Source organism: Paenibacillus xylanilyticus (assembly GCF_013359935.1).
In the GTDB taxonomy this organism is placed as follows: domain Bacteria; phylum Bacillota; class Bacilli; order Paenibacillales; family Paenibacillaceae; genus Paenibacillus; species Paenibacillus xylanilyticus.
Window position 1 is genome coordinate 1 of the sequence record NZ_JABMCB010000121.1, and the last position, 51,387, is coordinate 51,387.

General features: G+C 45.7%; 77 protein-coding genes. 70 read left to right on the plus strand and 7 right to left on the minus strand.

Annotated features, from left to right (window positions below; translation table 11 throughout):
* Positions 1-78: 78 nt before the first annotated feature.
* Both HP552_RS01580 and HP552_RS01585 read right to left on the minus strand, forming a co-directional pair.
* A complete protein-coding gene (locus HP552_RS01580) occupies positions 79-1,524 on the minus strand; it encodes a recombinase family protein (RefSeq protein WP_175393958.1) in 1,446 nt (481 codons plus the stop codon).
* 100 nt (positions 1,525-1,624) lie between these two features.
* Positions 1,625-2,293 carry a hypothetical protein gene (locus HP552_RS01585; RefSeq protein ID WP_175393959.1) on the minus strand — a complete coding sequence of 223 codons (669 nt, stop codon included), beginning with the start codon at positions 2,291-2,293 and terminating at the stop codon, positions 1,625-1,627.
* Between the two features lie 69 nt (positions 2,294-2,362).
* On the opposite strand from HP552_RS01585, the gene HP552_RS01590 reads away from it, so the two are divergent.
* Positions 2,363-2,683 carry a LytTR family DNA-binding domain-containing protein gene (locus HP552_RS01590; protein WP_175393960.1) on the plus strand — a complete coding sequence of 107 codons (321 nt, stop codon included), beginning with the start codon at positions 2,363-2,365 and terminating at the stop codon, positions 2,681-2,683.
* Between the two features lie 201 nt (positions 2,684-2,884).
* On the opposite strand, the gene HP552_RS01595 is transcribed toward HP552_RS01590, so the two are convergent.
* Both HP552_RS01595 and HP552_RS01600 read right to left on the minus strand, forming a co-directional pair.
* Positions 2,885-3,109 carry a helix-turn-helix domain-containing protein gene (locus HP552_RS01595; protein WP_175393961.1) on the minus strand — a complete coding sequence of 75 codons (225 nt, stop codon included), beginning with the start codon at positions 3,107-3,109 and terminating at the stop codon, positions 2,885-2,887.
* A gap of 204 nt (positions 3,110-3,313) precedes the next feature.
* A complete protein-coding gene (locus HP552_RS01600; RefSeq protein ID WP_175393962.1) occupies positions 3,314-3,703 on the minus strand; it encodes a helix-turn-helix domain-containing protein in 390 nt (129 codons plus the stop codon).
* Between the two features lie 147 nt (positions 3,704-3,850).
* Here HP552_RS01600 and HP552_RS01605 point away from each other — a divergent pair, with 147 nt between their 5' ends.
* From HP552_RS01605 to HP552_RS01745, 30 genes are all read left to right on the plus strand, one after another.
* A complete protein-coding gene (locus tag HP552_RS01605; protein WP_175393963.1) occupies positions 3,851-4,120 on the plus strand; it encodes a hypothetical protein in 270 nt (89 codons plus the stop codon).
* Complete coding sequence (locus tag HP552_RS01610) at positions 4,120-4,257, plus strand: hypothetical protein (RefSeq protein ID WP_175393964.1); 138 nt, start codon at positions 4,120-4,122, stop codon at positions 4,255-4,257. Before HP552_RS01605 ends, HP552_RS01610 begins: the two co-directional genes overlap by 1 nt.
* Positions 4,258-4,266: 9 nt before the next feature.
* Complete coding sequence (locus tag HP552_RS01615; protein WP_175393965.1) at positions 4,267-4,512, plus strand: hypothetical protein; 246 nt, start codon at positions 4,267-4,269, stop codon at positions 4,510-4,512.
* 118 nt (positions 4,513-4,630) lie between these two features.
* A complete protein-coding gene (locus tag HP552_RS01620; protein WP_246310721.1) occupies positions 4,631-5,137 on the plus strand; it encodes a helix-turn-helix transcriptional regulator in 507 nt (168 codons plus the stop codon).
* 10 nt (positions 5,138-5,147) lie between these two features.
* A complete protein-coding gene (locus HP552_RS01625; RefSeq protein ID WP_175393966.1) occupies positions 5,148-5,420 on the plus strand; it encodes a hypothetical protein in 273 nt (90 codons plus the stop codon).
* A complete protein-coding gene (locus tag HP552_RS01630; RefSeq protein WP_175393967.1) occupies positions 5,417-5,641 on the plus strand; it encodes a hypothetical protein in 225 nt (74 codons plus the stop codon). Before HP552_RS01625 ends, HP552_RS01630 begins: the two co-directional genes overlap by 4 nt.
* 85 nt (positions 5,642-5,726) lie before the next feature.
* A complete protein-coding gene (locus HP552_RS01635) occupies positions 5,727-5,975 on the plus strand; it encodes a hypothetical protein (RefSeq protein ID WP_175393968.1) in 249 nt (82 codons plus the stop codon).
* Positions 5,976-6,068: 93 nt separating this feature from the next.
* Positions 6,069-6,272, plus strand: a complete 204-nt coding sequence (locus HP552_RS01640) for a hypothetical protein (protein ID WP_175393969.1) — start codon at positions 6,069-6,071, stop codon at positions 6,270-6,272.
* Positions 6,269-8,260 carry an AAA family ATPase gene (locus HP552_RS01645; RefSeq protein WP_175393970.1) on the plus strand — a complete coding sequence of 664 codons (1,992 nt, stop codon included), beginning with the start codon at positions 6,269-6,271 and terminating at the stop codon, positions 8,258-8,260. Before HP552_RS01640 ends, HP552_RS01645 begins: the two co-directional genes overlap by 4 nt.
* Positions 8,261-9,337 carry a hypothetical protein gene (locus HP552_RS01650; protein ID WP_175393971.1) on the plus strand — a complete coding sequence of 359 codons (1,077 nt, stop codon included), beginning with the start codon at positions 8,261-8,263 and terminating at the stop codon, positions 9,335-9,337.
* On the plus strand, positions 9,337-10,044 hold the full coding sequence (locus tag HP552_RS01655; protein WP_175393972.1) for an MBL fold metallo-hydrolase: 708 nt from the start codon (positions 9,337-9,339) through the stop codon (positions 10,042-10,044). The genes HP552_RS01650 and HP552_RS01655 overlap by 1 nt, the downstream gene beginning before the upstream one ends.
* A 5-nt stretch (positions 10,045-10,049) precedes the next feature.
* A complete protein-coding gene (locus HP552_RS01660; RefSeq protein ID WP_175393973.1) occupies positions 10,050-10,232 on the plus strand; it encodes a hypothetical protein in 183 nt (60 codons plus the stop codon).
* Between the two features lie 37 nt (positions 10,233-10,269).
* Complete coding sequence (locus HP552_RS01665) at positions 10,270-11,256, plus strand: helix-turn-helix domain-containing protein (RefSeq protein WP_175393974.1); 987 nt, start codon at positions 10,270-10,272, stop codon at positions 11,254-11,256.
* Positions 11,249-11,584, plus strand: a complete 336-nt coding sequence (locus HP552_RS01670) for a replicative helicase loader/inhibitor (protein WP_175393975.1) — start codon at positions 11,249-11,251, stop codon at positions 11,582-11,584. Before HP552_RS01665 ends, HP552_RS01670 begins: the two co-directional genes overlap by 8 nt.
* Positions 11,553-12,977, plus strand: a complete 1,425-nt coding sequence (gene dnaB / locus HP552_RS01675; protein WP_175393976.1) for a replicative DNA helicase — start codon at positions 11,553-11,555, stop codon at positions 12,975-12,977. The genes HP552_RS01670 and dnaB overlap by 32 nt, the downstream gene beginning before the upstream one ends.
* A 12-nt stretch (positions 12,978-12,989) precedes the next feature.
* Positions 12,990-13,148: a DUF6906 family protein gene (locus HP552_RS01680; RefSeq protein ID WP_175393977.1), complete on the plus strand. Its 159-nt coding sequence runs from the start codon at positions 12,990-12,992 to the stop codon at positions 13,146-13,148.
* Between the two features lie 53 nt (positions 13,149-13,201).
* Positions 13,202-13,339, plus strand: coding sequence for a hypothetical protein (locus tag HP552_RS01685; RefSeq protein ID WP_175393957.1), 138 nt, complete (start codon positions 13,202-13,204; stop codon positions 13,337-13,339).
* A gap of 132 nt (positions 13,340-13,471) precedes the next feature.
* Positions 13,472-14,005: a crossover junction endodeoxyribonuclease RuvC gene (locus HP552_RS01690; RefSeq protein ID WP_175393978.1), complete on the plus strand. Its 534-nt coding sequence runs from the start codon at positions 13,472-13,474 to the stop codon at positions 14,003-14,005.
* 2 nt (positions 14,006-14,007) lie between these two features.
* On the plus strand, positions 14,008-14,838 hold the full coding sequence (locus tag HP552_RS01695; protein WP_175393979.1) for a hypothetical protein: 831 nt from the start codon (positions 14,008-14,010) through the stop codon (positions 14,836-14,838).
* 105 nt (positions 14,839-14,943) lie between these two features.
* Positions 14,944-15,249 (plus strand): hypothetical protein, encoded by a 306-nt coding sequence (locus HP552_RS01700; protein ID WP_175393980.1) that lies wholly within the window; start codon positions 14,944-14,946, stop codon positions 15,247-15,249.
* 6 nt (positions 15,250-15,255) lie between these two features.
* On the plus strand, positions 15,256-15,657 hold the full coding sequence (locus tag HP552_RS01705) for a zinc-finger-containing protein (protein ID WP_175393981.1): 402 nt from the start codon (positions 15,256-15,258) through the stop codon (positions 15,655-15,657).
* Entirely contained in the window at positions 15,654-15,893 is a 240-nt protein-coding gene (locus HP552_RS01710) for a hypothetical protein (RefSeq protein ID WP_175393982.1), read from the plus strand. Before HP552_RS01705 ends, HP552_RS01710 begins: the two co-directional genes overlap by 4 nt.
* 124 nt (positions 15,894-16,017) lie before the next feature.
* Positions 16,018-16,371 carry a hypothetical protein gene (locus HP552_RS01715; RefSeq protein WP_175393983.1) on the plus strand — a complete coding sequence of 118 codons (354 nt, stop codon included), beginning with the start codon at positions 16,018-16,020 and terminating at the stop codon, positions 16,369-16,371.
* The gene (locus HP552_RS01720; RefSeq protein WP_175393984.1) at positions 16,368-16,847 is read left to right on the plus strand and encodes a YopX family protein; all 480 of its coding nucleotides are present in this window, start codon (positions 16,368-16,370) and stop codon (positions 16,845-16,847) included. Before HP552_RS01715 ends, HP552_RS01720 begins: the two co-directional genes overlap by 4 nt.
* A 268-nt stretch (positions 16,848-17,115) precedes the next feature.
* Positions 17,116-17,490, plus strand: a complete 375-nt coding sequence (locus HP552_RS01725) for a LexA family protein (RefSeq protein ID WP_175393985.1) — start codon at positions 17,116-17,118, stop codon at positions 17,488-17,490.
* A complete protein-coding gene (locus tag HP552_RS01730; protein ID WP_175393986.1) occupies positions 17,490-17,666 on the plus strand; it encodes a hypothetical protein in 177 nt (58 codons plus the stop codon). Before HP552_RS01725 ends, HP552_RS01730 begins: the two co-directional genes overlap by 1 nt.
* A gap of 2 nt (positions 17,667-17,668) precedes the next feature.
* Complete coding sequence (locus tag HP552_RS35305; RefSeq protein WP_281365995.1) at positions 17,669-17,794, plus strand: hypothetical protein; 126 nt, start codon at positions 17,669-17,671, stop codon at positions 17,792-17,794.
* Positions 17,795-17,893: 99 nt separating this feature from the next.
* A complete protein-coding gene (locus HP552_RS01735) occupies positions 17,894-18,397 on the plus strand; it encodes a hypothetical protein (RefSeq protein ID WP_175393987.1) in 504 nt (167 codons plus the stop codon).
* A 242-nt stretch (positions 18,398-18,639) separates the two neighbouring features.
* Positions 18,640-18,864: a hypothetical protein gene (locus HP552_RS01740; RefSeq protein WP_175393988.1), complete on the plus strand. Its 225-nt coding sequence runs from the start codon at positions 18,640-18,642 to the stop codon at positions 18,862-18,864.
* 96 nt (positions 18,865-18,960) lie between these two features.
* Entirely contained in the window at positions 18,961-19,290 is a 330-nt protein-coding gene (locus HP552_RS01745) for a hypothetical protein (RefSeq protein WP_175393989.1), read from the plus strand.
* Here the strand turns inward: HP552_RS01745 and HP552_RS01750 are convergent.
* Positions 19,256-19,651: a DUF6173 family protein gene (locus HP552_RS01750; RefSeq protein WP_175393990.1), complete on the minus strand. Its 396-nt coding sequence runs from the start codon at positions 19,649-19,651 to the stop codon at positions 19,256-19,258. The genes HP552_RS01745 and HP552_RS01750 overlap by 35 nt on opposite strands.
* A gap of 147 nt (positions 19,652-19,798) precedes the next feature.
* Between HP552_RS01750 and HP552_RS01755 the strand changes: the two genes are divergently transcribed.
* The 36 genes from HP552_RS01755 to HP552_RS35735 all read left to right on the plus strand — a co-directional run bounded on the left by HP552_RS01755 (position 19,799) and on the right by HP552_RS35735 (position 49,106).
* Positions 19,799-20,215 (plus strand): hypothetical protein, encoded by a 417-nt coding sequence (locus HP552_RS01755; protein ID WP_175393991.1) that lies wholly within the window; start codon positions 19,799-19,801, stop codon positions 20,213-20,215.
* Positions 20,216-20,736: 521 nt separating this feature from the next.
* Positions 20,737-21,222 (plus strand): hypothetical protein, encoded by a 486-nt coding sequence (locus HP552_RS01760; RefSeq protein WP_175393992.1) that lies wholly within the window; start codon positions 20,737-20,739, stop codon positions 21,220-21,222.
* Positions 21,223-21,707: 485 nt separating this feature from the next.
* Positions 21,708-22,223: a ParB N-terminal domain-containing protein gene (locus tag HP552_RS01765; protein ID WP_175393993.1), complete on the plus strand. Its 516-nt coding sequence runs from the start codon at positions 21,708-21,710 to the stop codon at positions 22,221-22,223.
* Complete coding sequence (locus HP552_RS01770; RefSeq protein ID WP_175393994.1) at positions 22,216-22,824, plus strand: Mom family adenine methylcarbamoylation protein; 609 nt, start codon at positions 22,216-22,218, stop codon at positions 22,822-22,824. The genes HP552_RS01765 and HP552_RS01770 overlap by 8 nt, the downstream gene beginning before the upstream one ends.
* A gap of 133 nt (positions 22,825-22,957) precedes the next feature.
* Positions 22,958-23,167 carry a hypothetical protein gene (locus HP552_RS01775; RefSeq protein WP_175393995.1) on the plus strand — a complete coding sequence of 70 codons (210 nt, stop codon included), beginning with the start codon at positions 22,958-22,960 and terminating at the stop codon, positions 23,165-23,167.
* 37 nt (positions 23,168-23,204) lie between these two features.
* Positions 23,205-24,095: a phage terminase small subunit-related protein gene (locus HP552_RS01780; protein WP_175393996.1), complete on the plus strand. Its 891-nt coding sequence runs from the start codon at positions 23,205-23,207 to the stop codon at positions 24,093-24,095.
* Complete coding sequence (locus tag HP552_RS01785) at positions 24,076-25,392, plus strand: PBSX family phage terminase large subunit (RefSeq protein WP_175393997.1); 1,317 nt, start codon at positions 24,076-24,078, stop codon at positions 25,390-25,392. The genes HP552_RS01780 and HP552_RS01785 overlap by 20 nt, the downstream gene beginning before the upstream one ends.
* Positions 25,392-26,882: a phage portal protein gene (locus HP552_RS01790; RefSeq protein WP_175393998.1), complete on the plus strand. Its 1,491-nt coding sequence runs from the start codon at positions 25,392-25,394 to the stop codon at positions 26,880-26,882. Before HP552_RS01785 ends, HP552_RS01790 begins: the two co-directional genes overlap by 1 nt.
* Positions 26,875-27,705, plus strand: coding sequence for a phage minor head protein (locus HP552_RS01795; RefSeq protein ID WP_175393999.1), 831 nt, complete (start codon positions 26,875-26,877; stop codon positions 27,703-27,705). Before HP552_RS01790 ends, HP552_RS01795 begins: the two co-directional genes overlap by 8 nt.
* A gap of 95 nt (positions 27,706-27,800) precedes the next feature.
* On the plus strand, positions 27,801-29,057 hold the full coding sequence (locus HP552_RS01800) for an XkdF-like putative serine protease domain-containing protein (protein WP_175394000.1): 1,257 nt from the start codon (positions 27,801-27,803) through the stop codon (positions 29,055-29,057).
* A gap of 2 nt (positions 29,058-29,059) precedes the next feature.
* Positions 29,060-30,004 (plus strand): phage major capsid protein, encoded by a 945-nt coding sequence (locus HP552_RS01805; protein WP_175394001.1) that lies wholly within the window; start codon positions 29,060-29,062, stop codon positions 30,002-30,004.
* A gap of 16 nt (positions 30,005-30,020) precedes the next feature.
* Positions 30,021-30,257 (plus strand): hypothetical protein, encoded by a 237-nt coding sequence (locus HP552_RS01810; RefSeq protein ID WP_175394002.1) that lies wholly within the window; start codon positions 30,021-30,023, stop codon positions 30,255-30,257.
* On the plus strand, positions 30,226-30,612 hold the full coding sequence (locus HP552_RS01815) for a head-tail connector protein (RefSeq protein WP_175394003.1): 387 nt from the start codon (positions 30,226-30,228) through the stop codon (positions 30,610-30,612). The genes HP552_RS01810 and HP552_RS01815 overlap by 32 nt, the downstream gene beginning before the upstream one ends.
* Positions 30,609-30,932, plus strand: coding sequence for a hypothetical protein (locus HP552_RS01820; protein WP_175394004.1), 324 nt, complete (start codon positions 30,609-30,611; stop codon positions 30,930-30,932). Before HP552_RS01815 ends, HP552_RS01820 begins: the two co-directional genes overlap by 4 nt.
* On the plus strand, positions 30,922-31,446 hold the full coding sequence (locus HP552_RS01825) for an HK97 gp10 family phage protein (RefSeq protein ID WP_175394005.1): 525 nt from the start codon (positions 30,922-30,924) through the stop codon (positions 31,444-31,446). Before HP552_RS01820 ends, HP552_RS01825 begins: the two co-directional genes overlap by 11 nt.
* An 11-nt stretch (positions 31,447-31,457) precedes the next feature.
* The gene (locus HP552_RS01830) at positions 31,458-31,913 is read left to right on the plus strand and encodes a hypothetical protein (RefSeq protein ID WP_246310722.1); all 456 of its coding nucleotides are present in this window, start codon (positions 31,458-31,460) and stop codon (positions 31,911-31,913) included.
* Positions 31,910-32,155 (plus strand): hypothetical protein, encoded by a 246-nt coding sequence (locus HP552_RS01835; protein ID WP_175394007.1) that lies wholly within the window; start codon positions 31,910-31,912, stop codon positions 32,153-32,155. The genes HP552_RS01830 and HP552_RS01835 overlap by 4 nt, the downstream gene beginning before the upstream one ends.
* Positions 32,136-33,488, plus strand: a complete 1,353-nt coding sequence (locus HP552_RS01840; RefSeq protein ID WP_175394008.1) for a phage tail sheath subtilisin-like domain-containing protein — start codon at positions 32,136-32,138, stop codon at positions 33,486-33,488. Before HP552_RS01835 ends, HP552_RS01840 begins: the two co-directional genes overlap by 20 nt.
* A gap of 3 nt (positions 33,489-33,491) precedes the next feature.
* Positions 33,492-33,935: a phage tail tube protein gene (locus HP552_RS01845; RefSeq protein WP_175394009.1), complete on the plus strand. Its 444-nt coding sequence runs from the start codon at positions 33,492-33,494 to the stop codon at positions 33,933-33,935.
* A gap of 60 nt (positions 33,936-33,995) precedes the next feature.
* Positions 33,996-34,406, plus strand: a complete 411-nt coding sequence (locus tag HP552_RS01850) for a hypothetical protein (protein ID WP_175394010.1) — start codon at positions 33,996-33,998, stop codon at positions 34,404-34,406.
* Between the two features lie 158 nt (positions 34,407-34,564).
* Positions 34,565-37,837: a phage tail tape measure protein gene (locus HP552_RS01855; protein ID WP_175394011.1), complete on the plus strand. Its 3,273-nt coding sequence runs from the start codon at positions 34,565-34,567 to the stop codon at positions 37,835-37,837.
* A gap of 3 nt (positions 37,838-37,840) precedes the next feature.
* The gene (locus HP552_RS01860; RefSeq protein ID WP_175394012.1) at positions 37,841-38,506 is read left to right on the plus strand and encodes a hypothetical protein; all 666 of its coding nucleotides are present in this window, start codon (positions 37,841-37,843) and stop codon (positions 38,504-38,506) included.
* Positions 38,507-38,521: 15 nt separating this feature from the next.
* Positions 38,522-39,502, plus strand: coding sequence for an XkdQ/YqbQ family protein (locus tag HP552_RS01865; protein WP_175394013.1), 981 nt, complete (start codon positions 38,522-38,524; stop codon positions 39,500-39,502).
* The gene (locus tag HP552_RS01870) at positions 39,502-39,825 is read left to right on the plus strand and encodes a DUF2577 family protein (protein WP_175394014.1); all 324 of its coding nucleotides are present in this window, start codon (positions 39,502-39,504) and stop codon (positions 39,823-39,825) included. The genes HP552_RS01865 and HP552_RS01870 overlap by 1 nt, the downstream gene beginning before the upstream one ends.
* A 3-nt stretch (positions 39,826-39,828) precedes the next feature.
* Positions 39,829-40,272: a DUF2634 domain-containing protein gene (locus HP552_RS01875; protein WP_175394015.1), complete on the plus strand. Its 444-nt coding sequence runs from the start codon at positions 39,829-39,831 to the stop codon at positions 40,270-40,272.
* The gene (locus tag HP552_RS01880; RefSeq protein WP_175394016.1) at positions 40,269-41,093 is read left to right on the plus strand and encodes a baseplate J/gp47 family protein; all 825 of its coding nucleotides are present in this window, start codon (positions 40,269-40,271) and stop codon (positions 41,091-41,093) included. The genes HP552_RS01875 and HP552_RS01880 overlap by 4 nt, the downstream gene beginning before the upstream one ends.
* Positions 41,090-41,743, plus strand: coding sequence for a DUF2313 domain-containing protein (locus HP552_RS01885; protein ID WP_175394017.1), 654 nt, complete (start codon positions 41,090-41,092; stop codon positions 41,741-41,743). The genes HP552_RS01880 and HP552_RS01885 overlap by 4 nt, the downstream gene beginning before the upstream one ends.
* Positions 41,743-42,063 carry a hypothetical protein gene (locus tag HP552_RS01890; protein WP_175394018.1) on the plus strand — a complete coding sequence of 107 codons (321 nt, stop codon included), beginning with the start codon at positions 41,743-41,745 and terminating at the stop codon, positions 42,061-42,063. Before HP552_RS01885 ends, HP552_RS01890 begins: the two co-directional genes overlap by 1 nt.
* On the plus strand, positions 42,056-44,881 hold the full coding sequence (locus HP552_RS01895; RefSeq protein ID WP_175394019.1) for a hypothetical protein: 2,826 nt from the start codon (positions 42,056-42,058) through the stop codon (positions 44,879-44,881). Before HP552_RS01890 ends, HP552_RS01895 begins: the two co-directional genes overlap by 8 nt.
* Entirely contained in the window at positions 44,882-45,511 is a 630-nt protein-coding gene (locus HP552_RS01900) for a hypothetical protein (protein ID WP_175394020.1), read from the plus strand.
* The gene (locus HP552_RS01905) at positions 45,511-46,113 is read left to right on the plus strand and encodes a hypothetical protein (RefSeq protein WP_175394021.1); all 603 of its coding nucleotides are present in this window, start codon (positions 45,511-45,513) and stop codon (positions 46,111-46,113) included. Before HP552_RS01900 ends, HP552_RS01905 begins: the two co-directional genes overlap by 1 nt.
* Before the next feature lie 20 nt (positions 46,114-46,133).
* On the plus strand, positions 46,134-46,574 hold the full coding sequence (locus HP552_RS01910; RefSeq protein WP_175394022.1) for a hypothetical protein: 441 nt from the start codon (positions 46,134-46,136) through the stop codon (positions 46,572-46,574).
* Positions 46,575-46,629: 55 nt separating this feature from the next.
* Positions 46,630-46,761 carry a CD1375 family protein gene (locus HP552_RS35310; RefSeq protein WP_281365996.1) on the plus strand — a complete coding sequence of 44 codons (132 nt, stop codon included), beginning with the start codon at positions 46,630-46,632 and terminating at the stop codon, positions 46,759-46,761.
* Positions 46,762-46,850: 89 nt separating this feature from the next.
* A complete protein-coding gene (locus HP552_RS01915; protein WP_175394023.1) occupies positions 46,851-47,324 on the plus strand; it encodes a phage holin family protein in 474 nt (157 codons plus the stop codon).
* 16 nt (positions 47,325-47,340) lie between these two features.
* A complete protein-coding gene (locus tag HP552_RS01920) occupies positions 47,341-48,690 on the plus strand; it encodes a GH25 family lysozyme (RefSeq protein WP_175394024.1) in 1,350 nt (449 codons plus the stop codon).
* A gap of 143 nt (positions 48,691-48,833) precedes the next feature.
* Positions 48,834-49,106, plus strand: a complete 273-nt coding sequence (locus HP552_RS35735; protein ID WP_175394025.1) for a YolD-like family protein — start codon at positions 48,834-48,836, stop codon at positions 49,104-49,106.
* A 246-nt stretch (positions 49,107-49,352) separates the two neighbouring features.
* Here HP552_RS35735 and HP552_RS01930 read toward each other — a convergent pair whose 3' ends face one another.
* A complete protein-coding gene (locus HP552_RS01930) occupies positions 49,353-49,772 on the minus strand; it encodes a type II toxin-antitoxin system HicB family antitoxin (RefSeq protein WP_246310723.1) in 420 nt (139 codons plus the stop codon).
* A 74-nt stretch (positions 49,773-49,846) separates the two neighbouring features.
* Entirely contained in the window at positions 49,847-50,077 is a 231-nt protein-coding gene (locus HP552_RS01935; RefSeq protein WP_175394026.1) for a hypothetical protein, read from the minus strand.
* A gap of 328 nt (positions 50,078-50,405) precedes the next feature.
* Here HP552_RS01935 and HP552_RS01940 point away from each other — a divergent pair, with 328 nt between their 5' ends.
* Genes HP552_RS01940 through HP552_RS01950 form a run of 3 tightly spaced genes read left to right on the plus strand, consistent with a single transcriptional unit; the run spans position 50,406 to position 51,251 of the window.
* Positions 50,406-50,600, plus strand: a complete 195-nt coding sequence (locus tag HP552_RS01940; RefSeq protein ID WP_175394027.1) for a hypothetical protein — start codon at positions 50,406-50,408, stop codon at positions 50,598-50,600.
* 12 nt (positions 50,601-50,612) lie between these two features.
* Complete coding sequence (locus tag HP552_RS01945) at positions 50,613-50,903, plus strand: hypothetical protein (RefSeq protein WP_175394028.1); 291 nt, start codon at positions 50,613-50,615, stop codon at positions 50,901-50,903.
* A gap of 12 nt (positions 50,904-50,915) precedes the next feature.
* Positions 50,916-51,251 carry a YolD-like family protein gene (locus HP552_RS01950; RefSeq protein WP_175394029.1) on the plus strand — a complete coding sequence of 112 codons (336 nt, stop codon included), beginning with the start codon at positions 50,916-50,918 and terminating at the stop codon, positions 51,249-51,251.
* The last annotated feature ends 136 nt before the right edge of the window (positions 51,252-51,387 follow it).

Consider the following 51,387-nt stretch of genomic DNA (forward strand, 5'->3'; position numbering starts at 1 on the left):
CCCCTCGCCTCCAAGATGGTACTTAATGAAAAGTATCATGTTGAAGGCGTTTAGAGAAAATCTCCAAGAAAAAAAGAATCAGACGGTGAGCATATCAATGATGCCCCACTTGTCTGATTCTTTTTTTATTGTAATACGACGGAACATAGACTGCACCAGCAGTTTTTGCGTCTCAGGCTCAATTAGAACCCAGTTATCTTTTAAGTTGGCCATCATGTGTTTAATCTCTTCGGTAGACAGCTCGTTAATGTAATAATCCTCTTTCTCTTCGTACTGAGCAGTAATTGCCTTCATTCTTGCCTCTTCGTCGTCAATCAAGTTGGCATAATCATCAGCAGACAACTTTCCATCCCCCAGAGCAAGCATCCAGTTCTTACGGCGACGATTCGATACCTCAATTTCTTTCTGAAGCATACGTTGATCACTCTTGGCCTGTGCGGTCGTTTTTTTGTCCTGAAGCTTTTTATTGGTGATTTGTAGGCGTTCAAAGATGAGCTGCTGCAGATGATGTTCTGAGATTCCTGGAGCATCACAAGTCTTATTTGAATATTGATTTCGGCAGCGGTAACTTCTATAGACTCGTACTGTCCCATCGACGAGCGTCTGCCTCGATGCATTCCCGATGTAAGTCGCTCCACATTGACCACATTTAACAATACCTCCATAGGGGTAGTCGTAGCTGTGTTTGCTCATGTGATTCTCACCACGCCGATCCATCATCTTACGAACCTTTAAGAAGTCTTCCATAGATATGATCGGCTCATGTTCTCCAGGAGTAATGATTCTTTTGCTTTCTTCCCAGAGCACCGGCTTAAAATGGTTATTCCCTGTGTACGTATGATTCTGCAGGACGATCCTTACATACTTACTATCCCATACTCCGCCTTCTTTACCGCGGCTGTGGCCATTCATGTGCTTTGCTATGGATACAACTCCTTTACCTGCTAGGTAAAGCCTGAAGACCTCTTTAATCAGCTCTGATTCATATTCGTTTACGACTAGCTTCCGTTCTCCGTCAATAACTTCGATGTCGTATCCGAGAGGGGCCTTGGACATATGAAGTCCACCGTTTTCCATCTTCTTGGTGAGACCCTTTAAAGTTTCTTCTCGAAGGTTGTCCGAATAGATCTCAGCAAAAATACCATTGAAGTATAGAAATGCTTTTCCCATTGGGGATTGTGTATCGATTTCTTCACTTCCCAATGAAGCTACAACGAAACGTTTGTTCAACTTATTGATCAGTGCAATGAATTCATACAGATCGCCAAGATTACGGCTTAAACGGTCGAGTTTATGAACCAGGACTGCATCGAACTTGCCAGCTTTCATGTCCGCAATAAGTCGTTGAATGCCAGGTCGCTTTTTTATTGTACGGCCACTGATGCCTGGATCTGAATATACGCGGTACAGCTCCATACCTTTCTTCTCAAGCAGCTCCATTAGGAGATCATGTTGAGCTTCCATAGAGAATCCTTCTTCATTTTGCCGATCAGTACTGACTCGAATATATAAGGCTGCCTTCATCTAACTCGCTCCTTTTGAGAATGTATGTTCGGATCATGATGTGAAAGAAAAGCCCCGAAGGGCTTAAATTAAATTCTTCTTTGCTTTGGTTATTCCGATCTTATTCTTCCGTTGGAGGTAGCCCTACTTTAGAATAAAACAATCCATAATTGAGTTTAATTTCTCTTGCAAAACTAGCTGAGGCTTCAAGTTGTTGGTTCATCTTATCAATATCGCTTATTTTGCCGCTATCAATATAGTTCAAAAAGTGTTTCATGGCTTCCGACCTAGTGAAGTAGTTTGTGGCAATATCCATTTGCAATTTTTCTAAATCGTTCTTCAATTCTTCCGGTAAATCCTCAGGGATCGATACTCTATTTATTTCCATAGAAGCGACGGTATAGCGATCTTTCATATCTCTGATCTTCTCGTAAGCGGAAAGGCGATCAATCTTGTTGTCATGAAAGTTATTAATGACATCCACAGAACTGAGTTCAAAAGGTTCTAATTCTTGAATATATTTTTGGAATTGATCATCAACGGTTATAGCTACATTGTTATAATCAACTTTAGCTGATGTTGTTTCAGCTGTTTCTAACGTATCTTTATCGGGCAATCCTCTCGCTATCCCTAAAATGCCCAAGACTGCGATGATTGCAAATACTCCTGATACAATATATCGTCTCTTTGCCCTTCCGCTGCCCTTCTTATAAGCGAACGTAGCCATGCCTAGAAATGTGATTGATACAATCATTCCTATTAAGAACAATAGTACATAAAGTTCGTCCAAATCTATTTCACCTCAGTTATGTAGTGGTATATATGAGCATCACTTCGTACATTATAGGAACACGAGGTGATGATATTGCTACCAATAATCAGCCCAAAGGGCAATTTAATAGTGGTCGGCCTAGACGAGATCGTGGCCATTGTAGTTCAAAATGATGAAATCGAAATAAGAACACGAAACAGAAAGGGTAGGCCTTTAAGAAACTTGAATGAATACGAAAAGTTCTTCATGCCATTCGGCTTTGAAAAAGCTTCAAAATCAGCCATTGTGAGTATTGATAAAATATGGACATTTTGTGAAAAAAATCAGACGCTATATTTCGACAAATTACAAAAGGTCGAAGGATTAAAAGTATCGCGTCGGAACATCCATAAATTTAAAGGCTTTTGACCGTTCATCCCTAGTGAACGGTCAATTTCTATTCGACAGCATTCGCATTTATTTGATGGTAATATTAGGACTAAAGGTATGACATAACATGTTACAGGTTAGGGGTGATCTATTTCAAAGGTAGCAGATGAGGGCACGCACTACTTCAAGATATCTTGAAGTTCTTACCGGGATCGGGAGGAAGACCTCCGAATGCCACTCTCATGATTCTTCAATTATTCGCCAAGTGTAAATTTCTTCAATATTCTGTAGTTTTAACGCTTTGGCAATTGTGACGGCAGTACCAAAACCCATATATGTTCTATTGTTGGCATAATCACTTAACTGACTTTCAGGAATACCAGTGATTATATGAACCATCCGTTGAGTAATGCCAGTCTGTTTATAAAGAATCTTGAGTCGGCAACGATCCGGTTCATACCGCATCGCGCTACTCCTTACAAATTCAAAAGATAAAATGCGAACTTGTTTACGAACAGAGGTTCTCGTGTTAGTATTATTAGGGAAAAGTCATTCTTAGACGCATAATGTTTGAGTACATAAAAAGAATGAATGGAAGTGTCTTATATGAATGAAAACAGTGAAGATCCAAACAAAATTCATCAGACAAATCAAGAGATACATATAAACCTAAGAATTATTAAGATCCTTTCCGCGTGCAATCTTGATCAACTTGATGCTGTCCTTGACCATTTCAATGAACTGGGGGTCAGAAATCGAAAGCCCTAATTCATGGGCTTCTTTTTCAAGCATGCGAATCGTTGTTTCAACTCCGGTATTTTCGGCAGTTGCCCCGTTATCTATATATCCCAATGCATGCAGCAAATCCTCATAAGTTACTTCCTTTAAATGGGGAGCTAAAATTTTCAGATTTTCTGTTGATACTTTGTGAGAACCAGATTCTATTCTATTGATTGTAGAATGGCTAACCCCTGATTTTTCCGCTAATTCCCTTTGACTTCTATAACCACTCCGCTCACGTATTTTTGCGAAGTAAACACCAAATTCTTTTAAGTCCATTTAATCACCCGACCTTAATTCTAACAGAATGTGTTTCACACATGAAACGAAATAGTGTTTCAAGAGTGAAATATATTGTTGCATACGTGATACAGATGTGATATATTTGATTTGTAACAAGCGTGAAACAGAAATGAGGTGGCATAAATGAGAATCGCTCCTCTGCCTGGAGTGCTCCAGAAACTACAAGATGACCTGCAAATGACAGATGAAAAGTTTGCAGATTATATTGAAACTTCAAGGGCATCTCTATGGAGGGCAAAGCTTCCAACAAACGATTCAAGGTTTTCACTGGGTCAGGATGTAATGACTAAAATCCTTACTAAGTTCCCAAATAAGAAGTTTGAAGAGCTATTTTTTTTAATCCAAGTGTCTCAAGAGTGTTACAAAGGCGATTCTGAGAAAGGAGCGAGCTAATGAAAGAAGTTGCGCAGCCTATCACAAACAAAGTCGTTATTGATACTGGAATCTTCGACCGGGAATTGCTCGAAAGAGCATGTCGGGAGATCAAAGCAAACAAAGAAAAACTTAATTCTAAAAAGTCAGCCAAGTGAGGTGAACTCATGAGATTTCAATGGATCAAGCCTACATCCAGAGCATGTTGTATCGCTGGAATTGTCACCCGTGTCGGTCTCAAGGACATGACGATCGATCAGGCAATTGATTTTACGTTATCACGTGAAATACAGTGCAAAAACCCACATCTTATATCACAACGCGAGCTCAAGTCTCTAAAACGTGAGGCTGAAGCGCAAATTCGCAAGATACAAGAAACCCGCCGAGCTGTACCGGTTGCTGGCGGGCGATGAGGGGATTTGGGAACAACTCATGACCCAATTTTACCCCTTGGAAATGTCACATAACAACTCAGGTTGTGAGTCAGTTTGTCCCAATACCCTCTCCAATAAACGAGAGGAGACGATTTTATTGTCAATAGGAGACGTGCTTCATGAATACCGCAAGGAACGAGGGTTAACGCAAGAGCAATTTTCTGAAAAGGTGCTGCTTGATCGTTCATCGATTGCAAAGGTTGAGAAGGGAACGCGAGCAGCACCGAAAGGTTTAGCCATGCAGGCGGCGGTCGCATTCGATGAGCCGAGGTTGTACTTGGCTGCACAGGAAGAAGTAACTGGCGGTGCGATCTCGCCCTGGCTGGACAATGTGGATTTACATAGAGCATCGGTACTTTTTAAAACTGTTGAGGAAATGAAGGAAGTCCTTGAATTGACATCTGAAGCACCGATCAGCAAGACGGCAGATCAGCTTACCGAAGCAGATAGGCAAGTCATGAAGCGGCTGCTAATGGAAACAGTCGAGGCAATCACTGCATTAACACATTTTGCAGCGGTTTTATGTAAGGAATATTCCTTCAGTTGGTTCGCTACCTGGAAAGAACATCGAGCTGATCTGAAGGCAAAAAAATACATGAAATGAGGTTGGTTGAATGTCACGTGAAGAGTTGGTGAAAGAAGCATTGCAAGCTGGCAGAAATTCAAAGCATAACCTGAAGCTAATTAAGAAGCAGCCTGAAAGAATGTTGCCTGGAAAGATGAGAAGCGCTGAGGAATACCTGAACCGAATGATTCGATTCGCAGAGGCAGAAATGAAAAATGCCCGCCTGGCAGGGCGGACACTTGGTTACAAGACTTGGGTAAAGTCTTTCGTGTTGCCTATTTTATCCTCTCCTGAGCCAAAACGCAAGGGGGAATCGGTATGAGTGAACAAATGGCACGCAAGATCATTGATAACTATGTAGAGACAACACTGGCATTGAGAGCAAGCAACAAAGTGCCAGCTTCAGAATCTGGCATAGATACGTATCGTTCGGAACGGTTGGACATTTATATCAGTTGGGAAAATGCAAAGTTGAGTCTGCAGGAGCTGCCGTTGGAGTTCAAGATACAAGCAATTGAAGCAATAGATCAAATTACCGCCTGAAGAGTCCGCAGCGGTGCGGACGAAACCTAGCCCTTTGGGGCGATGGTCGCGGGAAACCGCAATACATAGGAAGGGAGGACATACATTGCAAATCATTCATCGGCTGACTGTAGTCAGCAATCCCACTCGGGTGTTTGAAGTGGGTAGTGAGACCGACGGGCAAGAAATTATCGAAATTAAGCAAGTTGGTTCAGAATTCGAAGACCATATTCATTCGGAATATTATGTGCTTGATCAAAATGGCCATCTGATTACGAGTGTAGAAAACGCACCTGTAATTCTCGACTGGAAGACGATCGCAGAAGATGGTCCAGCTCCAGAAAACGAAAAATGACCGCGGGCTAGGCGGTCATCCTGATCTTTCAAAACTAAATATGGATACACGGTCATCTTACCATGGGTGGCCGTGCCAAACAAGGAGGACATTATGCAAACCACTGCTTTTACTGCCAATTTAACGGCTCAATCAATTGACGCTGTTGTTAAACCAGCAATGCATTATACACCTGCAATCCTTACCGTTTCCGGTTCATTCGGTTCTGTTGAACTGATGGCCGATGACGATCAACTTGCGGCGGTGGCTGAAGCGATCAGCCAACACTTCAAATCAAAGGAGCGTGCAGCGGTATGAAAGAGATAATCCTTGTATCCCTGACCCTTCGTAACTTTAAGGGTATTCGGGATTTTGTACTTGAGACTGGCAGCGATAGCGTGTCCGTGTTTGGCGACAATGCCACAGGCAAAACAACGCTGTTCGATGGATTTGTATGGACGTTGTTCGGTAAAGACAGCCAGAATCGGACGGACTTTGAAATCAAAGGTTTGGATGAAGCCGGGAAAGTTGCTGAACGCGGAATTGAACACGAAGTCGAAGCGGTTCTGATGGTTGATCGTCGTCGGCGTTCCTTCAAGAAGGTCTACTACGAGAAGTTTACAAAGAAACGCGGATCTGCAGTTGCCGAATCCAATGGGCACACCACTGATTATTACGTAGATGGCGTACCAGTTAAGCAAGGGCAGTACAAAGCCGAAGTTGATGGGCTGATCAGTGAGGACATTTTCAAACTGCTTACAAGCCCTTCTTACTTTAATGAGATTCTTAAACCGGATGCCCGCCGTAAAGTGCTTCTGGAAGTGTGTGGGGAAATGACGGATGCCGAAATCATTGCAGGCAATAAGCAACTGGCACCGTTGGCCGACATCCTGGGGGATCGAAACCTAGAAGATCATCGCAAAGTTATCGCAGCTCGCCGTACTGAAATCAATAAGGAGCTGGATAAGATTCCGGTTCGTATCGATGAAGCCCGTCGCAGCATGCCGGATGTATCCGATCTGGATCCTGAACTACTGCAGGAAGACATTGATACGATGCGCGGAAGAGTGGACGCCAAGACGGCTGAACTTCAACGGATTCAATCAGGCGGAGAGCTTTCTTCAAAGGAGATCCGCTTGCGTGAGATCAGTGCAGAACTGACAGACATTAAGCATCGTGTCCAGGCTGATAGCTTACAAGCAGTAACTGAGCAACGTGGACGTGTTATGCATCTGAAAAGCGAAGCATCTGAGCTACAATCCAAGATCGCTGGAGGACAGAGAGAGGTAGAACAGTTAAAGCGGCATATCATCCGTTCGGAAAGCCAAGTAACTCGGCTCCGAGAAGAGTGGACCACTCTGGATAGTCTCCAATATCCAGTGCACGAGCATCAGCATGATGCCAACTGCCCTACATGTGGACAAGTCCTTCCTGAAGACCAAGTACAGGCAGCGCAAGATAAAGCGTTGGAAGCTTTCAACCTGGATAAATCGAGACGCCTCGAGGGAATTAGTGCTGATGGAAAGGCTGCTGCTGAAGAGGTCAGAAAGCTCAAACACTCCATGTTTGATATAGAAGAAAGCTTGAAAAATCTCCAAGAGCAGTTGACCACAAAGCAAAGGGAAGTTACTGCAGCAGAAGAAACATTGCAAAGCCTGCAATCAGAAGTTTCAGACCCAGCAGAAGATGCCGAATACCAAGCCAAGCAAAAGGAAGCCGAATATGTCCGCGCTGAGATCGAGCAGCTTCGTTCTTCAGCTGCTGATGCTATCGGTAAAGCGCAGGCAGAGATTAGATTGCTTCGTAGTCAGGTAGACGAGCTGGAAGCAGACAAAGCGCAGCTGGCGACAGTAGCGGCTACGGAAAAACGTATCGCTGAGCTAGCAGAGCAACAGAAAAAGCTTGCTGCTGAATATGAACGCCTTGAACATGAACTGTTCCTCACGGAAGAGTTTACACGGGCCAAAGTTTCCATGCTGGAATCCAAGATCAATCGAAAATTCAAGCATGCCCGGTTCCGATTGTTCGAAGAACAAGTCAATGGCGGCCTGAAGGATGTCTGCAAGACGATGTACAACGGTGTCCCTTATGAAGGCGGTCTGAACAACGCTGCTCGAATCAATGTAGGGCTTGACATCATCAACACGCTTGGTGAGCATTACGGATTCTCAGCACCGATCTTCGTGGATAACGCTGAGGCCGTAACGCAACTGATTGATACGGATGCCCAAGTGATTCGCTTGGTGGTATCTGAAGGCGACAAGAAGCTCCGTTTGGAGCATAACGACATCCAGGAGGCGATCTAAATGAGCGACTATTCAACAACACTTACCAAGGTAAATGATAACTACTTCCCTATGATTGAGCGACAGCTCACTGGGAATGGCATCAAAATGGACGAATATGCGAAATCTTGCGTCTTGAACGCTATTTCATCAATCAATGGCGCTTTAGATGCAAAAGGCATTAGTTGGAACGATGATCAGCTCGATAAAAGCAACATTACACAAATCCTGCTACAAACCGCTTCACTAAAACTTAATGCTGCAGCGAGTCCAAGAGAAGTTTACTTCCAGGTACGCAACACGAAAGTAAAAGTGGGTGGCCAGGATGTTTGGAAAAAATCCATTGAGATGGGGATCGAGGGGGATGGCAATGATGCCATTCTCGCCCGATTCGGACGCGATGTGAAAAAGGTTGGCCAGTTCTGGCTTGTCCGTGAGGGGGATGATTTCACATATCCGCAATACACTGGGTTCGATGTTGTTCCGCCGACTTGGATCCCGAAGGGTAAGGGTGACGTTGTAAAAATCGTGTACCCGATCATGAAGAAAGACGGAACAGTCGAATTTCACATTGCCGAGCGTGACGATGTAGCTCGCAACCTCATTGCTCACATGAACAATAACATGATGAATGAAACATTCGGTGTGTGTGCAGATCGTTTTAAAGCAACTGCTGATGAACGGAAACAAATTGCTGCGAAGAAGTCTGAAATCCTTCAGAAGGCAAAGTCATTGGGACTTGGTGCATTGGATGATCCTGAGCTTCGGCAATACATCAGCCCTGCATGGACCGAACCACAGAGCCGTGAGTCCATGATTATCCGGAAGATGCGCAATAACGTTGTAAAGAAAATCCCGAAAGACTTCGGGAATGCACTTGTTGAGTTGTCATACACCGAGGCAACAGATGAATCCTATGTTGAAGTTCAACGAGAAATTGCTGAGCATGCCAATACAGAACCAATTGATATTTCACCACCGTCTGGACAATATGCGGAGGAAAACGAGCTTTCGAACGAACACGAGCAGCAAGAGGAACAACGTGAGATGGAATTCGGGGATGAGGGTTCATCTGACGGTAATGGACCAGGTTTCTGATGATTGAGATTACTTCCCTTGGCTCCAGCAGCGCGGGCAATGCCTACCGGATTACGGATGGCCACACGCCCCTGCTGCTTGATGCAGGGCTACGCTACAAGGAGATTCAGCGAGGGCTGGCCTTTCAGATATCATCACTTGCAGGATGTCTTGTAAGCCACGAGCATGGCGACCATACGGCAGCCGTTAAGGATCTGATCCGCGCAGGGGTAGACATTTACACCAGTGCAGGCACCGCTGATGCATTACGTATCGATGGCCATCGTGTGAGACTCCTGCAAGCCCTGCAGCCGATCACCGTCGGTACTTGGTCGATAATGCCGTTTGATACTCAGCATGATGCAGCGGAGCCCCTGGGCTTCCTTCTGGCTAATACAGCAGGGGACAAGCTTCTGTTTGCGACAGATACCTATTACATCAAACACCGATTTACTGGATTAACCCACATCATGGTGGAGTGCAATTATTCAATCAATATACTCAATCAAAATATTGCCGCTGGCCGAGTGCCGGCGGTGATGAAACATAGATTACTCCGGTCGCACTTCTCGCTCGAGAACGTCAAGGAATTCATCAGAGCGAACGACATGCGGCGTGTGCAAGAGATTCACTTGCTTCACCTGTCAGACAACAACAGCGATGAAAAACTATTTAAACGAGAGATAGCAGCTCTGACAGGGAAGCAGGTTTATGTAGCTGGTAGGTGATTAAGATGGACGATCTGACAGGCAAGCCATTATTACGAAGCATGATGGGCGATAGGATCTGGAAGTTATTCGATACTGACAAGGCAGCCTTTCAACGTGAAACTGTTGCTTACTTCGAAAGAGGTTATCCTGGTTGGGTTGTTAAGAAAGCAAAGTACCCACATGTACTCCTGGAAGACAAGCGATGAAAAAACATGCAATTAACGCAACGAGGGGATGAACGGTATGCCCGAAGGCAGTTACCCGTTTCCGATCTACTCCGGCATCTTGGAGCCAGACCACTACAAAAGAATAGGCAACGCGATATGGCTTTTCCTCTGGTGCATCAGTTCAACTACGAAGGAGATTGAGGAGGAGGAAACTGTCTGGGGCATTGTCCTCGGCGGCAAGCCAATGAAGCTGTCTGAGATAGCCGGTTATTTCGGAGTTAACGATAAGACCGTCAGCAGATGGATGGATGCACTTGAACAACATCAGTACATCAATGTGACCAGGGCACCAAGAGGACTGATCTTGAAGGTTCGGAACTCCAAAAAGAGATCAGACAAAAATGTCCGATCAGTCGAAAGTGAACAGACAAAAGTGTCCGATCATGAAGTCAGTGATCAGACAAATATGTCCGATCACAATTACGGTGATAAGACAATATTGTCCGATCAGTCGCCAAGTGATCAGACAGAAATGTCCGATCACACACTTATTTTGGGTAGTGATCAGACAAAACTGTCCGATCTAAAAGATATTACTACTACTACTGTTACTACTGTTAATGATTCGGATTCATGGGATGACATTTTGAATCCCGTTCCTCCCGAAGATGATGGAATGATTGGAATATTGAATGCTTACTGCCAAATGCATAACAAGTTAGATTTTAATGTTTCTCAAAAAGAACGTTCAGCCATGGGTAAGATGGTCGCCGGAGGTACGCCTAACCCTTTTACCATCCGAACTATGGCAAGCCTGCTTGAGGCAAAACGTAATCGTGAGGGAGATGACTTTAAGCTTCCCAAGAGCTTTTTGTACTACGTCGAGGGCATCGAAGAAGCTTGGGCAAATCATAAAGCTACTGAACAGCAGAAACCTTTTAAACCTGCTTTGGTTTCAAACGTACAATCGCCAGCGGCTACCCAGCCGCGCAGGTTAAGCCGTCAGCAACAGGAACTGGCAGATTTAAGGCGGCGAGCGGAGGAGGAACGTAAGCGTGGATAAAGCTGAAGTGCTTGATCTGTTGATCGAGATCAAAGAGAACTACCCACAATTTGACGTGAGCGAAGAGAACATAGATCGCCACATGAAATACCTTCATGACTTCCCGTTTGAAGCAGCTCGGCAAAACCTGCAGGAACATGTCCGAACAGGGAAATGGCCACCGAACATCGCTGAGATCCGCGGGAACATGGGAGATCAAGAAGCTCGGCAACGAGAAATAGACGAAACACAAGCATACTTGCGACAACGAGAAGCAAACCGGGCAAAGGCAACGTTACCGCCGCCGGGCTGGAAGGATGGTTTACTTGCAAAACTTAGGGATTCCTGAATTGCCACACAGCATGGAGTTTGAACAAGCTGCGCTGGGCGCCATGCTCTTGAATCCTGGCGAAGTGATGGAACATGCGGAAAGACTCACTCCCGATGCTTTTTACGGCAAAGGTCACCGTTTGATCTACGATGCCATTGCTGAATTGTTCGAGGATCAACAACCGATTGACCTTGTTACTGTCACAGGAAGGCTTAAAGACAAAGGCGAGCTTGATGATACAGGTGGCGTTAGTTATCTTGCAAAACTTGCACATAGTGTCCCAACGACGGCTAATGTCGGATATTACTTTGAGCAGTTACAAGACATGGCGATCCGTAGAGAATTCATCCAGACCAGTCTTCTGCAGATTCAACAAGCTTCCTCTGGTACTGGGGTTGCTCAATTACTGGCCGGCGCTCAACAAGCACAAGCCAAGATAGCTGATAGAGCTGCACCGAAGCAGGATTTCAAGCCAATCAAAGACATTATGATGCAGCTTGTCGATGATGTTGAAACCCGTGCTTATAACGTCAAGAATGGCATTGTTAACGGGATAAAGACTGGATTCATCGATCTAGACAGCATCACAGGTGGGCTTCAACGCAGTGATTTGATCATCGTTGCCGCTCGGCCATCGGTCGGGAAAACTGCCTTCGCCTTGAACGTTACTCAAAACGTTGCAAAGAACACAAATGATGCGGTAGCGGTGTTCAGCTTAGAAATGTCTGCAGGCCAATTCGCACAACGGATGGTTAGCTCAGAGGGCAACATCGAAGCTACATCCATGAAGATGGGCGAAATGGAAGATGAGGACTGGATCAAAATGACCCAAGCTGTTGGAGAATTGGCTCAAACCAATATATACGTGGATGATTCAGCAGGGATTACCATCCAGGACATATGTTCCAAATGCCGACGTTTGAAAAAAGAGAAGGGGTTGGCCCTAATCATGATCGATTACCTGCAGCTGATTGAAGTCGCTGGAGGACGCGGTAAAGCTAGCGAGAACCGCCAACAGGAAGTGTCTATGATTAGCCGGACTTTGAAGCACTTAGCGCGTGAATTGAATGTGCCAGTAATCGCATTATCCCAGCTCAGCCGAGCAGTAGAGCAACGCCAGGACAAACGTCCGATGATGTCCGACTTACGGGAATCCGGTTCGATTGAGCAAGATGCTGACATCGTTGCATTCCTGTACCGGGATGACTACTACAACCAAGAGTCTGAGAAGAAGAACATCATCGAGATTATCATCGGTAAGCAGCGTAACGGCCCTGTTGGTACCGTGGAGCTGGTGTTCCTGAAGCAGTTCAACAAGTTCGTGAACTATGAGCGAACACACAATGATGCATTCGGGCCGACGCCGCCACAGCTGCCGCCTAAAGATATTGAACAACGCAAATATGCATAAGGAGGAATTGACATGAAACAGGGGAAACGGCCGACAAAGCGGCAAAAGATGGAGATCAAGGCTAACGGATTAAATATGGAAAACTGGCTCGTAGAAAGGGATATGCCCAGCATGATGGTGATCATTCATCGGCATTCCGGAAAATCCCGAACAATCCGGCGTGGTGCCTGATGAACGGCTCCTTTAACAGATGGTCCGTATCAGAGTACATGCGGCATCGGTTCATGCGGACTGGACAAGTCCCCGATCATGACGAACTGAATTCCGAATTTGCGGGGATTTCTCAAACTGAGCTCCTGGAGGGGATTGCTGAGTTTGGGAAAATTGCCGGGGTAGAGGTGCCACATGCCAAAGCTCATTGATTCGCAGCACCAAACGCACTTGAGTTACGCCGTACGCGACGATAAGGGCCGTAAGCTGGCCGAGGTGTTTGTCATTAGACGGACAATGTTGCCGGCGAATCAGCGGCGCAAGGAAAGGAAGCGTGCTAGACGATGAAAATCATGGGGATCGATCATGGGACCAATTATGCAGGATGGGCGACTATGACGAAGGGCAAACCAATCGATTTCGGTTTAAAGGACTATTCCAAAATACAGATGCCTAAAGTCTTGAACACCATTTACCAAGATACTTATGACATGATTCAATTCCATAAGCCTGATGTGGTGATTATGGAACGTCCCGTACATTTTAAAAATGCCAAAACCGTTGTTGCTTTGGTTGGTGCGTATTCTATGGTTACCTTGGCTGCGCTTCACAATCGTGTACGTTTTGCTGAAATACGTCCCTCTGAACTAAAGATGTTCACCGGAAAAGGCAACGCGGATAAAGAAACAGTTGCTGTTGAGATGCAGATGTTGTTCGATCTTGATTTTGATGAAATTGCTATTCCCGTTTACTACAAGAGAAATGATCCAAAAGGTAAATACAAAATAGGCGATATACAGCAGCGGCTGTTTGACCCTTCCGACGCTTTGGCATTGTGCTGGGCGTACTACCAAAAACATATCAAAGGAGTTGCATAATCATGACAATTGAATTCGCGAAATTTACAGCAGAGGTAGCAAAGGGTATCAAAATTGGTTCTGACGTTGAGGTGAAATTGCTAATCCCATTGAAATCGGCTGTTCCATTCCTGGAATTCTTGAGCAACAGCCAAGGGCAAGACGTTATGGTTCATCTGGGAGATCCGCAGGCTGCGTTCGACTTCGAAGACGAGGATGATCGCGATCCAATGTACAACACTTGGAATGGCGGCCGACGCGTAACAACTGATTCATCCGGTGTAGTGACACAGATCGAAAAGCCGGGTTCTGAACCTGAGCATGACGAGAATCAAGCTCAGTTATTTGGACCAGCTGAGCCGCCGATGGATCAAGAACAACCAACTGGAGACGGTCAAGAAACGGATGATGGTGACGGTCAGCCAACTGTTCCACCAACAGGAGACGATGATTCGGGTAACGATCCGAACGATCCATACGGCGACGATGACAGCACTCCTGCCTGGATAAACGAAGACGGGGCTGATCAGTCCGGATCAAAGGAAATGGACTTCTCTTCTGAAGATTCAGAAGGTGAACAACAGCTGCCTGCAGGTGATAAAGAGGTTGTGGCAACTGAGATCGATAAGGAACAACTTGAAAAGTTCATTCTTTCCCAACGTCCAATCTTCGATGACATCAAACTCGCTGATGCTCCTGCGGATTTCCCTACACTACTACAACAACGGAACGAGGGTAAGACGTGGATGGAGATCTCCAAAGAGATCAATGTTCCAAGCGGCCAGATCAGTTCCAAATACGGCGCATACAAAAAGCGTGTCACTAAAATGATCCAGGATGGCGTAGCTGTCTAAGCAACTTTCATATTGCAGCACCCCCGGTCGAATGCTGGCCGGGGTAACTACTTACACCCATGGAACGGAACATATGATCTTAAATTTTACGAAGGGAGCATTTAAATGGAACTTGAAGCGAATCAAATCGAAGTAGGAAAACAGTACATTCTTATCGAGGAACCCTTCAATGGGGCCATTGTAACTATATTACATGACGAAAAAGGAAAATCCCCTAATTGGCTAGGTTGGATAGTACGAGTGGATAAGAATATCGCTGGGATTGAACACCCAATTGGCAAGGAAATCACTGTTGGTTGGAATAAGGAATACAAACATTATTGTCCTGCTAAGTTTTACGCTTTGGAAGTAGAATCACCACTGGTTGAAAGTCTTGTAACAAAAAAGAATTCGATCAGATCGGAGGCGTAAGAAAAAATGAGAATCGCCGGCTATCCAATTCCCGTCACTTGCTCTTACTGCAGTAGTGACGTTATCTATACCAGCAACGCTGTGATTTACGGCAAGGAGTATGGAAATGGCCGGGTGTATAAATGCACCGGCTGTGACGCTTATGTGGGCGTCCACACTGGGACGGATATCCCTTTGGGTCGCTTGGCCAACAAAGAACTGCGGCAGCTGAAAAAGCAATGTCATACCCTGTTTGACCCGGCGTGGAAGGGAAAGAAGGTCAGACGTCGCCAGGCATATAGCATTCTCGCCTATAAATTGAGCATTCCCGTCAACGAATGTCACTTCGGATGGTTTGATAAGGATCTGCTACTTAAAGCCAATGAGATCCTGAAGCAGCCTAACTGGTATAAAGGAGAGATTGTATGATGGCCATCTCACCAAAGGCGATTCGGTTGATCGATCGCGCACTTGCCCCGCTGATCAAGAGCGGCTGCAATATCGACAAAATCAAAATGGTTGCGGCTGCTGGTACGGAACTGGTGGAACAAGGATCGGTTGAGACGGAATTCGGTAAATTACGGGTGGAAGCAGGTATCCGCATACCGCGTGGCCGGGCTTACCTGATCGAAGATCGGTACCAGGGTTTCACGTGGGTACGCTAATTGATTACCGGGTTGTCTACGATTCGTTGAAAGACATGCCCGCCGATTCTTGGAACCGGAGAATGACCCTGTTCGCAAAATTATTTGAATGGAAATTGAACGATATAAGGGAGGAAGAACAGTCATGAGCATTAAACGAGATGTGAACGGATATAAGATTTTTGATTTACCAAGTGGAGGACAGTTGTTGTGGGCAGAGGAGGATTTGGTATTGTTCGCAAGACCGAACGAGAGTTGTACACCGCTGACGACTGAGTTTGACGATCATTATGACGAAATTATGGAAGCTTGGGAACATGCAGTTGTTGAACGTGATCGGCTCCTGCAGGAAAACAAACGCTATAAAGATGCATTAAGCCAGATATCACATGTGAAAGCAGGTATTCATACCGACCTTTATTGGAGAGGGACTGATGCCATATCGATTGCGCGTGAAGCACTGGCAGTGAGTCAGGAAGGAGAGGGGGAAACAGAATGAATGAATTAAAAGCACCACGAGCATGGTACAAACCGTTAAGCATCATGATCCAACCAAAACACGTAGAAAGCATCAACTTTGAAACGAAAGTAATCGGCGTGTACATGGAGATGGAAGGCAGAGGGTTTCATCGTCTCCGGCTGAGTGATTTCGAATTGATGTGGCCAACTGGAGTTAAGGACCAAACAGGAACATCAATATATGAAAGGGATATTGCTGAACAAACGTATCATGTCTCATTCGGCAATGTTCATGAAGGAACAGAGGGATCGTATGACGGTCACCATATTGGTGAGGTGGTCATAACCTCTCGGGGAGTCTGTTTGAGGAATCCGTTGCATTATTCAATGGACACTGATGAAACAAAGGTAGTTAAAGCCTATAAGCAAGTGGCGGGTTATCGAACTAAAGTGATCGGCAACATATATGAAAATCCACATCTATTAGATTTATCTAATGAAAAACTGCCATGTTGATTAACTTTAGACAGACATTCTCCCCAACGCAAAATGAGATACAAAAAGCACTAAATTTTGTGGAGTCTGTCCGGCGAAAAAATAACCAGTTTCTTGTTGATCAGGGTTTTAAAGAAGACGAAATCAATCTTCTATATGATCTTGAAGGACATGAGACAATGCACCTTCGTACATTTGAATCTTACGAGAGTCGAGTGTATTTACTGAAAAACGGTATCGCAACAGTGGAACAAGTCAAAAGAGATATCCAAGCCTGGAGGGATCGAGGATGACAACAAAAACAACATTGGAAAAGCCACTACGGCGCCGGCAGCAGGATGTCTATGATTTTGTCAGGTTATTCATCGAAGAGAAAGGGTACAGCCCAACGATTCGTGAAATTGCCGAAGGGATCATGCTGGCTTCAGCATCTACTGTTCATACACATGTCAATTCACTTATACGTAAGGGTTACTTAACCCAGTCATCTAGTGGTGTTCGTACCTTGGCATTGACGAAGAAAGGTAAACAACCAAAGGTTGTGACTCAGGCGGGCATCCTGAAATGGATTAAAGAAAAGGGTAACGATCACCAACATGATTCGGAAATAGCTGCTTTGCTGATTGACCTGCAAGAAAGTATTCAAACGGGGAGGATCTGCTGATGGATTACAGAAGCGTGAAGACGGAAACGTGGACAAAGGAACGGATAGAACAACACCTGAAGGCAATTGGGGCTGAGCATCCACCAGAACGTCCCAGCAAAGGACCAAAGAGTGTAACGGCACCAAGGCAATTAAACGGCAGCCAGAAGTACAGCAGACGCGGAGGTGAATGGTAGGTTTGCAAAGAGATCATAGAGCATTGCTTTTGGAATACGGTTATCCGGAAGAACTGGTAAGTGGATGGAGTGCTGAAGACTGTGAAGCGGAGTGGGATCAGTTCTGCAGTAAAGTCATTCCGGAATAACAAATATCCCCCGCGAGCTTGGCGGCCAGGCGGGGGATAGGATGGTTGATATTTCCTCATTCCTCTTGACATTATACAGGATAAAGGGGAATGAGGGGAATGGCTATGGTATGGGGAGGACTTTGGGAACAAACAGAACTCTTTGCAAAGGCATCTAAAGAGGAGATCCAACAAGCGGAATTCTACCTCGATAAATATAAAATGATGTGCTTGTTCATGGAGGATTTTGAAAATCATCAAAAGGAAATGGCGCAGGTTGCAGTTGATGGTGAAGTAGCTCGACGTATCGATCAGGAAGATTTGCACGCTGATAAGACTGCGAACGCGGTAATCTTGCAAGAGAAACAGCAATGGGTCTACTCGCAGTATAAGATCTTCACTGCTCTTATTGAAAGAGCTCACAAACAGATCCTGGATCCAGAAGAACGGGAAGCAATTGATATTCGCTTCATTAAGGGATTCTCCCGTAAGGAGACAATTCTCTTTATGAGAAAAGGTGTGGCAGCCAGTACCGTGGACCGCCGCATCGAGGCCGGAATCAAGTCTATTGCTAACTCGTTAAAGCTAACTGGATTCTATGATTACATCAAGCAACAATTCTGACGACAAAGTGGGGGAAAGCGGTGAATTTAGAGGTATTATGAACACCACTTGACCATTTTTCCCTGGTATATTTGTAATGTGGAAATCGGGCGAGAATGAAACGCACAGCCGCAAAACGCGGCATATGACTGGGGCGTTCCTCTTCTCGTCTTTTTCTATTCCAATCAATATACGACCAGTAAGCCGCACGGCACAGCACATGCAGCGCGTGGTCAACATTAAATAACTGGAGGGATTCACATATGAAACCATCAATCGGACGTACAGTACATTATCAACGCTATGGTACCCCAGGCGGCGAGTATAAAAGTGAACCGAGCGCAGCGATCATTACTGAGGTTGTTAATGAGGATACAGGCATTGTGCATATGACAGTTCTTAATCCGACAGGCTTCCACTTTAACAGAGACGTACCGTTCTCCGAGGTTCCGAAACCTGGACATTGGAACTGGCCACCAAGGGTGTAATCATTCCGTTGGTTTTAACGAGATGATCATGTTGAGACAGTACTCGGCATGATGCGGTAGCAAGGAAAGTTTTACTTTGGAGGGAGGAGTAAACTGATGGATCAGTGTTCACGATGTGATAACAACGAAGTTGCCCTAACCGATAACTTTTGCAAAGTCTGTGGTTTGGATTTGAAAGCCGCCGCGGGAACGACGGCTACGGATCAAAAAACACCAATAATGATAAATATCAATATTGCTCCGCATGAGGGAGCTGCAGAGAGCCTTGAGAAGTTTGTCCAAAAACTTCAGGAGCCAGAAACTAAAGAACTTTATTATGAAATATTAAATAACGCCATTTCCACTGCAATCAATTCATACAATAAACAAATGATTAATAAGAAGGTTCCAATTAATCCTCGTGCGGAGTCTCGGATTCAGGAATGAATCCAATTCTTCGTGCTGGACGATTAGGGTCTGATTTTGGGACAACTGTAATCAAGAAACTTAATTGACTGACATGCTGCACCAATTGAGACCATTGACCGTTAACGTGCCCATAGAAGAACATCAAGGATGGATTATGAAATCCGATTTCTGTGACATTCATTAAAACGGATTGACCGAATGATGCGAGTTGTATAGCTATCTCTTCACTCTCATTCAATTCATCTTCAAATGCTTTAATTTGGGCCATCAGGATATCGTATTGATTATCTGCCAGTTTAGGGTCTCTCAGGGATGCAAGAGCAATATCACCAATAAGATCATTTTTCCTCTTAGGCAAAAAATCTTCCGCATTATACATCTAAAACTTCCTCTCTTTTTGAAATGGTGTGCGCAAACTCCATTTTAGCAGAAAGAATGAGGATAGACAGTAAACGGTGATCTGCATGAAGGTAATTTCTCCCTGGTGTCGAATTAAGACATATCACACCAAGGGAGAGATGCCAGAATGAAGTACAAGCGCGACATTACGACTGTTGAAGAGATAAGCAGCCTTGAACCGGAAACATTGAACCACGTTCTTTCAGAGATAGGCTATGATCCTAGTGCCGGAGACTTCTTTTTTATAAAGAGTGATCCGAATAAAGTCCATATCATTGAAAATGTTGATCCAGAAAATAGATCAGTGCTTTACTATAACGACGGTAAAACAATCAATGTGGATGAAACATTACCATTATTCTCAGCAGGAACATTAATTCAGATACTTGGTGTTCACCAGTCAGTTGATCTTCGAGATATGAAAGGCAGCTGGTTATTGATCTTTGATGATCGGAAGGTAATTGAATCAGAGGATGGGGAGCTGCTCGTTTCATTTCTATGGAGAGCACTTCAAATCTTGGTTGCCGAGAACATTTTAGAGTAAATGTGATTTAGCGAGGAAATAAGAGGAATCGACGGGTTAGTTCTGCATGATCAGGGCTCACCCGTTTTATGATTCTTGACCCAGATTTCGCATCATCAGTAAAATGGTCTTGTTCTTCCTCTATAGTAACAAAGTACGTATGCTTTTAAAGCAAAGAGCGCAGCGCATTTGCTGCGGACGGTACGGACGCCATTCTTTTAAAGCGTCATATGAATCGCCAAAACCGTCATTTTATAGACAGAAACCGTAATTCAAATAGCCAAAATCGTACATATCAAAGCCAAAGTCGTTCCTTCACTGGATCGGCTTTTTTTCATTGGAGGAATTGAAGTGGTCAGTAGACGAAGGAAGAAGAGACGGATCCGACCCAGAGAGCAGCCAGAGAAGTGCAAAGGTTGCGTATGGGGTAAATGGGATGGAGTGAAACAGTTCTGTAGTAGACCAAAATGTGTGAAATAGTTGTTGACATCTGAAAAAGTAAAGGTTGAGATAGTTCTATCAAACTAAAGGAGAGATAGAACATGAATGTTCGTCATGAATTGCAAGTAATCAATATTGTTGAAGTAGAAGGAGGGTACGCGGCAACAATCCAAGGACTGGATGCTGAGCAAGGAAGGAAATTCGATGGTGTGGTTACTGTAGTCGATGGAGGAATTTATCGTGGTGATTTAGTAGATCCACGAAAAAATTCATTGTCGATGTCGATGATTACCATGATTAAGGCACGAGTAAATGAAATGATTAGATTTCAATTCTTCGTACTACCAAGGTTCGAATTATTGAAGCATGCAAAAGTTGAAGTCACTCGCATCCACACTAATGCAGTCATTGATAGCTTTGATGCCCAAGTTGAATTCAAGGTGGATGAATTCGAAATCTCTGGAGGAAGGCTTAAAGGGCCAATTAAGTTTAAGTTCGATGATCACACGGCTGATTTGATTTTAGCTGTTGGCTGCTTTGAGCATATGAGTGGACAGCACTTGTGGAAATTCTACTTTAGCAAATAAGCAGCAAGGCATCCTTCGGGGTGCTTTTTCTTTTGCTCTCATATGATTGAATGTGCGCTGTTCTGAGCCTGTTTATATGAGAATGTCCGTTTACAGGAATCATTCCATAGACGAGCGGAGAACAGCATCTGAGTGAGCGTATGAACGAATCTGATGGTCACCCAAACGTGGAAACCAACTCAACTCAATTAGGGGGTTCTCGTTGCATTATGGCGGGGCCTCCTTTCGTTTGTTGAGATGGATTACTTCTTGTGATTCAACCCGATGATAAAGATGGCGAGGAACAGCACGGCGGCTGTAGTCATTTGCATTCACTCCTTTCTCTGTGTCTAGCTGGAGTAACTATCGCTGCTTGGTATCAAATAGTTGGGGTGTCCTGAGGGTGAATTCTCTGAGACAACATTTTGACCCTCTCACTATAAGAGTCGTTATATCCATCGCGTTAGGTGCGCACTTAATTACTAAAAATTTTCGAGGTGATGAAGATGAACATCAGAATCGTGCCAATCGATCAGATTAATGCAGCAGCATATAACCCCCGAGTGGACCTTCAGCCAGGAGATCCAGAGTATGAAAAGCTGAAGCGTAGCATCGAGGAATTCGGTTACGTGGAGCCGATTGTCTGGAATGAACGCACCGGGAACATGGTCGGTGGCCATCAACGGTATAAGATCCTGGTCAATGAGCATGGCCATACTGAGCTGCAGGTTTCTGTTGTGGATCTGGACGATCAGCAGGAACGGCTCCTGAACATTGCTTTGAACAAAGTATCAGGCGACTGGGATGAAGATGCTCTATCGCAGTTGCTTGTTGAACTGCAACAGGACGGGGTGGACATTTCCTTGTCCGGGTTTGATGATGTGGACTTGAAACAAATGCTTGGGGATATTGAGATCCCGAATTTTGAAGCAGGGACTTCCGAAGACCAAGGGGATTTGGGGGTATTGAGTTCAAAGCTTGTGACTTGTCCGCACTGCGGGGAGGAATTTGAACATGATTGATTTAAAGGTGGATTGGGCCACACATGCAGCCGCAAAGTTTGCTTGCGAGAACTTCCACTACAGTCGGAGCTTGCCCGCAGGGAAATCGGTGAAGGTGGGGGCGTGGGAAGATGGCCAGTTTATCGGTGTTGTTATATTCAGCCGTGGGGCAACTCAGAATATCGGGTCTCCTTACGGCCTGACCCAACGTGAATGCTGTGAGCTCACACGGGTTGCATTGACCAAACACAAGTCGTTTGTTTCGGAGATCCTTGCCAAAGCAATTCGATTCTTGAAGGACCAGTCCCCCAACGTGGAGTTGATCGTCAGTTATGCCGATGTTGAACAGAAGCATCACGGTGGGATTTATCAGGCGACCAACTGGATTTATGAGGGTAAAACAGATGGTGAACATTATTTCATCATTAAAGGGAAGAAGGTTCATCCCAAATCGATTCATTCCAAGTACGGTACCGGCAGTCAACGGATCGATTGGATCAGGAACAATCTTGATGCCAATGCCGAATTGTACCGCACGGAAGGCAAACACAAGTACCTGATGCCGCTTAACAAGAAGATGCGGCGCAAGATCATGCCATTGCACAAACCTTATCCCAAATAAAAAGGGAGACGCTCGAACGTCTCCCTGATCACCCAGGGTATCCCCCGGCTGAGATAGCGGCCCGCCGCGCGCGGCATTTATGCAGACATCCGCTATCTCGCATTCCATCATACAGGAAAGCCGAGGGAACCACATGAGAACAAAAGATGAAGATTTATTGCAGCACGAGCTCGCGGTGATGGAAGGGATTCTGGAATCCAAGGAGCAGTACCGCAAAATCGTTAAGGCTGCCATTGCCCAGTGGGTGAAAGACCTGCAGGCTGGACATATAAAGATGCAGACCGTTCAGGATCTGGAACGCCTCATCGAATTGGATATTAAGCTTCAGCAGGATGATCTGTAATTCAGACAAGGATTGTTGGGGGTGGTGATGAATGTAGATGGCCAGAGAGAGAAGTCCTGAACGGGACAAGGCAAAACTGATGTGGCTGGAGAGCGGCGGGGTGATGAAGCTAAAAGACATCGCCGCAGCTCTTTCTATTGGTGAGACTCAGGTTAGAAAGTGGAAGTCTCAGGATGGTTGGGCGGCTGAATTGAATAGTAACGTTACCAATGAATCCAATAGTAACGTTACCAAACGAAGGGGCCCACCTAAAGGTAACAAGAACGCTGTTGGGAATCGTGGGGGAGCACCGCCGGGGAATAAACGTGCTGTCGGGAACAAAGGCGGCAACGGTGGACCATATGGGAACAAGAAAGCCGTAACGACAGGTGAATATGAAACCATTTGGCTTGACGCCTTGGAAGAGGACGAGCTGGATCTCATCTATCTGATTGATACTGATCCGATTCTGCAGGCTGATGAAGCCATCATGAAATTTGAGATCCGCGAACGTCGAATGTTGCTTCGAATCAAACGTTTGACTGATGGCCTGACTGAAAGAGAACGACGTGTGTTGTATGAGCTCAAATCTATTAAAGAGGCCATGACGGTTCATGATGAGATGTCAGGGAAGACCAAAACCATTCCTGTCACACGAACAGAACTGGTGGAATCGGAGGTCGAGGAAAAGACCTATCGCCAGATTGACGACATAATATCCCTTGAAGAAGCATTGACCCGTGTACAGACCCAGAAACTAAAGGCTATTGAAATGAAGGCGCGACTTCAAGATGAAGAGAAGCGGGTCCGAATCGAGATGCTGAAGCACGAGCTGATGATCAAACGTGGCGGCGCTGAACCTGATGAGGTTGAGGACGATGGCTTTATCGATGCATTGAGGGGACGAGCTGCGGAGGTGTGGACTAAAGATGGCAACTCTGAAGCTTAAACCTTCTCCATTTAAGTGGAAGCCGTTCTCTGATAAGCAGGTCCAAGTACTAACGTGGTGGATGCCTGAAAGCCCTCATCACGATATGGATGCCATCATTTGTGACGGATCGGTTCGTGCCGGCAAGACCGTGGCCATGTCTTTCTCATACATTGTTTGGGCAACGGAAACGTTCCGCAGCGAACAGTTTGGAATGGCAGGGAAAACAATAGGTGCGTTACGTCGTAACGTTGTTGGCCCACTTAAACGGATGCTTGCCAGCCGTGGGTACCAGGTACATGACAACAAGACAGATAATGTCCTAACAGTTTCTCGTGGGCTTGTAAGCAATCAGTTTTTCCTCTTCGGGGGTAAGGACGAACGTTCTCAGGATCTGATTCAAGGGATTACCTTGGCAGGCATGTTCTTTGATGAAGTTGCTCTCATGCCTAAGTCATTTGTTGACCAAGCTACTGCTCGTTGTTCAATTGAAGCGGCCAAGATATGGTTCAACTGCAACCCTGCAGGACCTTATCACTGGTTCAAAGTAGAGTGGTTGGATAATCTAGCGGGTAAGCGTGCCATACATCTTCACTTCATGATGGAGGATAACCTTTCCCTATCGGAGAAGGTCCGTGATCGGTACCGTCGTATGTACACAGGGATCTTCTATCAACGGTTTATCTTAGGATTGTGGGTTATGGCCGAAGGTGTCATCTTCTCCAAGTTCAACGATGCTATTCATAAAAAACCGCGAGAGTGGTTCCCTGCACAATTTGATCGCAAGTTCATCTGTATAGACTACGGGGCCAATAACCCGACTACCTTCCTAAAGTACGGGGTCCAGGGCAATGTGTATTATGAACTGGATGAATATTACCATGACATCAAGAAACTTGGCGAACGGACGAATAGTGAATATGCTGATGAGCTTCAGGCATTTGTTGATGGGGATGAATATGCGATATTCATTGACCCTTCTGCTAAAGCATTCATTATTGAGCTACAACAGCGGGGGATCAATCATATCCAGGCTGCAGTCAATGATGTGCTGGATGGCATTCAAACGGTGTCCAATCGCTTCCAACATGATGAATTGTATATTTGCGCCGATAATACCAACTCCCTCAAAGAGTTGGTTTCTTACATTTGGGACGAGAAAGCAGCACAACGGGGCGAAGACAAACCGATAAAGCAAAATGACCATACTTGTGATGCTCGGAGATACGGTATTCATACGGATTACCTAATTCAACAGTCTAAAGCACGCAAGGAGGAACGAAGAAAACGACATGACGAGGGAGTGGGGTGGATTTAATGAGCGTACTTGAAGATACCAGTGGACCTACATTCATTCCAGTTACAATTGCAAAAGCTGAGGTCCCTTCAAGTGAGCGTCTCCCAGACTTGTTTACGGACAACTATACACCGGATAATCTGATTGCTTACACAAAGGGTGGCGATCCTGCGAGCTGCAAGGCGATTGTAAAGGAAAGTAATATCATCCCTCAATGCATTGACGCTTACAAGCGTAATATCGCAGGGTATGGAATTGCATTGGAATATGTAGTCGGTGAATCAGATCAAACAGCTCAACATGAATGGGATGCTGCAGATAAGTTTCTCAAAACAGCAAACCTTGAAAAGTCCACTGATACCATTATTGAAGACTTAATCACTGACTTGGAGGACTGTGGCAATGCTTATCTTGAAGTTGCCCGAGGCCACGGCAGTGACTTCCCAGCGTTGTACCGGATTCCACCTATGAATGTTCGTTGTACACCTGAGCATGACAGGGTTGAAGTTCGATACCAGCGAATGATCAAAGGCAAAGTAGAAACATTTACTCAACAATCATATGTAAGAAAGTATGCACAAAAACGCGGGAGTAAAATTACCTGGTTTCGACCATTCGGCACGAAAATTGAGGGGATCTCAACCGAGATCATTCATCTACGACATGGTACTGACGGTGCTTATGGCGAACCTCGTTGGTTTGGTAATACTCCTGGAATACTTGGCAGTCGGCGAGCGGAAGAATTGAATCTGAGTTATTTTTCAAACGGCCGAATGCTAAAGATGATATTAACTGTGATCAACGGACGTTTGACGAAGAGATCCATTGAACTTCTTAAAGAAGCAAAGGGGCAAGATTCGCAGGATGGCATTCTCTATCTGGAAGTTGAAGGGGATGAGATCGGTGGTCCGCTTGATGAGAATCGTGAGAAATCACAAATCAAATTGGATAAACTGAACGACCTCCTACAGCAAGATGCATTATTTTTGGACTACGGAAAAGAGAAGAAGTCTGATATCTTGTCTGCTTTTCGGCTTCCGCCGATACTTGTTGGACAAAGTTCCGACTATAACCGAGCAACAGCAAATGCTGCTCTGCTTTTTGCTGAAGAACAAGTATTTCAGCCTTATAGACAATGGATTATGGATGAAATATTCAATAATCGTCTTTTTCCAGACATGGGTATACATCGAGTTAAGGCCACGTTGAGAGGACCGAAAATCATTGATCCTGAAGACCGCAAAGCTATGCTAGAATTCATTGCTGATCGCGGAATTATGCTTGTACGTGACTTAATCCCAATTGCAGAAGAAATCCTTGGAACAACGATCGATGAAAACAAGTTCAGCAAGGAGTATCTGGATACCCCAATTGCTCAATTAGCAGGAAGCCAACCGGCACTTCTTGATCCAGAGGGACCGGGGGATACAGACGACCTACAGGAACGAGTTTCGATCATCGCCAAGCGCCTATTGCGAAAGGGATCGGCCGAGGTGGGCGTCCATGTGTGAAGCCTGCTGGGAACTCATAGCCAAAGCAGATGACGATGAATTCCTGGATAGCCTTGAGCTGACATATGTGGAGCGCAAATTGCTTGAAGAGTTGTACAAGCAGGGCGAAGACCGGATCATGGAGATCCTTGAGCTTCAAGGAAAGGCACTTCAGGATGCAATAGCTGAATTAAGTGAGGATGCATTGGGGGATATTGGTGAGCTGGGGAACGTTCTTCTTGCTTTGCACACATCGGATGTCTTCTCTGACCTGTTCGAAGAGGCAGTCCAAGAAGCTTTTGAACCTCTATTTGACCTGGCCGGGGAGTCGGAGCTGCTGGAACTTGACGATGAGAAGATCTGGAACACAGGGAACGAAGCAGCTAAGGAATTTGTGAAGGAGATCCGCAGCCTGGTACCGGACATGAACCAATCTTCAACCGATACGCTCCTTCGTAGTTTTGAGAAGGCGATCGAGGAAGGGAATACACCTTCAGAACGTGCTTTGTTGGTCCAAGAGATCAGTGCCATCGCCGCTACAGGTGAAGACGGTCCTTTTTCAATGCAACGAGCACAACGTGTTTCCCGGACCATGAGCACAGCCGCGGCCAATGGCGGCAAGTTAGAAGGATGGAAGCAGTCAGAGATTGCCAAGGGGAAGAAATGGCGCTCTGCTGCAGGTACAAGAACGAGGAAAACCCATCGGAAAGCGAATGGCCAGGTCGTAGATCTGGATCAGCCGTTTAAAGTAGGCAAAAGCAAGCTGATGTACCCTGGGGATCCTGCAGGTGATCCTGAAGAAATCATAAATTGCCGTTGCACAATGCAGCTGGTACTTGATTAAGCGAGGTGAATTGAATATGAGAAGCGTTGGTATGGTGCTGTTGTGGTCATGCCTATTAACCATGCAATTATTCCTGGAAGGAGGTGAAAGAAAAAATGCCATTCAAAATGATAGACGCCAAAATTACGCACTTGTCGCTCGTGGATAAGGGTGCCAACGGTGTACCGTTTGCCATTATCAAGGCAGCAGGCAAAAACGCCATTCAGAAGCAGGTCCAAATCGCAAAGGTGGACGACACGAAACATATTGTTATCGGTGTTGTGTACCAACCTGATGTTGAGGATGCCCATGGTGACATGATGGATGCTGTAGAAATTGAAAAGGCAGCTCACTTGTTCATGGAGAATCAACACACCTACAACATTGATAAGCAGCATGATCTGGACGCTGACAAGGGCTATGTGGTCGAATCCTATATTGCTCCGTGTGATATGGAGATTGGTGATCAAGTGATTGCCAAAGGGTCATGGGTTGCCGGCGTGAAAGTCACAGATGACGATACCTGGGAAGACATCCAAAAGGGTGAAATCACCGGATTCAGTATGTGGGGCGTTGGGAAGCGAGAAGAGGTTGAGGGTGAAGAGGATGTCTCCAAAGGACTCCTGCAGAACATCAAAAAAACTATCAATGCAGCCTTATCGCCGATCGTCAAAGGTATTGTGGCTGACAAGTACAACAAGAACCGCAAGAAACGTGAGTTCTGGGCAGCACAAGACGCTTTGAATGATGTCTTGTTTCGTTGGGACTCCTGGGAATCCGGGATGGAGACAGACCCCGATATCATTCGTGATGCATTGCAGGATTTCGTTGATATTGCTCAGGAGGTTTTGGTCCAGGAGGACATTGTTAAGGCTATTGGAACTCCGCCCGAGCAGATCGCCAAAGCTGGTAAGAAGATTTCGGCGGGCAATCTCAAGCACATTGATGATGCTATTGCTACATTGACCGAATTAAAAAACAAGAATGCTCCTGCAGATGATGAGGAGCAAGAGGAGGAAGAAGATTTGAAACCAGAAGATATTGCAAAGGCCGTTCAGGCAGCAGTTGCACCTATTGCCAAGCAAGTGACGGACCTGACCAACGAGATTACAGAATTGAAAAAGCAGGAGGGTGAAGGTACTCCTGATGCTGGAACACCTGATGCAGGCATCGGAACAGATCCCCAAACAGATGCCGTGACCGATGCTATTGCTAAAGCCCTTGAACCATTGACCGAGCAAATGAACTCACTGGCTGCTGACGTGCAGATCGTTAAAAATAGTCGAGCTGGAAGCGCTCAAGGCCCTGAAGTCACCCCAATTACTAAAAGTGAAGTGCCTAGCTATATCACAGCAATGAACGGAGGACAATAATCATGACAACTAATGGACAATTGATTTCTAAGGAACAACAGATCGCAAGGATTCATAAATCGGTTAATATCACTATGCCTAAAAAAGAGGCAGAAGAATTCATTGTTGATACGACCAAAAAGGCAACCACGCTGCCAAAGTTGAATACCAAGTACAGAGATGTTCCCGCAGGTAAACTTGATCGTTTGAAGGTAAAATCTCGCCAAATTCGAGAACATACGGGTGCTGAATCTCCGAATGGTACTGGTGGAATCGAAACACCGCAAGTTGATTATGCGGTTCGCAAAGTGTATTGGGATGAATGGTTGAAAAACGATGATGTTTGGTACAACAACACAGCTCGTGGAGAAGACATTGAAACCAAAACGATTGACCTTATTCAGTCGCAATTTGGTGTGGATCTGCAAGATCTTCTCTTTAACGGCGATACAGACGCAAAACTGGCTAATGGTACAACAGCTGATCCGTTCTTGTCAGTGTTGGATGGCTTCGTGAAGAAAATGAAAACATCCACGCTTAAAACTGACCTTGCTGATAATGAACCTACCATTGATGACTTTGTAAACCATGTCATGCTGCTGGATGAAAAGTATCTAAACATGGTTGACCTTGCATGGGTAATGAATCGCCGCACCTATCAAAAGCTTGTCTCTTTGGTCCAAAAGCGCCCTACTGCATTGGGTGATGTAACACTGGTTAATGGTAAATTGGCGGAGATTGCAGGATACCCAATCGAGGTTGTTCAATCCTTGCAAGGTGAATTCGTGGCTTTGACCCCACTGAGCAACTTGGTACCAGTCTTTACGCGTGATCTGCAGTACAAGCGCACTGCTGAAGGTGCAACAGCAGCGATTAAAGATTCAACATACCATATTCTTTTTGCACACGCAGACGCAGTTGTTCTTGAGCTTGAGGCAGTTGCTTATATGACAGGCAGCAAACTTTAATAGGGAGGTAAAAACGATGCCAAAAGTACAATATAAAAATAAAACGGGCGCACTTCATGTTGGTGGAGGGCGCTTTTTCTATGCTAACAAACCAGTTGATGTAACGGATAAAGAATGGGCATTGCTTGAGGATCGCGAGGATCTGGAATTGGTCACTACAGATAAAGCCAAAGGAAAGGGTTCTACTTCGGATACTGAAAAGGATAAAAAGGAGCCTGCCAATGAACCCGACAATCCTGCGGCAACGAAGTAGGGTAACCCAAGTTCAAGATGCTAACGATCAACTGCTCGAGCAATATATTGATGATGCTCAGATACGGATTGAATTGTACCTACCTGTACCATTTCCGGACACGCCGGACAAAACAATAATTTTGGCTTGGGTTAAATTATCCGAAGCCCTAGCGTTGCAAGATAGCGAAGAATATCTTGCAGCAGTTGCACGAAATTACGAGTCAGAAAGCGATGGGGCATGGACATATACCCGGCACGCAGTTAAGGGTGTTACAACCGGAAACGTAGAAGTGGACACCATATTGTCTTTATGGCTTCGGAAATACCAGGCTGATCCGGACGACGGCGGAAACATTAGGGCGATGATTCTATGAACCATCGATTTAAAACCCCGCTTGCTGTATACAGGGTAGGCAGTAAGCGGGACGGTGATGATCTGTTCAACGACCGGAAGACGGGCAAGGTGACCGATCTGAAGTGTCATATCATTAAGACAGAAACATCCGACAAGGCAGATGCTAAGCCGATGATCTATATCGTCAAGAAGACGGTCGGTGTTCCAAAGATGGCTGACGTTAAGATCAGCGATGAGGTTGTGTTGTTCGGTCGTCGATATTTGGTGATCGATGCGAATCCCCGCAGGTACTGGATGGAATTGCTGCTGACATGTGAGGTGAAAGGCAATGATCGTTAACGACTTCGATGGGCTGGCCAGACGTTTCAAGAAGCTAGCTGACCAAGGCATGAAGCAAGTCCTGACGAACGTTGCTGAAGCGATGGGCGAAAGTCTGCTGAATCACATCATCGATGAGATTAACCGTCAGGATCTGATTGATACGGGCTTGATGTGGAACTCGTTTACTCGAGGCGGTGACGGTAACGTGTGGGAATGGGACGTGGATCGTAATGCGATTACTTTGGAAGTCGGCTCAGACCTCGGGTCTGGTTCAAACGGCCAAAATGATTGGGGCTATCCACGCCTGATCAATGAGGGATACACCATCCATAAGGCTCACTTTGTTCCGGGATACTGGAACAGCGGTGGGTCTTTTGTATATGACCGAAACGCCAAAGGTGGATTCATGGCCAAGCCACGCAGCTTCATCGGTCGGAAGTACTTTGACATTGCTGTGACCCAGTTTGAAGGCGGGATGAACAAGCTCATCATACAACGCCTGGACAAAGAAATGGAAAGGGTGTTGCGTTGATGGATGCAGGTTTGAAAGCATGGGCTGAGATTGTCCGGCATGTTTACCCGGATCTGACTATCCTTCGGGACCGAACGCAGTGGCTGGCCGGGAACTTTGATACACCTTCCGTTTTTATTGAAACAGATCTCGTGTCGGATAAGGTTCACACGCCGCGAGCTGATCGGATTGTCGAGGATGTGGGCCTGGTCTTCCACTTTGATAAGGAGCGGGTGACGGAGGAAGACGAGGGGGAGCCAATCCCCTTTGATCTTACGCCGCTGTTCACCTACTTACGACAGCAACGGTTTTGTTACCCTTCGAAGCGCTTTGGAGTGGCTTTAGTCATTGAACCACCTCGGACACGGCCGGAAAAGGACCGGATCGAAGTCACCTTCAGGTATTCGTATCTTCTGTCTGTTCCAAAAGCGCCGGTACCGAAGATCAATGAATTCCACATTGGATATGGAAAGGAGCTCAACCCATGAGCACAACACGCAAGGACAAGCTTGTGGCCGCAGCTCAACAAGATTTGAACAAGCGGACCAAGCAGGAGTGGATTGAGGGTGCAGCTATCTTGAAGCATGAACGCTTTGAGGTAGCAGGTGCCCTTTTTGACTGTAAAGATGACGAGCTGCTATCTCAGCAAGACGTACAAAACCGACTGGATGCCTATTTGCGTCCAGCGGTACAGAAGGAGGAAACGTTGAATGTCGATTCAGAGGGTTAGACCAGGAGCAGTTATTGAGCTGATTGCTTTGGCTAAGGCCAGAGTGGTGCCAGTGACAGGGCGAGTACTCATTCCGTATCAAGCGGAATGGGGGGCAGTCAACCAAGCCATCGATATGGCTGATACATCCGAACGATTGAAGGAAAGCGGCCTGCAGGTCGATGAATTGGAACTGGCTTCGGAAACCGGGGCAACAGTGGTCGGGTACCGTGTGACCAACGGTTCTGAAAAGGCTGCTTTCGTTACCGTTACTGACAGCTACACGATCGAGGCCCGTTATCCAGGGTTACGTGGTAATGATTTTGAGTACATGATCCGGACAAGTTTGGTGGACGCCACTAAAAAAGAGATCATTGTCCGGGATACTAAAGGCGTCTATGACACGGAGACCTTCCTGGTTGCGGACAAGGCTGCTGCAGAGGAAGCTTTGAAGAAGTCCAATATGGTCCGCTTCAAATCCACAGGCAATGTGGCATGGGCAGACGTGGCATATGCACCATTGACGGGTGCTGTGTCTGGAACCGCAACAATCACTGCAGCTGACTGGAGTCGAATCTTTAACCGAGTGGATGGTCTGACCTTCGATGTGTTCTATTTGCCTTCCACGGACGCTGCTGTACAAGCTGCAGCAAAACAATGGCTATGGGATCGCCGTACGAAGGCCCGGAGACTCGCTCAGTTGGTCGTTGCTGGCCCTCCGCTGGATGACACCGACATTGACAAGCATAATGCCCGAAGCCGTGCTATGAACGCCAGATTCATCGTGAACTGCTCCCTTGCCGGCGTGCATACCAACGGTAAAACGTATAACTCGGTTCAATGGGCAGCATGGTTGGCTGGTCTAATGGCGGGTACACCTGCGAATAAGTCCTTTACAGGGGTTAAGGTACCAATGACGCAGGCAGCCATTGACTGGAGCCACAGCGAAGTCATGAAAGGTTTAGCCGAAGGTACGATCATGGCCACGCGTGACGGTTACGACTATATCATTGAGTCGGCAGTGAACACACTGACTACCTTGGGCGATGGGGAACGTGAGGACTTTGGTAAGATCCGGGTTTCCATGACGATCGATCAGGTACTGAATGATATTTATTCCACAGCGAAGAAGTGGAAGGCCAAGCTCGACAACGATAAAGATGGCCGAGGTATGTTTATCGCAGCTGTACTGGAATATTTGGCGATCCGTAGAAGTCAGAAGGCGATTGATGAAGGATACACATTCACGGAGGATCCAAACAACGTGAGTGACTTCGATTACGCTTATTTCAAGCTATATGCCAAGCCGCTTGATGCTATCGAAGCATTCTATATTACATGGGAGGTGGCATAGTAGATGGAACGCGAACTAATTGGCCGGAATCTTTCGGTTGAAGACGATAACGGGGATAAAGTTCAGACTATCAAGGAAATTGAAGTCACGCTGAATCCTGAAACATTGGATGTTGTCCGGGCTCGCCGAATGGCGAAGACAAAACAAATCGTAGGCTATGAAATCCCAGTAAAACTGGTCATGTCCAAATTGGAATCCAGACTCCGGTACCGCTTATTGGCCGACTTTAAAGCGGGTAAGACCATGTTCCTCGATCGCATCACGGGATCCCTGGAAGATATGCAGACAGGTAATACGGAGAGGGTCCTTTTAACCGGCATTCATATTCACGGGAATATGGATATCTTGGTAGCCCAAATCGACAGTAACACGGGTATCGATATCACGCTTGAAGGTACGGCTACAGATTTTGAATTCGTAGAACAATTCCCAGACTACATGGCATAGGGGCGCATACGCGCTCCTTTTCAATTTCTAATTTAAAATCAAATTACTGGAGGAATCACAATGAGTGAAAAATTACAAAAGTATCTTGCAGCTGGTACGGCTGGTGCAAAACCTGAACAAATTGAGGTTGAGGTAGACGGAGAAAAGTGGTCTGTTCGTCGATTGACTACCATGGACCTTCGTCGTTGTATCGAAAGTTCATACAACGATGATGGTACACCAAAACAAACGTTTAATGAAATTGATGCCCAGATTGTTAAAGCAACGGAACACGACTTTGATTGGAACAATATTGAGCTATTGAAAGCATACAACTGCATCAGCAAAAACGAGTTGCCTCCACGTATGTTCCACAATCCTGATGATTATCTCGTATTGTCCAAAGCCGTTCGTAACTTCCAAGAAACGAAGGATGAACTGCTCAAAGAAGCAAAAAACTCATCCGGCGAGACGGCGAAGCAAGCTGGGTAGCATCCTTTTGGATCAACCAGAAGAAACTGCCCGCAGACGTCTTGCCGTATGAAGTAAATAAGAACAGGCAATATCATTTTTGCTTGGCAGCATCAATGCTGGCTGAGGAAGAGCTGAAAAAACTCAACAAAAAATAATTCTGGAAGGGGGTGAATGTTATGGCTACGGCCAGCAGAATAACCGTACCTATAGAAGCGCGTGATTTGGTATCTGGTACGCTTCGGCGTATGCAACAAGGTTTACGATCTACCCAAGATGATGTGGGAGGGCTTCGGCGTGCTGCCGATCGGATGGGTCAGGATTTTATATCTTCCACTCGGCGTGCCGGCGATGCGGCTCGGGATCTTGGAGCCAAGGTTGGACAAGCTGCAGATGAGACAAAGCAACTTGGACGAGCAGTCGTAGGAGATTTGTTCCGTCGGGCAAGATCAGGCGCAGAAACCTTTCGAAGAACTATTTCCCGTGCTAGTAGCGATGTGAAAGGCATGCCCGATGCCCACGTAAGACTGCATGCCGATGACCAAATCAGTCCGCTGATTGATAACATATCAGCCAAGATATCCGGATTAGTCGCTTTAGGTAGCGGCTTGGTTCTTGGAGGCGGCATCTCGGATGCTGTATTCGGAGGGGTGGTAGACTATTCTTCCGCAGTTGCTAGAAGTGCAGCATTCTTGCCCGAGGATATTCGTTCCCAAGGCCTCAATGAAATGAATGACTTATTTCTAGCAGGCATCATTTCGAATCGAACTGAGGCAGCATCTCTTTTAGCTGACGCAGCACCCTTGATGAATGATAGGACTCAATCAAGTAGTCTAGCTCAGGAAGTTGCAAAAGCGATGTTTGTTCGTCCGGACTCTAGTAAAGAAGAGAATCTAAGGGCGATTTCTCAAGTGTCTAATGTTTTTGGAGAAACACCTGCCCAGGCCAATGACAGTATTAACTATACGTATTCTGTTGCTGGTGATAAACAACAAGATGTAGCCGATTCTTTCTGGGAATACTCTGGATTCTTTAAAAATGCAGGTAGAAGTTCTGGGCAAATGGCGAACTATTTTGCAAAAATGTCCCAGGACGGGGCATACAACTATGATAAGCCAGGGGACTTTTTCAAAGAAGTTTTCGGTGTAAAAGCACTGAACACTGACGACATGACAAAATATTTTGAAAGTCGTGGATCTGGAAAAAAGGATGCTGTTCTACAAGCTGAAGCTTTTACATCAGACATAAATTCTGCAAATGATCAAAAAGCTCAAGGTGCTATTATGGCTTTGATAGCTGATCTAAAGAGCCAGAATGAAAATGAGTTAAAGCAATCTCTTACGCAATTGGGATCAGCAACCGCCGAAGATAATGGTGCAGCTATTCTCAAGAACTTTGCGGTTCCATTTGAACCAGCTCCAGCAGAGATTGCGGGGGCAACCGATAGAATGATCTCTGCACAACAGGAGGCAGATCCATTTACGGAGTACATTCAGTCACAGAACCAGATGAAGACACAACTCCAGGATATTGGCGGCAATATTATGCAAGCTTCTGTACCTGCCATGAAAGAGTTCAATTCATTGCTGAAGGACAACAAGGCAAAGATTGAAGCATTGGGGTCTGGGATCGCAACGGGGATTGGGAGCGCTGTAAGTCTTTATAAAGAATATGACACGTTTTTCAACTATTTAATGATTAGTTTGGCTGGTGTGCTTGCTCTCAAAGGTACAGCTAGTATTGTGAAGGGAACTAAGAACCTTTACGGTGATGTTACTAGCGCAGGTAGGTGGGCATGGAACAAGATTCCTGGTACCCGTAAGTTTGGAGGCGGTGGATCTTCACCTATAGGTGGTTCTGATCTCGTATCCAGCATGAACGTTAACGCCAAAAGTGTTTACGTGAGCGGTTCCGTTGGTGGTAGCGGAGGAAACGGCAAGAGCAAAGGGAAGGGAAAAAACAAAGGTAAGAACAAATCAGCAGGTAACAATAAAACCTCTGTTGTCAACAGTAAAACCAAGCAAGATAACAGTGTTAGCAGTAAAAACAAAAATAAAGAAACAAAGGTAACGACCAAGACGCCAAAAACGAATTACAAAACGGATGCTAATGGTTTGCTAAGTACCGCGACCAAAGGTGTAGGCGGCGCAGCGAAAGGCGTTTTGAAGGGTCTTGGTGTGCTTGGAACTATGGCAAATGTCGGTTTCTCTGCCTATGATCTTTATGGAACAGCCAAAGAGCAAGGCTGGCGGGAAGCTATCTCCACTCAAGGCGGTTCAACGGTTGGTAGTCTGGCTGGTGGAACCATCGGGGGACTTCTGGGGTCACTTGTTGGACCACTCGGCACAGCTGCAGGTGCAGCCGTAGGTAGTTGGGCAGGGGAGAAGTTAGGCGCTCTTGCGGATTCCAGCGGAGTAACCAGGGGAGTAGTCGATGCCGTTGCTGGTCTTACGGACAAAGTAAAAGGTTTGTTTGGATATGGTAAGAAAGAAGAGGTTGTCGGCCCGCCACCCCCGCCACCCAAGGCTGAAATCACAATCAGTGCAGGGGTGTCCACTGAAGGGCAAACCAAGATTAAAGAGACCATGGAAAACATCCACTCCAATATTGTGAAGAGCGGACTAAGGCAAGGTCTTAGCGATGCGATCGATCAGAGCGGCGTTACAAAAGCTGCAGATGAAATTAAAGATAAGATTGTGGGCATGTTCAAAGGCTCTGACTCCAAAGAGGCCGAGAGCAACGTCAAGGCCGTCGGGACAGCTGCCAAAGAGACGGAGCAGAAAGCCAAGGACATGGGTGTAACTGCAAAGAACAGCTCCAAGGATATTGTAAGCGGGAATGGACAAGCAGCTTCGAGTTTCAATGGCGTGGCTGTAGCAGCTAGAAGTGCAGTAAGCCAGGCGCGGAGTGACTTGATGTCTCTGAGCAGCATATCCAGTCAAGGCAGTACATGGGGAAGCAATCTCATTTCCATGATGGCATCGGGCATGCAAAGTAAATTCCCGACGCTGACGTCTGTCGTGTCTAATGCAGCGGGGATCATGAAGAAGTTCCTCGGTTTTGCTTCACCTACGGATGAAGGTCCAGCGAGTAATTCTGACAAATGGGCTCCTAACTTCGTATCGATGTTCGCCGATGGATTACGACCGGATTCGATCAGGGAACGTATGAACTTGATCGCGGGAACAATGCGTGATGGTGTGGATGGCATGGAAGGTCCAACTTTGTCAGGTGGTAACATTCCCATCCGGACAACGCCACTATCGGCCCAAACCGCTACTGCAGGTAAATCGGTAACAATCGGCAATATCACCATGGATCTTGGCGGGCTTGCTGCCGGGATCACAGATTTTCAATCGTTCGCCAAGGCTATGACGAGCCCTGAAGGTCGAGCATTAATTCGTGATGTATTCGGCGAAGAATTGTACAAAGCATTGGAGACAGGGGGTTAAACTATGCTGGCCATGTCACAGGGAGCTATCCGGTTAACCTTCCCGATTACTCCTGCAGAAGTGCAAATCACAACGGGGAATGATGTGGACTCGTTCAACGTTATTACCGGACAAGAGCGGACAGGAAAACCCACTGCCAAGTTAAAGCGGGTTTCTTTTTCAGCCATTCTCCCGCGTGAATGGCGGGAACTGTGGGAGACGGATAAGAAACAAACCGTCACCTATAAACGACCAGAAACGACTTGGCAACTGCTTGAGAAGTGGAAGCCAAAGCCGGTAGTTCTAAATTTCGAAGAATTGTTTTCGCAGACCATGTTGATCGGTGACATGGAGATGGTCTATAAAGACGGGCAAGGCAACATCCACATGACAATCACTTTAGTAGAATACAAGCCTGTCAAAATCATTTCATATTCCAACACCAAGCAGCTCCTGAAGCCCGGTGTAATCATCACCAAGGCCAGTAAGAGTCGTCCGAACACCACGAGCAAGACTGATAAAAAGGATGATAAAAAGAAGACTACTGCCAAGAAAAAGGCAGAGGACAAGAAAAAGAGTACAGCTGCTGCCAAGGATGCTGCAGATAATGCAACGGGTGCTTTTGATTACACAGGTCGTAAAAACAAAATTGCAGCTGCTAACAACAAAGCACACTATATTCAAAGCTAGAGAAGGAGGATGACCATGGATAAGTTCGCAGTGATATACGGTAAAAATGACGCCAGGTCGGCCCTGACTCCTGCAGTAACGGATATATCATGGTCCTCCCAAAGGGATGAAATTGCACGCAGCATGACCGTTCGGCTGCGTGATATCCCCACGGTAAGTGTGGCCGGTATGCTGATGTGCTTTTCCCACCGAGTTGGGACAAAACTCCTTCATCACAAAAACCAGTTCTTTCATGGTCCAATTATTGATTATGAGAAGGATGAGTTTACGGGGGCATGGGAGATCAAGGCCAGGGAGATTGGTTGGTATCTGGCCAAAAACAAAGGGACTCGGCCGTATCTGAAAGGTGAAGCGGGAGCTGAGCTGCAGAAGTATATTCAGACCACAGGCGTTGATTTTCGTTGTCCTAAACTCGGTTTTAATATCGATGAGCGATATGGAACGATGGCACATTCTGAGATCATCTTGGATGTGCTGCAAAAAGCATATGAGCGTAGCGGCTACCGGTACCATGTGGATGCGATCCGGACAGAGAAACATTTTTATCTGCAGGTTGTAAGGGAAGGCACCAATGATAAGGTGCCTATTTTTGTTCCCGAACAGATGGAAGCCAGCAGCGCAGGGTACAACATTGAGGACACCTATACGGTTGTTACCGCTCAGAAGTACAAGGATGACAAACTATCAGCTTCAGTCACGAAGACAGATGCCAGTGCCTTGAAGACGTTTGGCCGCATGGAAGAGATCATTGAGGTCGAAGAAGACGAGAATCCGACGACAGTCGCAACGCAGCGTGTGAAGGCGATGGCCAAGCCCAAACAGATCAAGAAGATCACCGTACGTCATGAGGACCATACATTAGCTGGATTACGGGTTGGCTGGCTCGTGTTGATCAAGACAACAGTTGTCACCAAATGGATTGTGGAGAGTGTCGACACAACTTGGAGCAAAGGCATATTTACGCTCAAGTTGGTTTTGGAACGGAGGGAAGCGTAATGATGGGCGATGCAATAAAGCTTTTAAAAGAGAAAGTGGCAAGCCACATCGATGCGAGGGACACTGAACGCGCCACCCTCCTGAGCTGGCCAAATGCCAAGATTGAAGTGGATGGAGATCCTTACCCTTACGAGTCGGGAAGCTTAGTCTTCGCGGATTACCTGCAGGAACAGGAGATCGAAGTTACATTTGAAGTCGTGGAACCTGGTACCTCAACCATGAAAGGGAAGCTAGTGATCCCGAGTCCACTTCAGGTCGGTGATCGACTCCTGGTGTCACGGATGACTGGCCAACGATATTACGTACTCGGAAAGGAGCGGTAAAGCATGGATGAGGATGAATCAATGTTCCCTGAAATGGAACTGGAAGAGGTTGATGTCACGGATCTGGTGGACAATATCCCATCAGAAACCAAATGGACGTACAAGATGGACTACCGGAACCGAAGGGCTGTCCTGGATGAGTACGGGCGACCTGTCCGGACAACCAGTTATGAAGAGTTCTTGGTTGAAACGGCCATGAAGATCCTTTGCACTGAACGTTTTCAGTATGTTGTGTATGGTGCAGACGTGGGTGTCGAAAAATCCGAATGGCAAGGGTGGGAAGATGCCGAGATTACACGGGATATTGAAGAAGCCCTAACTGCCCATCCAGAGATTGAACAGGCTGAGGTGACATCTATGGTGCGGGTGGACCGCGGAATGGACTTGACCATACAAATAGTCGGTCTGGTGGGTACTGCTGAAGTAAATGAGGTGATAGAACTATGAGTTTAGTGCTCAATGATTTGCCTAAATTTCCATCGATGCCGATTCTGGAAGAAACGCCGGATATGATCTATCAGCGGTGGGTCAACCGAGCAATCACGTTGGCCAATGAGAGAGGGCTCCCACCGCCACCTGTGGGCGAAGGCGAATACTTTTATGACCTTTGGTACCCCATCGCTCAGGAGATTGCTGAACAGCAAGAATTGTGGGGCTATGGCGTGCTGCAGTCCACACCGATCTGGGCCGATGATGAGTATCTGGATGCTCATGGCTGGGCAGATGGTATGGTCCGGAAAGATGGTGAATCCAACGATGATTATCGGTTGCGGATCCTCGACCGAGCTTTCACGGAAGAAGGCAGCGGTCGCGAGAAGGATTATGAGAGCTGGGCCAAAGAGATCCAGGGCGTGGGGGCTGCTGTGGCCAGAGAGAAGGAACGTCATGATAACTCCATTGATTTGTACCTGACTGACATGAACGGGCAGCCGATTACGCTGGAATTTGCGGAGCAAGTCAAAGTATTGATGTGGGATGAATACCGCATCGCTGGCCATGACTTAGCCGTGCATCCAGCTCCGGTATTTATTGTCACCGTTAAAGCGACATTGGAAACAACAGAAGACCTTCTGCAGCTGGCCGAAACGATCCGGCAGCGTGTAGTCACGTATGCGAATGGACGCAGTGAGTTACTTTACAACTACATTGCGGCGTTATTGCTTGTGCCTGGCGTGGAGAATTACAGTAGCTTCACCTTGAATGATGATGTACAAGACGTAGACATCCCGCCTGTTTCGCTCCTGCAGGTCGAGGTGATCCTTTCATGATTCCTATTCGGTACCGTGAAGTATTACCGCCATATTGGTACGAAAACGAGGTAGCAGGCTGGCACTTTGGCGTGATGGAAGAAGAGATCGATCTTCGCGGAAAGAAGATGAACGAGCTCGTGGACCAATTTTTGCTTCAGCGGGCGACCTGGGGACTGGGCCTCTGGGAATGGATTTATTTCCGGAAGGATCAGATCGGAACGATTACCCAACGCCGAGAAGCGATTCGCAGGAAGCGTCTGGCCAAGAAGCCGTTCAAACTTCCGATCCTTCGGCAGCTCGGTTCCCAATATGGAAAGCTCCTGCAGGTGAGAGAAGAATTCCTGACCAAAGAGATCCATTTCGAATATGACAGCAGCTCCCCCATCAATGTGGCGGGGCTATTTGACGATTTTGAGTACATTCGGCCCGTTCATATTAACCGGGCTGTGCCGGTGGCCAAAACATCAACCCCGGCTATTACATTCGGTGGCAAGGGCTATTATCATGCCTTGGACTTTCCAATCTGTGGTTTGGAAATGCCCTTGGAACTGGGTACAAGTGGAGTTTTGGCCACTCAGAATATGACAGTAACTGCAACTGCAGCACATGCTCGGATTGACAGTCCAATTACAGGATTTGAAATACCCATGCAAGGAGGGACGCCATAATGGCAGATGTCATTCAACCCCTAATGCTTGATTACGCAGTTACAGATGCAGATTCGCATTTTGATCATGCGCTCGTCAACATTAGCGGAGAATTGGTGAAATATCCGATTCATAATACCGTGATCTCAGGAAGATCAATTCGGAAGTACGTTTTTTTAGATGATACCGAAGTCATTGGGAAACAAATCCTTGGTGCTTCGCTTATGGACGATCAAGGCCGGACGCTTGCTAACCAGGCATTGAATGTTGTGAAGAACGATCGGGGTTTTCTGATCGGGTTTGAATTTACGATTAAGCTGGAGGTGAAGGCAGTTGTATAACAAACAAACGTGGTTGGACGAGATTCCCGATATGACAAAGCCCATCTATGACGCATCAGGAAAGCAGAAGACAGATCCACAAACGGGGCGGCCGTTGTTTGAACTGGTTCAAGTCGGTACCCGTATCACTTCAAATCGCCTTAACACGATGGAAGGTGGTATCGAAGCAGCTCATACATTGGTCGAACAGTTGGCCAAGGAGCTGGGGGGTAACTTCGTTGCTTTAAATAATGGAACAATGGGGCTGCAATGCAGCACGCAAGGCCTCAAAGTTTCCTGGACATCCGGAATCGCCTATGTGGGTGGACGTCGATACCAGGTAGCTGCAGGCGAAATGTCATTGAATCCAACCCAGGGACAGTACTTGTATGTGGACACCGATGGAGTTGTCAAAAAGACGACATCCCAAGCAACAGCTCAGAAGGGGTTAGTGTTTTTCTATGTGGCTACTGACACGAGCGGTGTCATTTCAACAACTGATCACCGAGTCAATATTAGTCTGGAAGAGATCCTGAAGAAACTGAAGGACATTGATATTGAAGAAGCTGTCACAGGCGGTGCCAGCGGGCTCATGACAGGGGCGGATGCGAAGTTTGTCCGTGTGGATGGTGAAACAAAAACTGGCGCTCAAGAAAAGGCTGATGCCGTTAAGGACTACGTGGATAGTAGGTTGGACACTTCTGAGTATAGTGAAGTCACGCTTCAGCCTGGACTTCAAGTCATACAAGGCAAAAGAAATGCGCCTTTCGCATTGTCGGGACTAAAAGGCCGTACGCTGGTCAACTTGCTGGGACGTTTAGGGGGAGGTGAGCAACTCCCTTCGATCGATTCAAGTAATGCGGCCACGTTATCTGTGGATACTTCGACAAAGGATACCGGGCTGTCATCATATAAAGTAACAGCGAACAACGATGTCGCCAATGCTGAACATTATATAGACTTGACCGCGGTAAGCGTAAAGGTAGGTTCCTTTTATGTTGCAGTAGGAATGGTCAAGCCTGCAGCAAATGCCACTACAAGCATACTGGTGTATGGTACGAACGCTGGCGAAGAGCTTGACTTTGTTATACCGTCAGACACAATGTCCGTAGCGAGTGTGTTCTCTCCAGCTGTTGTCCTATTTAAGGCCACAACTGCGGTGAAAGCCCGCGTTAGGTTGCGCGTTCAAAACACAGCAGGCGAAGTAATTTACACACCTAACGGAGAGTACGCTAACTTCGATTCTATTCGTTTGTATGAAGTCAACGAAACCGAATACGCAGCACTCGCAAATATGCCTTTGAACCAAATCGCCGCTAAGTATCCTTACGTCGATAGCGTTCAACCCGTGCGAAATCCGTATGCGATTCGTTATGGGGAAAACTTGTTACCTCCGTTTTACGAGTGGGGTCTCATTAACAATAAGGGACAGATTATTTCTCCGTATTCATACTCTCAAACAGAGTATAACGATGGAGCGTGGACTAACGTATCCATCTCAGTCAAACCCTTTACGGATTATACGCTTTCGCTTGAAAGCATAGGCGGGGCAAAAATCAGAATCGTTGATAACAAGACACCGACATCTCTTATTCTCGATCTGACAACAACAGGCGGCACATTTAATAGCGGAGATAATTCTATCGTAAACGTGTATGTAAGCGGAGGGTTACCAGGCATCATAACTAACCCAATGCTCACGATCGGCACGACAGCCAAACCATTCAAACCTCGTGAAGACGTTATGCTCGCATTGCAAACGGATCTATACGCTGATCCATTAACCGGGACGAATGCTGACGAAGTATTTGAGAAGGACGGGTGCTATTTCAAGTTGAAGAAGTGGCAGAGGACTGCATTGGATGGAGCATTGGGTTATCGAACTGTACAAAACAAGACTGATTACAAAATAATTGGATGCAAGTTTCCAGAAGCAGCAGCGGCATTTAATAGATTATTTGTAAGTAAGTATAACGGGAATTTGCTAACCAAAACCGCGACCATGGTCGGCCCGGATAATGCATATTTTTTGACTTCTGATTTATTGGACTTCAACTTATCTATCGCCAACGCAGACAGCGGATGGGGAGACTCATACACACCGACAGCCGACGAGATTAAGGCGTATTTCATGGGATGGAGAATGTTCGATTCAACTGTCGGGGGCTCAGAATTATACAATAGAACAGACGGTGCTCGTAAAGCATGGATAAGAATTACGGATTGGTCAGGTAGAGTTGACGGAGTTGTGCCGACAACTCTCGCAGGGATAGACTCTCTTGGTAATGCGTACACGCCGTACCAACTTGTTTATCAACTTGCAACGCCAACTGTCGAATCGATCACATCAGAAGGACAATTGACGTTAATCGAAGGCAATAACCAAGTTGAAGTCGGAACGGGAATTGTGTTGCGTGAATCATCTAAAGTCGTAATGAGTAAAGTCGGAACTACCGAATATTATCATTTCAATAATATTTATTCAGGCATAAATAACCCATTTAAATATCGAGTGGAAAAGATATTGAATATTTACGCGAACGGAAAAAGAGCTAACGGAGTTGTCCTGAAAAACGAAGATGCGGCTTACGGGAAACAAGACGCGCATATTGAGGGAAAAGACTTCATTAAGGACGCATCATATACAGCAACGTACTTTATGCTGGACCCGTCTCCAGCTGCTCCATTCGTCGGATCGGTAGCCGAGAATGAAAAGGCGTTACTTTCGGATATGAACGACATCCTACGTCATAACGCGACGGCGGTATCAATAATGGAATCAGCGATTAACGAAGCTGTTCGCAAGCAAAATAAGCGAAACGTTTGGGGAGGGTTGTAAATGACGGCAAAGAAACTTTATGCAGGTACGTTAAATACGGCCGACACGACGATTTATACCGTCCCTGACGGTAAAACAACAATCATTAAATCAATTGTGTTGTGTAACATGTCGTCAAGCACAGATAACACGATTGCGCTAATGATTGGTGGGAAAGATGGCTCCGGAAGTAGTTGGGTATTTAATGGAAAAGTTCTTAAAGCTTCCGACACATTGGTAATACCTCTCGTGGATTATGCCATGGCAAGCGGGGGGAAAATTAGATTGTGGAGTAGCGGGGGGTCTGTTACTGCCCGAATAAGCGGCGAAGAAATAGACGAACCTATTGAATCTACTGAATATGAAAGTTATATCGGGACAATGACGCAAACAAGTAATGTCTTGGTTCCTGCCGTAAATTATAAGCGAATAATTAAGTCAATGTTTATCGGCAATGCGTCGGCGGATTCTAGCGTTTACCTCGCTATTGGAGGGTCTTATGTAGTTATGAGAAAGCAGATTAAGTATGGGGACGCTATTCTGATTCCTTTTATGGATCAAGTATTGGAAGCAGGGGAGTCGATAACCGGGTACAAGAGCAATACGGCGACGGTAGTTCCTCATATAACGTTAATAAGGGTGGATGATTGATGCCTACAATTGATAATTATTTGCTGGATAATTACAAGATTGATGGACCTGCAAATGCAAATACAAGGACAGTCATTTTGCCGCAGCGTACCACTGATACTCAACAAGCATACACCACAAATATGACATACACGTCTAACGGATTTTACATCCCTGCCATCAATAATTTTTTGGATATTTATGCGCGTGAACCTGAATTAGTTATAAACCAAGTCGGGTCATATCTCGTTAACGCTTATTGGGCCGCTTCCGAACAGATGTATTTTGGCACATCCGACTGGCAAGACCTTCTCTTTATGTTGACGGATAACAAGAGTCAAAATTTTTATTTTTCTACTAGAAGGAATTACGGGACCGGTCAATCAGGGCTTACGCCAGCAATTGGAAATTATATTACATCGCTATTTGTGGATAGGGCGAATAGAAAACTGTATTTTTCAAGTTTAATAAATTCGAAGTTGATATCAGAGGTCGATATACCGCCCACTTTTAACTTGGATGGGCAAATACTGTTTAGGGTTGGGGTACAAAAGAATTATACTGCTGGCGGCCAACATACATTGACCGTGGAGAGACGTTCTTTAAACGTGATAACATCTTAAAAACAATGGGAGGTTAAGCCATGAAGTTTGTAGCATATGAAAAGGTATCTGATACTGTCGGAACAGTCACGGCGATATATCAAGATGCTTCGACAGAAATTAAAGACCAATTAACAGGGGTTGACGTTGAAAACGAGGTTGAAATCCCACCTAAATTGGATATTCCCGAAATGGACGCTTATTTGCGAATCAACCTTGAAACGAATGAACTGTATTACGATTACATCGCAAAGAGTACATTCGAAGCTGAAATTAAGTCGTTGAAACAACAACTGTCCGAAGCCAATTCTCGGAATGAAAAACTGGCTGAAGAAAGCACACTCAATCAAATCGCGCTCATGGAGCTACATGCTATGATGCTGAGTTTGATGCCACCTGAAGAAGCGGCACCTACGGAAGAAGTTCCTGCAGAAGATGCACCAGTGGACCAAGCACTAGAAGAAACGGCAAATGAAGAATAAACTTGGCAAGCTGCTAATCAGGTGGGGAGTTGCACTCACGAAAGGGGGTGAGACTATGTTAGCTATATACGTTGCATTGATCCATAAAGGGATAATCACAATTGAAGCAGTACCAGCATCAAGCCGTAATAAAGTGGCTGATGCTCTGGAAGCTGCAGGGATGGACCAAAAAGGAAATATCGTGTAACAAGCGTTCCGATTATGGAACGCTATTTTTATGCCCCCTGAAGTGGTCAGGGGGCTTTTCCTATTAAATCAGAGAGAAGAGGAAGCGGGATGAACGAGGGGATAGCTAATGTCATTAAAATGGTATCAGCAACTGTGGGGGCCGGTGCTGGATACATCTTTGGAGGGTGGGGCATCTTGGTTAACTTACTTTTAATTTTGGTTGTAGTGGACTGGTTGACAGGCTGGGCGGCAGCATGGATCAAACATGAGCTGCGGAGCCGTGTGGGGTTTGAAGGAATCGCGCGTAAAGTCGCAATTTTCCTGGTCGTGACAATTGCACATTTCATAGATGTCGCATTAGGCGGAACTGGATACATCAAGGATGCTGTTATTTTCTTTTACTTAGCAAATGAGTTGCTATCCGTCATTGAAAATGTGGGACGTATGGGTGTGTCTATGCCGGGCGTTTTGCTGAACGCGGTGAAGATTTTCGAATCCAGGAGCGAAGTGCCTGAGAATCCGAACCTACCAGATCCACCGAAGGAAGACCAAAAATCTACGACTCAAAAACCAGCAGTTTAAGTAAGGAGTGATTCAAATGCAACAACGAAATGAGGGAAATATTCAGGGAATCGATGTCTCTCGCTACCAGGGTAAAATTGACTGGCTGCAGGTGAAAGCAGACAAGCGTGAATTTGTGTTTATCAAAGCGACCGAAGGACAAACGTACACTGATCCGAAATTTGCAGCTAACGTTAAGGGGGCGTTGTCGGCTGGATTATTGGTTGGAACGTATCATTTCCTGCGGGCCACGTCGGCCGAAGTAGCAAAAGCCGAAGCAGCTCACTATGCCAAATCACTCGAGGCAGTTGGCGGGGTAAAAGCCCTGCAACTACCGCCTGTGATGGATTATGAAAACAACCCAGGTGGGATTAGCAAAGCACAGATTAACATTGTGGCCAAAGCATTCCTGACTGAGCTGGAACGACTAACGGGTGTCAAACCGATCATCTATACTGGCAATTCGTTTGCTGGGAATTTTGATACGGGTTTGTCCGGATATGATCTCTGGATCGCACGTTACAGTAACACAAAAGTTCCAGATGATCAGCCTGCCTGGAAAACTTGGGATATCTGGCAATACAGTGATTCAGGCAAGGTACCTGGCATTACTGGCAGCGTGGATCTGAATGAGTTTAATGGCAGCCTGGCCGATCTGAAGAAGCGTTATGGGAAGGAGCAAGACATGAGTAATCCATTTGATGGGTACCGGATCACAAGCCCATTTGGAATGCGAAAGCATCCGGTAAGTGGTGTTAATAAGTTTCATCGTGGTGTTGACCTGGTTGTATCTCCTGCAGACGGACCAATCTATGCATTTGTTGCTGGTGAGGTTATGCACGCTAAAATGGGTGTGTCCGGATCCGGCTTCGGCAATTATGGAATTGTTGTGGCCATCAAAGATGACAAGGGTTATTTGCATGTCTATGCTCATCTTTCTGCTGCAGGCGTAAAAGTTGGCCAACAAGTAAAGCGTGGCCAGTTGATCGGTAAGCAAGGCAGTACAGGTATCAGTAGCGGGGCACATTTGCATTATGAGGTGCGTAAAGCTTGCACTCCGCAATATGGCTATACGACCACGGAAGCGGGGGTTGTCGAGCCAACTCAATACTTAATCAATTATTACGGGCTGAAGCCTAATAAGGAGGACAAACCAGTGACTGTAAGGGATATTAACCTTGTGAGCGCCTGGGCTGAAGCATCGTGGAAGGAAGCGCAGGCTAATGGTTACTTTGATGGTAGCCGACCAGGCGCACCGATTACAAGGGAAGAATCAGCCATCGTGATTAACCGGCTGAGACGGAATTTCTTAGCTCTTATTGCCGGCGTAAACGGAGACGTAAAAGATTTAGATGAACGGCTCCAAAAGATTGAAGCAGAAGGATGATTATGGTAATATAGGAGCAAATCCGAGAGCATCGGTAAAAAGAGGACTGCTGGCATAACGCTGGCAGTCCTCTTTTTTTTGTATTGAAAAGGGAATATACGTTCGTATATAATAGGAACAAACGTTCTGAAAGGGTGATTTTCATGTTAGCCGTCCCAAAACCAACTAAGAGAAGAAAAGAGCCCAGACCACCCCGTGACGAATTCGAACTGCAAGAATTGGCGGAATCGTTAGAAATGGCTCGTGAGGAAGGAAAGACTTTAAATTTCGTTATTTGGCGTAACTCTGATCCACTCAGAGGGACTATTGAGAAAATGGATCCAAATACAAAGACGGTCCACATCAAGGAGCCATATGGAGAAGTTAGGAAGGTTCCTTTCTTGGATATCTTGCGGGTAGGGGATACCGAATATTAACAAGACGGATGATTGTATAAAATAGCATTGAAGGAATAATATCAGAATATTTCGCAAAGTAATTGACAAAACATCATTTCAACCATCTCGCTAAAATAGCAGGATTTTAGCAACCAATCGTAGGCAAAAGACTCTGTTGGCACTTAGCCAGCAGAGTCTTTTATTTGTTTACTTATATATCACAAAACAATGCAATCTATCCCTCAATGTTAAACCTAATGTTATGAGGGAAGATCTTACTTATTATCACTTGCTTAATTTGTAAACTATATATTGGTTTAAAGAAACTTTTTCTAAGTCTGCATCTTTAATTAATTGTGCGTGGAGTGTTCTAGGCATTCGCACGAGTGCTTTCCCCGATGGTAGATCTTCTTCACTCAAAGGCTCCGGTATTTCGGATCCCTTCTCTAATTTTATTTCTAAATACATTCGTTTAACTTCTTCGATTTCTTCAAGTACTTCGGCAGCTGTGGGGGCGTCGGTATGGCAGCCGGGCAGTTCCAAAACTTTAGCAAAGTAATATATCTCGCCATTTTCTTTAATACGCTTTACTTCGATACTGTACGGCAGATCCATATAGTAGTTTATATCTTTGATTAACATTCCTCGATCTGTATCGTTTTTTTGGCCTACGCTCTTAACATCTTTGGTTCTATCTTTAATCATTTAATTGGGTACCTCCTATAAAGTTTATTAAGCTTTCTAAGTTAATCTATGATACGGAAGCCCGGAAGGGGATGTTACTCCCCAACCAGTCTATCCAGTATTTCCGTTATGTATGAAATCTTTAACGGATTCGTATCCTTCAGGATGAATACGTCGCCGTCCTGATTAACAAACGGCCTGTGTGATGTAGCGCCTTTCCGAGCCAGTTCGTATCCAAAGTGGTTCAAAACCTTAGCCGCTTCGTCATAACTTATGTTTCTCGGTTGACGTCTCATCTTATCTATTATCTTCCCCACTGACGCCATTCCTTAACACCTCCTATACACTTATGATATCATATGTGATATCACTTGTCAAGCTTTTTGATATCGTATATGATATCACCAAAAAGAGATCTGTTACTATGCCGCAACGAACATTTACGTTGTGAGTACAACATTGGCGTCAACTTATTTGTTTGTATAGATCTTGGCCGTAATGGGAATAATAATATTAACTCTCTCTCCCATGAGTGCTGAAATACATAATACCTAGTCTCTTGACTGGGTATTTTTTTCTCTTGAATAACGAACGTGTATTCGCATATAATATTAAAAAAAGCAAACAAGTGTTCTGTTATTTGGAGGGATGAACATGCCAGTTAAATACCTGGGTTGGTTGGTCGAGATCATATATGAGGATCAAAGCGGAAAGATTACAAAACGGCGAATACAAGTCAAAAGCATTCGATCCGGTCTGATTAAAGCAGAGGATCTCTTGTCTGGCGAGCCACGGACATTCAAGGAATCGGGGTTGCTGGCGTGTCATCCTATTAAGGCGACAGCATAGGAGGTATGACAGATGAATGATTATGAGCGCAAAGTATTGAGGATCCTATATAACTACAAAGGGATTAGGAGACGGTTCCCAACGTTGCATGAACTAACTGTTAAGACCGGGAGGAACAAGGCAGATATCATGGCTGCGTTGGATGGTCTAATCGCTGAGAACTACATAATGTGGGAAAACAAATCGGATACGGCTAATATTGTTATTTTGGAGGGATGGGAGCGGGAATCTGAGCGGCCAAAAATTCCGGAAGTACCCCCGCCGACAAGGCCAAATGACCTAAGCTATTGGACTGAATATTAGGAGGTAATATTGATGGGTAAGAAACTGATCGATAACGGATTATTTGAATCATCTCGCATGATACTGCCTGAACATAGAGAGGCTTACTTGAAAGAGAAGAGGGAACAGGAACGCCGGGGAAAGCCTGTACTTGATGAACAGGAAGTGCAGCTGATTGAAGAAGTAATTTTGGAATCTTATCGTGAACGCCGATCCATCACATTAACCGTGTTTAACCCTTTTGATGATGAGATCCTGCGGGGAGTTGTCACTTCGATTGACAAGCCGAGCAGGCGGATCAAGCTTGTCCGAGGGGAAGAAGACTACAGCTTCATTAAGATAGAAGAGATTATCACCGCAAGCATTTAAAATAATACCTGGCTTTCTGGCCTGTGAACGTACACATATATAATAGGAAGAGACCGATCAAATGATCGGTCCTTTTTACTTTTTTATTATACAAAAATATTAAGTACCAAATGGGGGTCGATGCCCCTCGCCTCCA

Excerpts from the sequence above, each read along its gene's own strand:
- HP552_RS01800 (WP_175394000.1), top strand. The coding sequence starts at position 27,801 with ATGCCATTCAAAATGATAGACGCCAAAATTACGCACTTGTCGCTCGTG.
- HP552_RS01885 (WP_175394017.1), top strand. The coding sequence starts at position 41,090 with ATGATTCCTATTCGGTACCGTGAAGTATTACCGCCATATTGGTACGAA.
- HP552_RS01890 (WP_175394018.1), top strand. The coding sequence starts at position 41,743 with ATGGCAGATGTCATTCAACCCCTAATGCTTGATTACGCAGTTACAGAT.
- HP552_RS01735 (WP_175393987.1), top strand. The coding sequence starts at position 17,894 with ATGGCTATGGTATGGGGAGGACTTTGGGAACAAACAGAACTCTTTGCA.
- HP552_RS01920 (WP_175394024.1), top strand. The coding sequence starts at position 47,341 with ATGCAACAACGAAATGAGGGAAATATTCAGGGAATCGATGTCTCTCGC.
- HP552_RS01625 (WP_175393966.1), top strand. The coding sequence starts at position 5,148 with ATGTCACGTGAAGAGTTGGTGAAAGAAGCATTGCAAGCTGGCAGAAAT.
- HP552_RS01680 (WP_175393977.1), top strand. The coding sequence starts at position 12,990 with ATGAAACAGGGGAAACGGCCGACAAAGCGGCAAAAGATGGAGATCAAG.
- HP552_RS01595 (WP_175393961.1), bottom strand. The coding sequence starts at position 3,109 with ATGCGGTATGAACCGGATCGTTGCCGACTCAAGATTCTTTATAAACAG.
- HP552_RS01580 (WP_175393958.1), bottom strand. The coding sequence starts at position 1,524 with ATGAAGGCAGCCTTATATATTCGAGTCAGTACTGATCGGCAAAATGAA.
- HP552_RS01725 (WP_175393985.1), top strand. The coding sequence starts at position 17,116 with ATGACAACAAAAACAACATTGGAAAAGCCACTACGGCGCCGGCAGCAG.
- HP552_RS01755 (WP_175393991.1), top strand. The coding sequence starts at position 19,799 with ATGAAGTACAAGCGCGACATTACGACTGTTGAAGAGATAAGCAGCCTT.
- HP552_RS01785 (WP_175393997.1), top strand. The coding sequence starts at position 24,076 with ATGGCAACTCTGAAGCTTAAACCTTCTCCATTTAAGTGGAAGCCGTTC.
- HP552_RS01655 (WP_175393972.1), top strand. The coding sequence starts at position 9,337 with ATGATTGAGATTACTTCCCTTGGCTCCAGCAGCGCGGGCAATGCCTAC.
- HP552_RS01640 (WP_175393969.1), top strand. The coding sequence starts at position 6,069 with ATGCAAACCACTGCTTTTACTGCCAATTTAACGGCTCAATCAATTGAC.
- HP552_RS01715 (WP_175393983.1), top strand. The coding sequence starts at position 16,018 with ATGAGCATTAAACGAGATGTGAACGGATATAAGATTTTTGATTTACCA.
- HP552_RS01875 (WP_175394015.1), top strand. The coding sequence starts at position 39,829 with ATGGATGAGGATGAATCAATGTTCCCTGAAATGGAACTGGAAGAGGTT.
- HP552_RS01780 (WP_175393996.1), top strand. The coding sequence starts at position 23,205 with ATGGCCAGAGAGAGAAGTCCTGAACGGGACAAGGCAAAACTGATGTGG.
- HP552_RS01745 (WP_175393989.1), top strand. The coding sequence starts at position 18,961 with ATGGATCAGTGTTCACGATGTGATAACAACGAAGTTGCCCTAACCGAT.
- HP552_RS01870 (WP_175394014.1), top strand. The coding sequence starts at position 39,502 with ATGATGGGCGATGCAATAAAGCTTTTAAAAGAGAAAGTGGCAAGCCAC.
- HP552_RS01950 (WP_175394029.1), top strand. The coding sequence starts at position 50,916 with ATGGGTAAGAAACTGATCGATAACGGATTATTTGAATCATCTCGCATG.
- HP552_RS01695 (WP_175393979.1), top strand. The coding sequence starts at position 14,008 with ATGACAATTGAATTCGCGAAATTTACAGCAGAGGTAGCAAAGGGTATC.
- HP552_RS01750 (WP_175393990.1), bottom strand. The coding sequence starts at position 19,651 with ATGTATAATGCGGAAGATTTTTTGCCTAAGAGGAAAAATGATCTTATT.
- HP552_RS35310 (WP_281365996.1), top strand. The coding sequence starts at position 46,630 with ATGTTAGCTATATACGTTGCATTGATCCATAAAGGGATAATCACAATT.
- HP552_RS01795 (WP_175393999.1), top strand. The coding sequence starts at position 26,875 with ATGTGTGAAGCCTGCTGGGAACTCATAGCCAAAGCAGATGACGATGAA.
- HP552_RS01930 (WP_246310723.1), bottom strand. The coding sequence starts at position 49,772 with ATGATTAAAGATAGAACCAAAGATGTTAAGAGCGTAGGCCAAAAAAAC.
- HP552_RS01865 (WP_175394013.1), top strand. The coding sequence starts at position 38,522 with ATGGATAAGTTCGCAGTGATATACGGTAAAAATGACGCCAGGTCGGCC.
- HP552_RS01700 (WP_175393980.1), top strand. The coding sequence starts at position 14,944 with ATGGAACTTGAAGCGAATCAAATCGAAGTAGGAAAACAGTACATTCTT.
- HP552_RS01630 (WP_175393967.1), top strand. The coding sequence starts at position 5,417 with ATGAGTGAACAAATGGCACGCAAGATCATTGATAACTATGTAGAGACA.
- HP552_RS01900 (WP_175394020.1), top strand. The coding sequence starts at position 44,882 with ATGACGGCAAAGAAACTTTATGCAGGTACGTTAAATACGGCCGACACG.
- HP552_RS01600 (WP_175393962.1), bottom strand. The coding sequence starts at position 3,703 with ATGGACTTAAAAGAATTTGGTGTTTACTTCGCAAAAATACGTGAGCGG.
- HP552_RS01805 (WP_175394001.1), top strand. The coding sequence starts at position 29,060 with ATGACAACTAATGGACAATTGATTTCTAAGGAACAACAGATCGCAAGG.
- HP552_RS01860 (WP_175394012.1), top strand. The coding sequence starts at position 37,841 with ATGCTGGCCATGTCACAGGGAGCTATCCGGTTAACCTTCCCGATTACT.
- HP552_RS01610 (WP_175393964.1), top strand. The coding sequence starts at position 4,120 with ATGAAAGAAGTTGCGCAGCCTATCACAAACAAAGTCGTTATTGATACT.
- HP552_RS01730 (WP_175393986.1), top strand. The coding sequence starts at position 17,490 with ATGGATTACAGAAGCGTGAAGACGGAAACGTGGACAAAGGAACGGATA.
- HP552_RS01740 (WP_175393988.1), top strand. The coding sequence starts at position 18,640 with ATGAAACCATCAATCGGACGTACAGTACATTATCAACGCTATGGTACC.
- HP552_RS01690 (WP_175393978.1), top strand. The coding sequence starts at position 13,472 with ATGAAAATCATGGGGATCGATCATGGGACCAATTATGCAGGATGGGCG.
- HP552_RS01810 (WP_175394002.1), top strand. The coding sequence starts at position 30,021 with ATGCCAAAAGTACAATATAAAAATAAAACGGGCGCACTTCATGTTGGT.
- HP552_RS01850 (WP_175394010.1), top strand. The coding sequence starts at position 33,996 with ATGAGTGAAAAATTACAAAAGTATCTTGCAGCTGGTACGGCTGGTGCA.
- HP552_RS01765 (WP_175393993.1), top strand. The coding sequence starts at position 21,708 with ATGAACATCAGAATCGTGCCAATCGATCAGATTAATGCAGCAGCATAT.
- HP552_RS01790 (WP_175393998.1), top strand. The coding sequence starts at position 25,392 with ATGAGCGTACTTGAAGATACCAGTGGACCTACATTCATTCCAGTTACA.
- HP552_RS01880 (WP_175394016.1), top strand. The coding sequence starts at position 40,269 with ATGAGTTTAGTGCTCAATGATTTGCCTAAATTTCCATCGATGCCGATT.
- HP552_RS01590 (WP_175393960.1), top strand. The coding sequence starts at position 2,363 with ATGATATTGCTACCAATAATCAGCCCAAAGGGCAATTTAATAGTGGTC.
- HP552_RS01665 (WP_175393974.1), top strand. The coding sequence starts at position 10,270 with ATGCCCGAAGGCAGTTACCCGTTTCCGATCTACTCCGGCATCTTGGAG.
- HP552_RS01720 (WP_175393984.1), top strand. The coding sequence starts at position 16,368 with ATGAATGAATTAAAAGCACCACGAGCATGGTACAAACCGTTAAGCATC.
- HP552_RS01645 (WP_175393970.1), top strand. The coding sequence starts at position 6,269 with ATGAAAGAGATAATCCTTGTATCCCTGACCCTTCGTAACTTTAAGGGT.
- HP552_RS01685 (WP_175393957.1), top strand. The coding sequence starts at position 13,202 with ATGCGGACTGGACAAGTCCCCGATCATGACGAACTGAATTCCGAATTT.
- HP552_RS35735 (WP_175394025.1), top strand. The coding sequence starts at position 48,834 with ATGTTAGCCGTCCCAAAACCAACTAAGAGAAGAAAAGAGCCCAGACCA.
- HP552_RS01855 (WP_175394011.1), top strand. The coding sequence starts at position 34,565 with ATGGCTACGGCCAGCAGAATAACCGTACCTATAGAAGCGCGTGATTTG.
- HP552_RS01650 (WP_175393971.1), top strand. The coding sequence starts at position 8,261 with ATGAGCGACTATTCAACAACACTTACCAAGGTAAATGATAACTACTTC.
- HP552_RS01905 (WP_175394021.1), top strand. The coding sequence starts at position 45,511 with ATGCCTACAATTGATAATTATTTGCTGGATAATTACAAGATTGATGGA.
- HP552_RS01710 (WP_175393982.1), top strand. The coding sequence starts at position 15,654 with ATGATGGCCATCTCACCAAAGGCGATTCGGTTGATCGATCGCGCACTT.
- HP552_RS01820 (WP_175394004.1), top strand. The coding sequence starts at position 30,609 with ATGAACCATCGATTTAAAACCCCGCTTGCTGTATACAGGGTAGGCAGT.
- dnaB (WP_175393976.1), top strand. The coding sequence starts at position 11,553 with ATGGTTTACTTGCAAAACTTAGGGATTCCTGAATTGCCACACAGCATG.
- HP552_RS01815 (WP_175394003.1), top strand. The coding sequence starts at position 30,226 with ATGAACCCGACAATCCTGCGGCAACGAAGTAGGGTAACCCAAGTTCAA.
- HP552_RS01910 (WP_175394022.1), top strand. The coding sequence starts at position 46,134 with ATGAAGTTTGTAGCATATGAAAAGGTATCTGATACTGTCGGAACAGTC.
- HP552_RS01615 (WP_175393965.1), top strand. The coding sequence starts at position 4,267 with ATGAGATTTCAATGGATCAAGCCTACATCCAGAGCATGTTGTATCGCT.
- HP552_RS01940 (WP_175394027.1), top strand. The coding sequence starts at position 50,406 with ATGCCAGTTAAATACCTGGGTTGGTTGGTCGAGATCATATATGAGGAT.
- HP552_RS01605 (WP_175393963.1), top strand. The coding sequence starts at position 3,851 with ATGAGAATCGCTCCTCTGCCTGGAGTGCTCCAGAAACTACAAGATGAC.
- HP552_RS01840 (WP_175394008.1), top strand. The coding sequence starts at position 32,136 with ATGTCGATTCAGAGGGTTAGACCAGGAGCAGTTATTGAGCTGATTGCT.
- HP552_RS01945 (WP_175394028.1), top strand. The coding sequence starts at position 50,613 with ATGAATGATTATGAGCGCAAAGTATTGAGGATCCTATATAACTACAAA.
- HP552_RS01915 (WP_175394023.1), top strand. The coding sequence starts at position 46,851 with ATGAACGAGGGGATAGCTAATGTCATTAAAATGGTATCAGCAACTGTG.
- HP552_RS01705 (WP_175393981.1), top strand. The coding sequence starts at position 15,256 with ATGAGAATCGCCGGCTATCCAATTCCCGTCACTTGCTCTTACTGCAGT.
- HP552_RS01760 (WP_175393992.1), top strand. The coding sequence starts at position 20,737 with ATGAATGTTCGTCATGAATTGCAAGTAATCAATATTGTTGAAGTAGAA.
- HP552_RS01935 (WP_175394026.1), bottom strand. The coding sequence starts at position 50,077 with ATGGCGTCAGTGGGGAAGATAATAGATAAGATGAGACGTCAACCGAGA.
- HP552_RS01775 (WP_175393995.1), top strand. The coding sequence starts at position 22,958 with ATGAGAACAAAAGATGAAGATTTATTGCAGCACGAGCTCGCGGTGATG.
- HP552_RS01660 (WP_175393973.1), top strand. The coding sequence starts at position 10,050 with ATGGACGATCTGACAGGCAAGCCATTATTACGAAGCATGATGGGCGAT.
- HP552_RS01825 (WP_175394005.1), top strand. The coding sequence starts at position 30,922 with ATGATCGTTAACGACTTCGATGGGCTGGCCAGACGTTTCAAGAAGCTA.
- HP552_RS01845 (WP_175394009.1), top strand. The coding sequence starts at position 33,492 with ATGGAACGCGAACTAATTGGCCGGAATCTTTCGGTTGAAGACGATAAC.
- HP552_RS01835 (WP_175394007.1), top strand. The coding sequence starts at position 31,910 with ATGAGCACAACACGCAAGGACAAGCTTGTGGCCGCAGCTCAACAAGAT.
- HP552_RS01770 (WP_175393994.1), top strand. The coding sequence starts at position 22,216 with ATGATTGATTTAAAGGTGGATTGGGCCACACATGCAGCCGCAAAGTTT.